A 55,782-nucleotide genomic window follows, 5' to 3' on the forward strand; every position below is an offset into this window, starting at 1 on the left:
AGATCAGGACGAGGGCCGCGACTGGCGGGGCGACGGACCGGGGGAGCAGGGGGAGCCCGCGGGGAGCGGGGAGGGTGCTTCGGTGCTTCACCGGCCCGACCATCGCGGCCGGGATCGACGCGCAGGCGAACAGACGGCAACGAACAGTTGGACGGGCGCTGGACAGCGGCCGTCGCGGGCCCGTCGCCGGACCGCGGTGTGCTTGCATGGCCTCTCGTGACCCGACTCGTCCCCCGCGCCCCCGTCGTCCTCGCCGCCGCCCTGGTGGTGGCCGGCACGGTCCTGGTCGCCGGGTGCTCCGCGCAGTCGGACGGCGCCGCCGACCGTGGGTCCGACACGGGTCGTCACAGCGCTCCCGCCGGTGTCCCGACTGCGGTCCGCGGCACGGGCGCGCTCGGCCCCGGCTTCGTCGACCCGGCGGAGCCGCCCGCGCCGGAGGCCACGATCGACCCGGCGCCGGGCTCGTGGGACGACGTCGCGCCGCCCGCCGGGTACCGGGTCGTCCTCCTGTCGCCCGGTGACCCGAGCACCGAGACCGAGACGCTGATCGACGCCGTCGGGTCGTGGGCGGACGCCGAGGACGTCACCGTCGTCCCGGTCGTCGCGGACACCGCCGACGACCGGCTGTCGTCCGTCGCGGAAGCGATCGGGGAGCGGTCCGACCTGGTGATCAGCGTCGGTGACGAGTTGGTCGACCCGATCGCCGCGATCTCCCCGTCCGCCCTGCACCAGCAGTTCCTCGTGCTCGGCGCCGAGATCGCCGAACCGACGTCGAACGTCACGGCCGCGGACTGGACCGGTGCCGGCTTCCGCGGCGAGGGGCTCGGCGTCTCGAGCCACCACGACCCGGCCACCTTCACCGACGAACGCGCCGGCCGGGCGCTCCGCGCGGGCGTCGCCGCGACGCTGAACGACCTGAGCGGCATCGTCGTCTGGGTCCCCTGAGCGTCCGGAGCGACGCATTCGGGATCGTCCGTCACGTCGGCCGGAGGTGCGACGTATCCTCTGGGACGGAAGCAACGTCGGTTCCGGCCAAGCCTCGTGCGACCCACCACCGCCGAGACGTCACTCGCGACCCTGAGCTCCTCGTGACCGAACACATCATCGAATTCGTCGCCCGCGACCGTACGGGCATCACCACCGTCGTCACCGCCAACGGTGTCAGCGACGCCGACACCGTGATCCGCGCCATCTCGGCGGGGCACTCCGGGTACGCCGTCGCGGCGGCAGGCAGCCGCCCGGCGCCGGTCCGCAGCCTGATGGCACTCGGCACGCCGTACCTGTTCGCGAACTGGGACGGATCGAAGCGGAACAACCTGCACGACCTCGCCTTCACCGCGCCGGTCCGGACCGTCCCGGCCGCACCACCGGTGGGCGTCCGGATCCGGGAAGCCCTGGTGGCACGCCTCGCGGCGGTCTTCGGTCGGGACCACCACCGCGTCTGACGGTGCGTCCCGCCGGGAACCGGTCACTGACGGACGGGAGGCCCGGACCGGGTGAGCGGATCTGCTCACCCGGTCCGGGCCTCCCGTCCGAGAGTGCGTCAGGACCGCCCGATCAGCGGGTGACCTCGTCGAGGTCCGTCACACCGGCCGCCAGCGCCGCGGCCCGGCGCGCGCGCATCGACGGCGCGGCGAGCGCGCCGACGACCGCGAGGACGGCGACACCGGTGCACGCCCAGAAGCCGATGGTGAAGGCGTCGTCGGTCGGCAGGCCCTGTGGCGTGCTGTTCGAGGTGATGAGCGCTGCGATGACCGCGGTGCCGACACTCGACCCGATCGTCCGGACCACGGTGTTCGCGCTGATCGCCTCACCGGTCTGGTTCGCCGGGACGCTCTCGATGATGGCGTTCGAGCAGGCGGCCAGGGCCATGCCGATGCCGACACCGGTGAGCAGGCCGGACACGACGACCTGCCAGATCGCGGCGTGGGAGACCGCGGGGATGACGAACGCCGCGACGATCGCGACGCCGCCGATCAGCATCGGCGGCTTCGGTCCCACCTTCCGCACCAGGACGCCGGCGATCGGTCCGGCGAGGACCATCATGACGACGGTCGGCAGGAGGAAGAGCCCGGCCTGCGTGACGTCCTTGCCGAATCCGTAGCCGGTGGCCGCGGGCAGCTGGAGGAGCGTCGGGACGAGGACGAACGTGCCGAACATCGCGAAGCCGAAGACCAGGGCGACGACGTGCGCGGTCCAGACCCCGCGCACCGCGAAGAGGCGCACGTCGACGAGCGGTTCGGCCACGCGGAGCTCGACGACCACGAAGACGGCGAGTGCGACGGCGCCGAGCACGAGCAGGCCGACGGTCTTCAGGTCGCCCCAGCCCCAGGTCTGGCCCTCGCTGACGGCGAGGAGGACCGCGACGAGGGCGACGCCGAGGACGACGGTCCCGGCCACGTCGAGGCGGCCGGGCCTGCGGACGGGCGACTCCGGCATGCCGAAGACGGTGCCGAGCAGGGCGATCACCACGAGGACCGCGGGCAGCCAGAACAGCCAGTGCCACGACAGGTGCTCGACGATCGGGCCGGCGGCGACGATGCCGACGCCGGCGCCGATGCCGAAGATGGCGGAGAGCAGGCCGATGGTGATGCTCACCTTCTCCTTCGGCAGCTCGTCCCGGACGATGCCGATCGACAGCGGCATCACCGCGCCGGCAGCGCCCTGCAGGGCACGCGCGACGATCAGGACGCCGAGGTTCGGCGCGAGCGCTGCCAGGACCGCGCCGACCAGCAGGATCGTGAGGACCACGATGAGCACCCTCCGCTTGCCGACCATGTCGCCGAGACGACCGAGGACGGGCGTCAGCACGGACGCGGAGAGCAGGTAGGCGGTGAGGACCCAGCTCGCGGCACTGGTGGAGACGTCGAGGTCGCGTCCGATCGTCGCGAGCGCAGGAGCCACGAGGGACTGCAGGACCGCGAAGGACAGGCCGCCGAGGGACAGGAAGACGATGATGGCGGTGCTGTTCGGGCGGCGTGCGGGTGCGGGTGCGGGTGCGGTGGTCGGCGTGGAGCCCGTTCGTGGGCTCGCGGTGGCGGTGGACATCGTGCTCCGTCCGGTCGATGAGGGGCCGACGACGCTGTCGATGTCAACAACTGCTGACTCGACGAGCGTACGCTGTTCGATCGCCATGTCAACAACTGATTACATGCCACGCCGCACGCTACGATCGCGACATGAGCAAGGACGCCGCCGCCACCCGTCTCGCGCTCGTCCAGGCGGCCCGGCGCCGCTTCGCCTTCGACGGCTACCGGGCCACCACCGTCCGGGACATCGCGGCCGACGCCGGGGTCAACGTGGCGCTCATCAACCGGTACTTCGTGTCGAAGGTCGGGCTGTTCCGGGCCTGTCTCGACCGTGCCGCCCCGGCCCGGGACCTCGGCGCGCCGGACCTCGACCGCGCGGTCGGTGGGCTGATCCGCCACATCATCCGGTCACCCACCGACGAGGACTCGATGCAGCTCCTGCTGCTCCTCCGGAACTCGGGGGACGACGCGGTCGACGAGATCCGGCGCGAGACGCTCCGCGGCTACGCCGAGCGGCTCGCCGGGGCCGTCCGGGCCGGGACGCCCGGTGGTGCAGCGGACGGCGGCGGCCCGGACGGCGACGACCTGCTCGTGCGCGCGGAGATCGCCCTGTCCGTCGTGCTCGGCATGACCATGATGCGGTCGTCCACGCGGGTCGAGCCGCTGGCGTCCGCGGATGTCGAGTCGGTCGCGGTCCCGCTGGAGGACGCGCTCCGCGCTCTCCTCGGTGGCGGCCGGGCCTGAGCCCCGCCGTCCGCCCGGGCCGTCAGGAGTCGGCGGGTCCCATCTCGTCGGACACCGGCCGGAGTTCGTCGGGCAGGATGTACCGCGCCACCGAGGACCCCTCGTCCTGCTGGTCGGTGTCACGCTCGCTGATGACGGCCACCGGTGTCGCGGGGGAGACCAGCAGGCGGGCCGGGGTCGCACGGCCGTCACCGTGGTTGACCTCGAGCCAGAACCACGGCTCGTTCCGGAGGCCCTCCGTGATCCGCGCCTGCACGGACGCGACGTCCTCGTTCGGGATCGTGTAGCGGCTGCCGCCGTACGTGATGGCGGTGCGCTTCACAGGGTCTCTCCGGTGTCGGTCGGTTCGGGGACGATCCGGAGGCCGGCCGAGGACCCCGCGGTCAGGCCGAGGGCCTCGATCCAGGCGCGGTTCACCGCGGGGACACGACTCCCGGAGTAGCGGAAGACCAGGGGCATCGAGCGGTCGAGCCAGATGGCCGTCCGCCCGTCGCCGAGCTCGACGTCGTCCTTCCACGAGAACATGAAGGACTCACCGCGGCGCAGCTTCATGCCGATCACGATCTGCAGATGGGTCAGCAGGCGGTCGTCGAACTCCGCGGTGAAGGTCGAGTCGTAGACGAGTTTGCCCATGGTGTGTCCCTCCGAGCCGTTCTGTCCGGCTCCGGCTGATCCTAGGCGTCCGCCCAGGGAACGGCGGACAGCGTAACCGACATGCGCCGTGTCCACTACGTCAACAGCCACTTCCTCACCGGGGACCGGATCAGCAAGGCCCTGCTCCGCTACGCGCGGGCACTGGCCGTCGCCGAGCGGTCCGACGTGGTCGAGATCCCGGTGCTCTCCGAGGGCGGCACGCAGGTGTACGCCCACGTGCTCATCGGCCCGGCGAGCGAGATCTACTCCACCCCGGTGCCGGACAGCCGCGAGGAGCCGACCGACGAGGACGTCATCGCGCACCTCGAACGGGGGACGCTGCGCCTGGAGCCGGCCCGTCCGTCCTGGGACGCGGAGATGGCCCTCGTGCCGGACGTCGACGAGGTCCCCGACCTGACCGACCTGTGAGGCCCCGCGAGCCCCGCGGGCGCACCACCGCCAGCAGCGCTCCCGCCGCCACCACGGCCGCTGCCACGGTGAACACCGGCGGGGTCCCGGCCGTGCGGACGACGGCGCCGGCCGCAGCGGCCCCGAGTGCCTGCCCGAGCACGAGCACGACGAAGAGCACCGACGTCCCCGCCGCCGCGCGCCGGGGCTCGACCTCGGTCGTCCACGCGATGAGCGCCCCGGTCGCGGCGGTGTAGCCCCAGCCGAACAGTGCGCAGGCGACGAGCGCGAGGGTGACCAGGACCGCCGGGTCGGTGAGCGGGGCGAGCCCCAGGCCGAGCGTGGCGACCGCGACCGTCGCCGAGGTGACCGTCCAGGCCGTCCGGGCGCGGAGCCGGGCGAGGGCCCGTGCCGTCAGGGCGACCGCCGCACCGCCGGCACCGAGTGCCGTCCACGCGAGGACCGACAGGGTGGCCGGAGCCCCCGCGTCCACGAGCGACGACCGGCCGTAGGTCCAGACCGCCGCGGACCCGGTGCCGAGCAGCAGTGCGACGAGCACGAGGCGCCGGTGGGCGACGAACCACGGCCACGGCGGGAACCCGGCGGGCTGCGGACGGCTCTCTCCGCCGTCCCGCCCGGTGCAGCCACGCGCGTCGGCCAGCAGGACCGCCCCACCGGCGAGGACCGTGACGACGGCCGAGACCGCCCAGGCCGTGCGCCAGTCGGGCAGGAGCACGAGCGCGAGCAGTCCGGCGACGACGAGGCCCGGTCCGGTCCCCGAGTTCACCACGGCCTGCGCGCGGTCGGCACGAGCGGCGGGGAGGTTCCGCTGCACGAGTCGGACGAGTGCGGGGGAGGCGAGTCCCGCCCCCGCGGAGGCGACGACCGCGGTCGCACCGAACACGACGGGCGTGCTGCTCGCGGCCATCCCCACGACGCCGAGCCCTGCCGAGGCGGTCGCGAGCACCACGGTCGTGCGCGGGCGGGTCGGCGCGAGCACGAACCCGACGAGCGCGCCGACGCAGTAGACGAGCGACGAGCCGGACGCGATGAGACCAGCCGGACCGTCCCCGAGGGAGAGGGAGCGCTGGACGTCCGGCAGGAACAGCCCGTACGCCAGGCGGACCAGCCCGTAGGTCGCGGCGATGAGGGCCGTGCCGCTGCCGACGAGGACGGCGGGGCGGGCCAAGAACGAAAACGGTCGTTTCACTTCTGAGACTCTAGGGTGCTGCCATGACGATGCGTCCAGGCACGGAGCGGAAGCTGCTCGACGCCGCTGAGGAGCTCTTCTTCACACGGGGCATCGCGGCGACCCCGATCGACGCCGTCCTCGACCGCGCCGGGGTCTCCGCCGCGACGCTCTACCGCGGGTACGCCAGCAAGGAGGCGCTCGTGGCCGCCGCGCTGACCCGCCGGCACGACGAGTGGATCCGGACGTGGGACGACGCCGTCGCCCGGGCCACCGACGACCGGGGGCGCCTGCTGGCCGTGTTCGACGCGCTCGACGCCTTCCGCTCCACCCCGACCGGGTCCCGGTGGTGCGCGTTCCTCGGGACGGCCTCCGAGTACGCCGACGCCCCCACGGAGATCGCCGCCGTCCTGCACGGCGAGACCACGACGTTGCGCGGACGGCTCCGCGACCGGGCGGTGCCGCTCGTCGGTGACCGCGCCGAGGTCCTCGCCGACCAGCTGCTCCTCGTCGTGTCGGGTTCGCTCGCGATGCGCCTCCGCGACGGCGGCGGGGACACGACGACCGCGCGCTCGGTGGCTGCGGCGCTGCTCGGCTGACGGCGGTACGACGCGGGACGGGCCCGTCCGCGTCCGACGCCGCGGGGCGTGCGAGACGCCGCCGGGTTCGGCGGCGTCTCGGGGACTCGGCGGCGTTCCCTGGTTACGCCGGCGTCTCGGGACGGCCGGGAGGCGCGGTGCGGGGTGCCGTCGTGCCTCCCGTCCGGTGCGGGACGGGCCCGTCTGCGTGCGACGCCGCGGCGCGTGCGAGACGCCGCCGGATTCGGCGGCGTCTCGAGGACTCGGCGGCGTTCCGCGGTGACGCCGGCGTCTCGGGACGGGGCGGCCGGGAGGCGCGGTGCGGGGTGCCGTCGTGCCTCCCGTCCGGTGCGGGACGGGCCCGTCTGCGTGCGACGCCGCGGCGCGTGCGAGACGCCGCCGGGTTCGGCGGCGTCTCGGGGACTCGGCGGCGTTCCCTGGTGACGCCGGCGTTTCGGGACGGGGCGGACGGGAGGCGCGGTGCGGGGTGCCGTCGTGCCTCCCGTCCGGTGCGGGACGGGCCCGTCTGCGTGCGACGCCGCGGGGCGTGCGAGACGCCGCCGGGTTCGGCGGCGTCTCGAGGACTCGGCGGCGTTCCGCGGTGACGCCGGCGTCTCGGGCCGGTACGGGACGGGGCGGCCGGGAGGCGCGGGTCAGTCGCGGACGAACTGCTCGATCGGGGTGCTCCCGGTGTTGACGCGGAAGGTCTTGCCGACCGAGGCGTCGTCGTGCAGCGCGGCGGCGACGAGTGCGGCGACGTCCCCGCGGGCGATGCTCGAGGACGGGTCCGCCGTCTCCACCGACCCGGTGGGCTCGTCGTCGGTGAGGGTGCTCGGCGCGACGATCGTCCAGTCGAGCGCGGAGTCGCGGAGGACGGCGTCGGCGACGGTCTTCGCCTCGGCGTACGCGAAGAAGTCGTCGTCCTCGGGGACGCCGTGGCCGAGGCCGGCGTCCGACCAGGACACGAGCACGTAGCGGTGCACGTCGGCACCGAGCGCGGCGTGCATCGTGCGGATGGCGGCGTCGCGGTCGACGGCCCACGTGCGGTCAGCGGACCCGCCACCGGCACCGGCCGACCACACGACGGCGTCGTGCCCGCGGACCAGGTCGGTGAGCCCGGCGATGTCGAGCTGTTCGATGTCGGCGACGACCGGCTCGGCACCGGTGGCGCGGACGTCGTCCTGCTGCTCGGCCTTCCGGATGACCGACGACACGGTGTCGCCACGGGCGGTGAGGAGCTGCGCGGTGAGGAGGGCGACGCGGCCGTGGCCGCCGAGGATGATGACGTTGCTCATGGGGCGGACGGTACGCGCCGGGGCTGACGGACGGTCCCGGCCGGGGTCGTCGCGGGCAGGGGCTCGGGCACGGGATCGGGCGCGCTGACTGCCATCGCGCGCCTCCGCTCGGGATGCGCGGCGCCGTCGTGTCCGCGATTCGCGGATCTCCCGATGCGTTCGTGGTGCCGACGACCCGTGACCTAGCGTTGGGAGTGCCAGGACGCACTCCCCACCGTCGTCCCAGACATCCTCCGCGATCTGCGGAGTCCGTTCACGCGGTGATCCTGGCCGGAGTCAGGGTCGTCCGAGGCCCCAGTGAGGAGGCGTCGCAATGAACGCCACCACCGTCGTCACCAATCCGCTCGCCGCGCTCGTCACGGAGCGCCCCGAGGCAGCCCAGGCTGCCGTCATCCCGCGCCCGCGTCGCACGCCGGGGTTCTCCGAGGTCCGCGAGACGGCACGGCGCCGTCTCCTCGCAGCCAGCGCGCTCGTCGTCGGCCTCGCGGCCGTCACCGCCTCGGCCCTCGCCGTGATCGTCCTGGGGGTGTCCGCATGACCGTCACGCCCACCGCGTCCGGGTACGACACCGTCGCCCTGACCGAACCGATCGACATGACCGCCCTGATGCGTGAGCAGGAGGCCCTCCGTGCGTGAACCGTCCATGATGCAGCACCTCCGCGAAGACCCGCTCGAGTGGCACCGTCGCGGCATGGCCTCCCCGTCCGAGATCGACCGCATCGTGCAGACGAAGCTCTCCCTGGGGACCGCTGCCGAGCCGACCTACGCAGACTTCTTCCTGGTCGCCGCGTGACCGACCTCGGTGCGTCCGTCGCGATCACGTCCGTCGTCCGGCCGCTCCGCGGCGGGACGAGCGCGACCGGCATCGCTGTGGAGCACCAGCACATCTGGTCACGGCTCGGGCGTCTGGAGCGCCTCTGCTCGCGGGACGCGATCTCCCTGACCAGGACCCGCTGACGTGGACAGGGCCCACGAGCGCGCCCACGATCCCTGGGTCACGGCACGGATCGTCGATGCCGCCGACCGGGTCTTCAGCGTCGCCGGTGCTGCAGGACTCACCGCCGACCGCGTGGCGGCGGCCGCACTGACCGACGCCGCGACGGTGCGAGCACTGTTCCCCGAGCGCATCGACGCGGTCGTCGCGGTCCTCCACTTCCGGCAGGAACGCTGGACGCTCGGGTTGGCCGAAGCGGCCGAGGGCGTGGACGACGCGCGCGACGAGATCCTCACGGTCTTCGGGCACCTCGAGTCCTCGTTCGACGACGACGCCTGGACCGGCTGTGCGTTCATCAACGGGTTCGGCGAACTCGGTCACGCCGAGCCTCGCGTCGCCGCCCTGGCGGAGGAGCACCTCGCGATCCTCGAGGCGCACCTGCACGCGCTTGCCGTCCGCGCCGAGCTCCCGGGCCACGTCGCGGACGCGCTCTCGCTCCTCGTCCACGGTGCGAAGGTCGAGGCAGCCATCCACGGGACCACCCGACCTGCCCGGACGGCACGTCTCGCGGCGGCGACGCTCATGGGCGCCTACGGACCGACGGCGTCCACCGCCTTCATCTGACCTCGGCGCCGAGCCGGCCCGAGCCGGGCCGGTCCTGGCCCGGACCAGACCGGCCCGGCCTGGCCCGGCCCGGCCTGGAGCGCGGTCAGTCCCGGGCACGCCGCCCTGTCCGGGCGGTCAGGACCTCGCGAGGGTGTCGCTGGGCCGTTCGCCGAACACGGCCGCGTACTGCTGCGCGAACCGTCCGAGGTGTGCGAAACCCCATGCCGCCGCGACCTCACGCACCGTCCGGGCCGAGGGGTCCGCGGCGAGCAACTCCTGCCGGACCCGGTCGAGCCGCACCTGCCGGATGAACGCGTTCGGGGTCGTCTGCAGGTCCCGCTGGAACGCCTCCTGCAACGCCCGCAGACCGATGTCGAGGTGCCGCGCCAGGCTGCTCGAGGTGATCGGCAGCCGGGCGTTCTCGTGCACGTACTCGACCGCGGCGCGGACGTGCGGCGAGTGCGCGGGGGCAGCGCGGGGCTCCGGAGCGCGATGCTGCGGGTACATCTCGAGCAGCGACGCAGCCGCGAGCCGGGCCATCTCGGCGTGCAGGAGGCGTCCGGCACCGCCGTCACGCAGGGTGTGGGAGACGAGCGACACCGTGTTGTGCCAGGTCCGCACGGACTGTTCCGACGGGAGGACGGTCAGGTCGAAGCGGAGGCCGCCCGTGACGTCCGCGCCCTGCTCGGTCGCGACCCGCTCCACGACCTCCCGGGACAGGTGCACGAGCCGCTGCTCGTAGTCGTCCATCTCGAAGGAGAACGTGCGGTCGGGCAGCAGGGGCACCGGCACGCCGTGCACCATGTCCACGGGGTCACCGGCGGTGTCGAGACGGGACGTGCCGGACCGGAGCCACTGCACGATGACGGAGGCCGACGGGGGCAGGGAACCGTCGAGGTGCCCGGCGAACCGCGACGAGTGCAGCGACATGGTCTCGTCGCCCATCGACGCGTACCGGAACGTGAAGGGGACGGCGGACGGACCCGCGACGAGTTCGGCGTCGTACACGTGGGCGAGGTGGGCTGCGGCCTCGTCGATGTCCGTCCCGGTCACCTCGAGACGAACCGGCGTCGCGTCGTCGATCGGCATCCCGTCAAGCGTCGCACGTCGGTGGCTCCGGCACCCGTCCCGTGTCCGGGAACCGCCGTGACGGAGCCACCGTCGGTGCGTCAACCGCGGATCGCCTCGCCGAGCTTCACCCGGCCGCCGGTGCGGAGCAGGGCGTTCTCGTACACCCGGGCGCCGAGGAGCACGACGACCAGGGCGGATGCCAGGACGACCAGCAGCGAGAGCACGGGCTCCCACCACGCCGCCGTCTCGAGGAAGATCCGCACCGGCATCCCGATCGGGGCACTGAACGGCACGTACGACATGATCCCGAGGACCGTCGGGTCGTCCGGCGCGAACACGATGAGGAAGTACGGGATCATCAGCAGCATCATCACCGGTGTCGTGACGCTGCCGACGTCCTCCTGGCGGGACACCAGCGCCGCCGAGGCCGCGAACAGCGCCGCGATGAGGACGAACCCGATCGCGAAGAAGCCGACGAACCACAGCGCGCTCGGACCGAGCAGCGTGAACAGGTTGTCCTGCCCGGTGACCGCCAGGGCGACGGCCGCGGCGATCGCGATCGCGACGATCTGCCCGAGCGCCATGACGCTGTTGCCGATCACCTTGCCCGCCAGCAGGGCCCGTGCTGGGATCGCCGCCATCAGGATCTCCACGACGCGGGTCGACTTCTCCTCGACGACGCTCTGCGCGATCGACTGTCCGAACGTCACCGCGGAGGCGAAGAAGACCACGCCGAACGCGATGCCGACGAGCGAGACGAGGCCGGGCGGCAGCGCGTCGGGGTCGAGCAGGTCGACCTGGGGCGACACGCTCAACGCCGACACGACGTCGGTCGGAGCGCTGTCGAGGGCGACGAGCCGGAACCCGAGCTGTCCGCCGTCGGCGACGACCGCTGCGTCGACCTCGCCGTCACGGACGAGGCGCTCGGCCGCGTCCCGGTCCGCCGTCTCCGTGACGTCGAGCCCGTCCGTCGTGGGCAGGGTGACGCCGCTGACCACGGCGACCGGCGTCGTGGCGTCGGCGGCCGACTTGCCGACGATCCCGCCGACGACGATGCCGACGACGACCATCACGAGCAGGATCGCCGCCGAGATGACGAAGGCCTTGCTCCGGAGCCGCGCCTGGATCTCCCGAACCGTGACGAGCCGGACGGCGTCGACCGTGCTGCTGTCGAGGACGCTCATCGGACGACCTCCGTGAAGACCTCGCTGAGCCGGGGGACCCGCGGACCGAACGACGCCACCGTGCCGCGTGCGACGGCCTGCTGCAGGACGGCCTGCGCCGCGGACTCGTCCGCCTCGAACAGGGCGTACCCGCCGTCGAACGAGCGGATGCGGACGCCGGGCTCGTCGCGGAGCCAGGCGACGTCGTCCGCCACCAGGAGTTCCCACGCGGCCGGACCGGCGGCCCGTCGCAGTTCGTCCTGGGGCCCTGCGGCGCGGATGCGGCCGTCGGCGATGACGACCACGTCGTCGCACAGCCGTTCGACGACGTCGAGCTGGTGGCTGGAGAAGAGCACCGGGACGCCGTCGGCCGCGGTCTCCCGCAGCACACCGAGCACGGTGTCGACCGCCATCGGGTCGAGACCGGAGAACGGCTCGTCGAGCACGAGTACCTCGGGCCGGTGGGCGAGCGCGGCGGCGACCTGCACGCGCTGCTGGTTGCCGAGCGAGAGCTTCTCGACGGGGTCGCCGGCGTGGGCCGTGAGCTCGAGACGCTCGAGCAGCTCGGCGGTCCGGGCCGTCGCGCTCCGCCGGTCCATCCCGTGCAGGCGGGCCAGGTACGTGACCTGCTCGGCCACCGGCATCTTCGGGTACAGACCGCGCTCCTCGGGCATGTACCCGAAGCGGCGGCGGTCGCCCGGTCCGATCGGGGCGCCGTCGAGCGTCACCGTCCCGCTGTCGGCGTCGAGCACGCCGAGCATGATGCGCATGGTCGTCGTCTTGCCGGCTCCGTTGCCGCCGACGAACCCGGTCAGTCGACCGCGTCCGACGCCGAAGCCGACGTCGTCGAGCACGCGGCGCTCGCCGAAGTGCTTCGTCACTCCTTCGATGGTGAGCATGAGGTCCCCTTCCGCAGCGGCCGTCGCTGCACCTCCGACGCTATTGCGGCCGAGGGGACCGGCGCCTCCGGCGCGGGACGGGGATCGCGGACCTCGAGGTCTCCGCCGCGAGGGGGAGGCCCGCGTCGCTCACTCGCCCGAGCGCACCACCCCGTGCTCGTACGCCCAGACGACGGCCTGGATCCGGTCGCGCACCCCGAGCTTCTGCAGGACGTTCGACACGTGCGTCTTGACGGTCGCCTCGCCGACGAAGAGCCGTCCGGCGATCTCGGCGTTGCTGAGACCGCGTCCGAGCAACCGCAGCACCTCGGTCTCGCGGTCGGTCAGACCCGGCAGGCCCGCGTCCGAGGCCGGCGCGCCCTCGTCCACCACCGGCACGCTCGCGGTGGTCGCGCGACTGATCACCCGCCGGGTGACGTCCGGGGCGAGCAGGGCGTCACCGCGGGCGACCGTGCGGACGGCCTCGATGAGCTTCTCCGGCGACGCGTTCTTCAGCAGGAACCCGCTCGCACCCGCTCCCAGGGCGTCGAAGAGGTACTCGTCGGTGTCGAAGGTGGTGAGGACGAGCACCGCCGGCGGCGACGCGCCGGCGGTGATCCGACGCGCGGCTTCGAGCCCGTCGACGCCGGGCATCTGCACGTCGAGGCAGACGACGTCCGGTCGGTGCGCGGCGACGGCCGTCACCGCACCCGCACCGTCGGCGGCTTCGGCGACGACCCGGATGCCCGGCTCGGACTCGAGGATGACCCGGAAACCCGCGCGGACGAGGTCCTGGTCGTCGGCGAGCACCACCCGGATCACCTCGTCGGCAGCCATGCCCGCACCAGGTACCCGCCGCGGTCCCGCGGCCCGATCTCGATCCGCCCGCCGACCGCCGCGACCCGCTCGCGCATGCCGACGTGTCCGAGCCCGCTGCCGCCCGGGGGCCGGGAGGCCCGGACCCCGGCACCGGTGTCGGTCACCTCGAGCTCCACCGCGTCCGGCAGGTACCGGAGCCGCAGGTCCGCGCGGGCGTCCGGCCCGGCGTGCTTCAGGACGTTCGTCACCGCCTCTTGCGCGATCCGGTAGGTCACGGCGGCGACGGTCGGTGGGACCGGCCGTTCGTCACCGACGACGCTGAACCCGGTGTCGTGCCCGGCGTCCGTCGCCGCACGGGCGAGCTCCGGCAGCCGGGTCAGTCCCTCGGTGCTCGGCGCCGCGGCAGGGGTCGTCTCCGCGTCGGCACCGGGTTCCCGCAGGGTGCCGAGCATCCGGCGGAGTTCCTCGACCGCGGTCCGGGCGCTGTCCTCGACGACCCCGAGGGACGCCGCCGCCTGCGCCGGGTCGTGGTCGAGCACGCGCCGCGCTGCGCCGGCCTGCACGCCCATCAGCGAGACGTGGTGTGCGACGACGTCGTGCAGCTCACGGGCGATGCGGACGCGGTCGAGCGCCACCGCCTGCGCCGCGGACCGCTCGCGTTCCGCGGCGAGCTCGGCCGTCCGTTGACCGAGCTCGTGCTTCGCGACGGCCGCCGCCCACGCTCGGTTGCCCGAGTACCAGGCGGCGCCGAAGTAGACGAGGTTGATGACGATCGTGAGGAGCGAACTCGCGACGAACGGCGGGATGACGGAGTCGCCGTCGTCGGGCAGTGCGCTCGGGACGGACCACCGGAAGACGATCGCCAGGAACACCCACGCGAACATGCCGACGATGACGACCCAGCGCACCGCCTCGGCCCGGATCCGGTCCGAGCACCAGGCCCCGACCGTGTACAGCGCGATGAACAGCGTGAAATTGGTGAAGAGCCCTTCGGGCACGTGCAGGAGCTGCGTCGCCGCGAACGCCAGCGCAGCGACGACGGCCACGGTCATCGGGAAACGACGGCGGAACGCCAGGGGACCGGCGTTCGCGACGACCATCAGGGCGCACACCCACCAGGCCGCCGGGTCGTCGTACAGCCCCATGGCCGAGTAGAGGGTCACCGTCACGGCGAGCGCTCCGGCCAGCACGAGCGCCAGGACCGCGTCCTGCCGGTGCTCGCGTCGGCCCACCGGCAGCCGCGACCACCCGTCGTCCTGCGTCGGACCGCCCCCGGCGGTCGCCCCCGTGCCCGTCATGGGACCACGGTAGCGGCTCGGTCGTGCCGCCCGGCGGCCACCGCGCAGCACTGTGGAGGGAGGCGCCCAGCCGCCCACCTGTGGACGGCGGCGGACGGGAGGCCCTGCTGCGAGCCTCCCGTCCGCCGGCGACCCGTCGCCCGTCGACGGCGACCTCGGGTCAGGGCCCGGCGGTCAGCGGTAGGCCCGCTCGTACGGAGCGGGCTTGTACGGCAGGTCGACGCGGAGCGCCTGGGCGGCCCTGATCGGGAAGTTCGGGTCACGCAGGGCGCCGCGCCCGACGAGCACCACGTCGGCCTGCCCGAGGGCGACGATCTGCTCGGCCTGGAACGCGTCGTCGATCATGCCGACGGCCGCGACCGGCAGCCCGGTGGCCTGCCGGATCGCGGTCGCGAACGGCAGCTGGTACCCGGGGCCGACCGGGATGGGGGCGTCCGCCACGTTGCCACCGGTGGAGACCGACACGAGGTCGACGCCGTGGTCACCGAGCCAGGTCGACACGTGTTCGGTCTCGGCGAGGTCCCAGCCGCCCTCGACCCAGTCGGTCGCGGACAGGCGCACGACGAGCGGGACGTCCTCGCCGACCTCGGCGCGCACGGCGTCGACGGTCTCGAGCAGGGCCCGCGCCCGGTTCTCGAGCGATCCGCCGTACCGGTCGGTGCGCTCGTTCGACAGCGGGGACAGGAACTCGTGCAGCAGGTACCCGTGGGCGCCGTGCAGCTCGAGCAGGTCGAAGCCGGCGTCCACGGCACGACGGGCCGCGGCGGCGAACGCGGCGACGACGTCGGCGATGCCCTCGGTGGTGAGCTCGGTCGGGACGTGCAGACCGGGGAACGCGATCGGCGACGGACCGACCGGCTGCCAGCCGCCCTGCTCCGGCGCGACGTTGCCGCCGCCGGCCGTCGGGCCCCACTCGCGGCTCGTCGACGCCTTGCGGCCGGCGTGCGCGAGCTGGATGCCGGCGACCGCGCCCTGGCTGTGGATGAAGTCCGTGATCGGCCGGAAGGCGTCGCGCTGCTCGTCGTTCCAGAGGCCGAGGTCCTGCGGGCTGATCCGGCCCTCGGGGACGACGCCGGTGGCCTCGACGACGACCGCGCCGGCACCGCCGCGGGCGAGGGCGCCGAGGTGCACGAGGTGCCACGGGGTCGGGACGCCGTCCTGCGCCTCGACCATGTACTGGCACATCGGCGGGATCCACACGCGGTTCCGGATCTCGAGGCCGCGGAGGGTGATGGGGTCGAAGAGTGCGTGGGTCACGCAGGTCCTTCCGTTGGTCGTGCAGGGGACCGGCCGGCAGGCGGGTGCTGCCGGGAGGCCCGTCCACAGTACGACTGTCGGCGTACTGCCCGCCCAGGCCGCCTCGCCGCCGGGCCCCCAGCGTCCGTTCAGCAGTACTCGAGCGGCGGCATCACCGTCCGAGCGACCCAGACCAGGTCCACCCGTTCCCCGTCGCTGTCGAGCTGGAAGGTGATGTGCATGCCGTCCCGCTCGATCGACCAGAACGAGTCGGCTCCGTCCGTCGTGCCGTCGAACGCGTAACTGCCGACGAGGGCGAGGTCCGGGTGCGCTCGTCGGAGGTCCGCGAGGGTGCTCCCGATCCCCGTGCCCTCGGCCGTGGTCGGGGACACGCTGCCGATCGTGCCGGGATCGACGGGCCCCCTCCCCTCCAAGGCCAGCGCCGTCACGACGCCGTCGGCGGTGAAGACCCGGAGCAGGTCCTTCCCCGGGCGGGTGAAGTGGGCGAGCGCGCCCGGCTCACACGGACCGTCGACCGGCAGGCGGTCGTAGGTCTGCTCCACCTCGCCGACGGCGCCCGACAGCGGACTCCCGACGGTGAGCGGCCCGATCGTGCCACCGCTGATCGTCCAGGACCCCGCGACGGTCCGGTCGCCGAGCATGGCGTCGATCGTGGCCTGGAGGAGCCCCGAGGTCGGCATGTTCGCCTGGTCGATGTCGACCCAGTAGCCGTCCTGCGTCCAGAACGTCCTGGTGGCGTCGACCGGGTACGGGTCGGCGCGGACCGTCCGCGTGCAGACCGTCCCGATGTCCTCGAGGTCGCAGGTGCCGGCCTCCTCGCGCAGGCTGGCCTCGTACTTCCCGAGCTCGTTCTCCGGAGCCGATCCCATCCGGACGGTGATGTGGCTGATGTCCGCTCGCGGGTCCTTCCAGGTGCACTCGATCCAGGTGGACGCGGTCCAGGTGCCGCCGGCGAACGGGACGGGTGCCGGAGCCGGCATCGTCGTCCCGTCCAGGCGCTCCGGCGTCTGCGTGACGGGCGCACCGCCGAAGAACCGCGCGCGGTCGGCGTCGGAGTAGAGCCCCCCGCAGTCGGTCGGGTACCGCGTGGACGCTGCGCTGGTCGTCCTCGTCGGGGTGGGCTCCGGCGTCTCGACGACCGGGGCTGACGAGGGCGTCCCGCTGGGGGAAGGCGCCTGCGGGGTCGGGGACGCCACGGGAGCCGAAGCCTGCTGCATCTGCGGGACGACGGCCAGTGCGACAGCGCCGCTCGCCGTACCGAGTGCGAGCAGGGCGACCGCCGCGACCACGATCCCGGAGCGGTGTCCACGACGCTTCGGACGCCGGTCGTCCGCGTTCTCCAGGACGGTCTGCTTCATCGAGACGAGCATGCGGTGCAGGTCGTCTCCGGTGGGGGGCTCAGTGTTCATCGTGCGTCACCGCCTTCTTCAGTCGTGCGCGTGAGCGGGAGACCCGTTGGGTGGCCGCTCTGACGCTGAGGCCGAGCATCGCGGCGGCTTCGGCGTAGGAGTGGCCCTCGACCAGGCACAGCTCGCAGATCCGCCGGTCGAGCGGCGCGAGCGCGTCGATCTCGTCGCGGACCCAGCGCAGGCGCTCCCTGGCCTCGTCGGCCGCGGGCGGGGAGACCAGGTCCGCCGGGAGTTCGTCGGCCGCCCGCCTGACCGTCCCGCGGGCCTGGTCCTCGGCGTGGCCCCGGCACACCACGAGCAGCCAGGGCAGGAGCGCCCGGGTCGACAGCTGCAGGGTGTCGGCCTCCTGCCACAGGGTCGTGAACGTGTCCTGCACGAGTTCCTCGACGTCCTGTCGGCTGTCCGCCAGTGCCCACGAGTAGCGGGTCAGCGTCGGCGCGAACCGGTCGAACGCGTCCGCCAGGGCGGACCGGTCGCCACCGGCGAGCCGTCGCGTCAGGCCGACGTCCGCGTCGGTGTCGTTGTCTGTCTCCACGGTGCTCCCTCCACCTCAGCAATGTCGGCGACGGGGCGATCCTGACATCGATGTGCGTTCCGTCCGCCGGGACGCGGTCCTGTGCACGGGGTCGGTGCGACGGCACTACGCTCGGACGCGGCCCGCGACGCGATGCTGCGCCAGGTCTGCGGGCCGACCGACTCTGGCGTCCAGGAGGACCGAAGTGACCGAATCCGCACCCGTCGACCCCACGACGACCGCAGGGTGGAAGCAGCTCGACGGCATCGCCGCCGGCTTCTCCCCGGACCTCCGGGGGTGGTTCGACGCCGACCCCGGCCGTGCCGAGAAGTACACCTTCCAGGCCGCCGACCTGACCGTCGACCTGTCGAAGGGCCTCGTGACCGAGGAGGTCCTGCAGGCCCTCCTGCAGGTCGCCGAGGACACCGGCGTCGCCGAGCGCTACCAGGCGATGATCTCCGGTGAGCGCATCAACGTCACCGAGGACCGCGCCGTGCTGCACACCGCGCTGCGTCGTCCGGCGGCGACCGAGGGCCTCGTCCCGGCCGCGCCCCTGACCGTCGACGGCCAGGACGTCGACGCCGACGTGCACGCCACGCTCGACAAGGTCTACGGCTTCGCCGAGCAGGTCCGCTCCGGCGCGTGGACCGGTGTCACCGGCAAGCGCATCGAGACCGTCGTCAACATCGGCATCGGCGGCTCGGACCTCGGCCCGGTCATGGTCTACGAAGCCCTCAAGCCGTACGTGCAGCAGGGGCTCGAGGTCCGCTTCGTCTCGAACATCGACCCGGCCGACATCGCCGAGAAGACCGCCGGCCTCGACCCCGAGACCACGCTCTTCATCGTCGCGTCGAAGACCTTCGGCACGCTCGAGACCCTGACGAACGCCCGGCTCGCCCGCCAGTGGCTGTGGCAGGGCCTCGGCCTCGCCGACGCCGGTGAGGACGACAAGAAGGACGCCGTCGCGAAGCACTTCGTCGCCGTCTCGACCGCGCTCGACAAGGTCGCCGCGTTCGGCATCGACCCGGAGAACGCCTTCGGCTTCTGGGACTGGGTCGGCGGCCGCTACTCGGTCGACTCGGCCATCGGCACGAGCGTCGTCATCGCGATCGGCAAGGAGAACTGGGAGCAGTTCCTCGCCGGCTTCCACGCCATCGACGAGCACATGCGCACCGCGCCCCTCGCCGAGAACGTCCCGGTCCTGATGGGCCTGCTCAACGTCTGGTACACGAACTTCCTCGGGGCCCAGAGCCATGCGGTCCTGCCGTACACGCAGTACCTGCACCGCTTCCCCGCGTACCTGCAGCAGCTCACCATGGAGTCGAACGGCAAGCGCGTCCGCTGGGACGGCTCGGACGTCGTCACCGACACCGGTGAGGTCTTCTGGGGTGAGCCCGGGACGAACGGCCAGCACGCGTTCTACCAGCTCATCCACCAGGGCACGCGCCTGATCCCGGCCGACTTCATCACGGTCGCGAAGCCCGCGCACGCGCTGCAGGACGAGACCGGCGACGGGAAGGCCGTGCAGCCGGGCCAGGACGTGCACACCCTGTTCCTCGCGAACTTCTTCGCCCAGTCGAAGGCGCTCGCGTTCGGCAAGACCGCCGACGAGGTCCGCGCCGAGGGCACCACGGACGAGGCGATCGTCGCCGCCCGCACCTTCACCGGGAACAAGCCGTCGACGTCGATCCTGGCGCCCGAGCTCACCCCGAGCGTCCTCGGTCAGCTCATCGCCCTCTACGAGCACATCGTGTTCACCGAGGGCACCATCTGGGGCATCGACTCGTTCGACCAGTGGGGCGTGGAGCTCGGCAAGCAGCTCGCGCTGCAGGTCACCCCGGCCGTGCAGGGTGACCGTGCGGTCCTCGACGCGCAGGACTCCTCGACGAAGGCGCTCATCGCGAAGTACCTCGAACTGCGCGGCTGACGCCGCCGCCCGGCCGGGAGGCCCGGGGCACGCTGGCAGGGTGACGTCCCTGTCCGGCGGACCCCGGGCCTCCCGTCGTCCGCCGGTCAGGGACGCCGGACGAGCACCACGGAGTCCTCGAGCGTCGCCGCGCCGCCGTCCGGAGCGGTGACGGTCCGGGTGCGCAGCTCGGCGACCTCCACCGTCCACTCGTCCCCGAGCGCGAGTTGGTCCACCTGTTCCTCGGGTCCGACCAGGGGCTCCGCGTGCGCGTGTTCCTCGTGGGACGCCCACGAGGGGGACCCGGCGTGCCCGATCACGAGGAGCCGACCACCCGGGGCGACGAACGTCGTGGCACGGCGCAGCACCGCGGCCCGCGGGAACGACACCCACGAATGCAGGAACGACGCGCACACCAGGTCGAACCGCTCGTCGGTGTCCCACGCGGCCAGGTCGGCCTGCACCCACCGCACCCGGTCGCCGAGCCCGGCGCGCTCCGCCTGGACCCGGCCCCGGTCCAGCGCGTTCGGCGCGATGTCGACCGCGGTCACGCGCCACCCCTGCGCGGCCAGCCACAGCGCGTCGCCGCCCTCGCCGGACCCGAGGTCGAGCGCGCTCGCACCGGCACCGTCCGTCGTGGACCGGGCCCGCCCGAGCGTGTCGACGAGGGACGCGTTCGGCCGACCCGACCAGATCGGCGCGTCACCGTAGCGGGCCGTCCAGGTCGTCTCGGCGTCGGACCGGGGAGGGGGCTGTGCAGTCATGCGCGCAGCATCCCACCGGCACCCATCCAGGGCCAGTACGATTGCCGGATCGGCAACGGGGACGACGTTCCCGGGGTCCGTTCGACGCAGTCGCAACGGAGACCCAGCCTCGATACGGAAGTATGTGCAAGTGACGATCATGACCGAGCGGCCTCAGCAGGACACCACGAGCGCCGAGACGGAGCGACCCGGCAACGCCACCGCCCGGTTCCGGAACGCCTCGATCCTCGCCGTCGAGACCACCGTCGCCGAGCGTGTGACGACGTCCGCGGACATCGAGGAGAAGCTCCGCGGCGTGCTCCGTCGGCTCCGTCTGCCGATGGGTCTGCTCGAACGTGTCGCCGGGGTGCGCGAGCGCCGGAACTGGGGCGAGGACCAGTCCTTCCAGACCGCCGCGATCGACGCCGGGCGCCGGGCGATGTCCGCCGCGGGCATCGAGCCGCAGGACGTCGGCCTGCTCATCAACACGTCGGTGACCCGTCCGCACCTCGAGCCCTCGGTGGCCGTGCGGCTGCACCACGGGCTCGGCCTGCCGACCTCGGCCATCAACTTCGACATCGCGAACGCGTGCCTCGGCTTCGTCAACGCGATGAGCGTCGCCGCGGGCATGATCGACTCCGGCCAGATCAAGTACGCGCTCATCGTGGACGGCGAGGACGCCGACCAGGTCCAGCTCAACACGATCGACCGCCTGAACCAGGGCGGCCGGAACCGCAAGGACTTCATGAGCGAGTTCGCCAGCCTGACGCTCGGCTCCGGTGCCGCCGCAGCCGTGCTCGGCCCGGCGGACCTGCACCCGACCGGCCACCGCATCGTCGGCGGCGTCACCCGCGCGGCGACCCAGTGGTACGACCTGTGCGTCGGCAGCGTGGACGGGATGTTCACGGACGCCAAGATGCTGCTCAAGGGCGGCATGGAGCTCGTCGTCGCCGCGTGGAACGAGGCCCGCGACCACTTCGACTGGACCGACATGGACCACTACGTCCTGCACCAGGTCTCGGACGTGCACACGAACGCCTTCGTCCAGGCGATCGGCGTCGAGCGTGACAGAGTCCCCACCACCTACGAGCGCTTCGGCAACGTCGGCCCGGCGTCGATCCCGATCACCCTCGCCGACGAGGTCGCCCGCGGCTCGATCCGCTCCGGGGACCGCGTGTTCCTCGGCGGGGTCGGCTCCGGCATCAACACGGCGATGATGGAACTGCGCTGGTGACACCGCGGTTGCCCCACGCCGCCGCGAGCACGGCTCCGGCGACGCTCCCGCCGCCCCTGCCCGGACTCGACCCGGCGTGGTCCCGTCTGGTCACCGTCCCCGCGTCAGCCGGTCCGACGGGAGGCGCGGCCCGCCCTGAGCGCACCTGGCACGTCCTCGACACCGCGGGGGAACTCGACGCGCGCGGCCTGCAGCCCGTCGGCACCCTGCTGTGCGTGCACGGCAACCCGACGTGGTCCTACCTGTGGCGATCGGTGCTCGCGCACTCGCTCGAGGTCGCGGCGGCCGGTGGCCCCGTCTGGCGTGTGGTCGCCGTCGACCAGCTCGGAATGGGCTTCTCGGAGCGGACCGGTGTGGACCACCGCCTGGCCGACCGGGTCGCCGACCTCGGCGCGCTGACCGACGAGCTCGGTCTGGCCGGTCCGGTCGTCACGCTCGGGCACGACTGGGGCGGTGTCGTCTCGCTCGGCTGGGCCGTCGACCACCCCGACCTCGTCGTCGCGGTGACGACCTGCAACACCGCGGTGCACCAGCCCGACGACGCCCCGATCCCGGCGCCCCTGCGCCTGGCGCTCCGCCCGCACCTGCTCGGTCGGGCCACGGTCGTGACGCCGGCGTTCATCGAGACCACCCTCGCGATCGCGCACCCGCGGCTCGACCGCTCGATCGCCGACGCCTACCGCGCCCCGTACCGCGGCGCTGCCCGACGGGGGGCGGTCGGCGGGTTCGTCGCGGACATCCCCGTCGACGCGCAGCACCCGAGCGCGGCCGAGCTCGACCGGATCGCAGCCGGGGTCGCTGCGCTCGACGTCCCCGCCCTGCTCCTCTGGGGCCCGCGCGACCCGGTCTTCCTCGAGCGGTACCTCGACGACCTCGCCGCGCGACTGCCGCAGGCCGACGTGCACCGTTTCGAGGGCGCCGGCCACCTGCTGCCGGACGACGCCGACGTCGCCGGGACGGTCTTCGAGTGGCTCGGTGACCACCTGCCGGACGGGACCGTGCCGACGAACGGTGGTGCGGGCCTCCCGGCCGATCCCACGGACACGGACGGCGACGACGCTGCCCGTCCCCTCTGGGCCCACCTCGACGAGCTGCGGGACAGCGACGACGCCGCCCTGGTCGAGATGGCAGCACCGGGCGGACCCCGCACCATCAGCTGGCGGCTGCTCGCCCGGCGGATCGAGGAGGTCGCCGCGGGACTCGTCGACCTCGGCGTCCGTCCCGGCGACCGCGTGTCGCTCCTCGTCACCCCCGGTGCGGACCTGACCGCCGCCCTGTACGCGTGCGTGCGCGTCGGCGCGGTCGTCGTCGTCGCGGACGCCGGACTCGGCCTCCGCGGGCTGACCCGGGCCGTCCGCGGCGCGCGGCCCGACTGGGTCATCGGTGCCCTGCCCGGACTCACCGCCGCACGCGCGCTCGGCTGGCCCGGCCGACGCATCGCGACCGTCGCGCTCCCCGCCCCGGCACGGGCGGCCCTGCGCGTCGAGCACACCCTCGCCGCCGTCGCCCGCCGGGGAGCAGCACGCCTCGCTGCCGGCGCCCCGCTGCCGGCAGCCCCCACACCGGACGCCCCGGCCGCGGTGCTCTTCACCTCGGGGTCCACCGGACCCGCGAAGGGCGTCGTGTACACGCACGGCCAGCTCGGTGCGGTGCGGGACGCCCTCGCCGGCCAGTACGGGGTCGGTGTCGGCACCGGTCTCGTCGCCGGCTTCGCCCCCTTCGCGCTGCTCGGTCCCGCGCTCGGCGCACGCTCCGTGGCGCCGGACATGGACGTCACCGCGCCGCGGACCCTGACCGCGCGCGCGGTCGCGGACGCCGTCGCAGCGTCCGACGCCACCGTCGTGTTCCTGTCGCCCGCCGCGATCGCCAACGTCGTCGCCACGGCGTCCGCGCTGACCGACGACGACCGCCGCGCCCTCGGCCGTGTGCGGCTGTTCCTGTCCGCGGGCGCCCCGGTGTCGGCCGCGCTCCTGACCGCGGCCACCGAGCTCATGCCGGGCGCCAGCGCCCACACCCCCTACGGCATGACCGAGGGGCTGCTCATGACGGACGTGGACCTGGACGGGGTCACGGCCGCCGGGGTGTCCTCGTCGTCGGGCATCTGCGTGGGTCGACCGGCGGCGTCCGTCCGGGTGCGGATCGCGCCGCTCGACGCCGACGGCCGCGCGACCGGCGCGCTCACCGAGGCGCCCGAGGTCACCGGGGAGATCGTCGTCGCGGCACCGCACGTCCGGGACCACTACGACCGGCTCTGGCGGACCGACCGTGCCTCGCGTCTCGGGGTCCACGACCCCCGCGGGCACCGCACCGGGGACGTCGGACACCTGGACGCCGCCGGGCAGCTCTGGGTCGAGGGCCGCATGCAGCACGTCATCACCGCCTCCTCGGGCGTCGTCACCCCCGTCGGGCCCGAACAGCGCACGGAACGCGTCACGGGTGTCGGTCGAGCGGGCGTCGTCGGCGTCGGCCCGGCCGGGACCCAGCAGGTCGTCGTCGTCGTGGAGACCGTCCCCGCCGTCCGGCGACCCGCGCTCGCGGACCGGTCGCTCGCGGACGCCGTCCGGACAGCTGCCGGGGTGCCCGTCGCCGCGGTGCTCGTGGTCCCCGAGCTGCCGACCGACATCCGCCACAACTCGAAGGTGGACCGGGCACGTCTGGCGCGCTGGGCCTCGACGGTGCTGGCGGGCGGACGGGTGACCCGACCGTGACCGTCCTGGTGACGGGTGCCAGCGGCTTCCTCGGGCGTGCCGTCGCCGGTGCGCTGCGGGACGCCGGGCACGACGTCCGGACCTTCCAGCGTCGTCCGTCCGGCGTCGACGGGGTCAGCGACCTCCTCGGCACGGTGACCGACCCGGCGGCGGTGCGGTCGGCGGTGCAGGGCGTCGACGCCGTGGTGCACCTGGCGGCCAAGGTCTCGCTCGCGGGTGACCCGGCAGACTTCGAGCGCGTCAACGTCACGGGCACGCAGGACCTGCTCGCCGCCGCGCGGGACGCCGGCGTCTCCCGGTTCGTCTTCGTCTCGTCGCCGTCGGTCGCCCACGCGGGCACCGCCATCGCCGGTGACGACGCCGAACCCGCATCGCCCGGCCACGCCCGCGGTGAGTACGCCCGGACGAAGGCCGCCGCCGAGCTGCTCGCGCTCGCCGCCGACGCCCCCGGCTTCGCGGTCGTCGCGGTCCGCCCGCACCTGGTCTGGGGGCCCGGCGACGAGCAGCTCGTCGGCCGCATCGTGGAGCGCGCGCGTCGGGGGCGTCTGCCGGTGCTCGACTCCGGTGCCGCCCTCATCGACTCCTGCTACGTCGACAACGCCGCGTCCGCCATGGTGGCCGCGCTGGACCGTGCGGAGGTCGTGCACGGGAACGTCTACGTCGTCACGAACGGGGAGCCCCGACCCGTCGGGGAGCTGCTGGCGCGGATGTGCGTCGCGTCCGGCGTCCCGGCACCGACGGCACACGCGCCGTCCGGCCTCGCCCGCGTGGTCGGCTCCGCGGTCGAGGCCGTGTGGCGCGTCCGGCCGGGCACCGACGAGCCGCCGATGACGCGGTTCCTGGCCGAGCAGCTGTCCACCGCGCACTGGTTCGACCAGCGGCGGACCCGGCGGGACCTGGCGTGGGAGCCGTCGGTGTCGCTCGACGAGGGGTTCCGGGCGCTGTCCGGGACGCGCTGACCCGTCGGGCTGCGCGGGGCGCTGCGCCGCGGTCAGCGCTCCAGGAGCATCCGCCGCGCGAGCCGGGCGATCTCGCGGGTCGCGGGGGAGAGCGGGACGTCCCGCCGCCGGACGAGGGCGATCGTGTCGTACAGCGGCTCCGCGAACGGCACGGTGTGCACGCCGGCGGGGAACGTCGGAGCCTCGGCGACGGCGCGCGAGACGATCGTGTCACCGGCACCCCGGGCAACGAGGTCGAGGGCCGAGTCCACGTGTTCGACCTCGATGCGCGCGGCGAGCGTGACGCCCGCGAACTGCGCACGCTCGGCGAGCTGCCGCCGGGTGGGGTCGCGCCACCCGTAGTGGGCGTCGTACAGGATGAGGTCCGCGGCCGCCAGGTCCTCGATGGTCACCGGACGCGCGGTCCGTCCGGGGTCCGCCGAGGCGTACAGCACGTCGTCCCGTCGCAGTGGGGTCACCTCGAGACCGTCGGCGTCGATCGGCAGGACGACCAGACCGGCCTCGAGGTCCCCGGCCGTGACGGCGTCCGCGACCTCGACCGAGTTCAGGCCGATCACGCGCAGGCGGACGTCCGGGTAGCGGGAGTGGAACCGCTCGAGCAGGCGGGACAGGAAGTAGTAGTTCGCGTTGCGCAGGAGACCGAAGGTGGCGACACCGCCCTGGAGGCTCGTGAGGTCGCGGAGCGTCCGGTCGGCGTCGTCCGCGGCCTCCACGGCCCGCCTGGCGTGCGGGAGGAGCGCTTCCCCGGCACTCGTCAGCACGAGACGGCGGCTGCCCCGGGTGAAGAGACGCACGCCGTAGGACTCCTCGAGACGCCGCACGAGCTCGGAGACGGACGGCTGCGCCATGCCGAGCTGCGCGGCCGCGGCGGAGAACGAGCCCGCCGTCGTGATGACGAGGAAGGCCCGCAACTGGGTCAGTGTCACAGGATCACCCTATGGGTCGTCGTGGATCATCTGGCCTTGTCCTTGCCGAGCAGCCCCGGCAGGGTCGTCTGCATGAAGCTCAGCCCTCGTTTCGTGGCGGACAACGCCGACCGGTTCTCGTTCCTCAAGGCCCCGGCCGTGGACGCTCCCGAGGCCCAGCGCGACCCGGCCGTCGCCGACCGGGTCGCCGGCATGCTGGCCGAGATCCAGCGCGACGGCTTCGAGGCCGTCCAGCGGTACGCGCGCGAACTCGACCACGCCGACGTCGTCGAGCTGAGCGCCGAGGAACTCGCCGCGACGGGCGACCGGCTCACCCCGGAGCTGCGCGCCGCCATCGAGCTCGGCGCGGCGCGGACGCAGCAGTTCGCGCGTCTGCAGCGCGAGCACCTCGTGGACTTCTCCGCAGAACTCGTCCCCGGGCTCACCGTGGGACAGCGCTACGTCCCGGTCGGCAGTGTCGGCGCGTACCTGCCGGCCGGGCGCTTCCCCCTGACGGCCAGCGCGTTCATGAGCGTCGGCGTCGCGAAGGCGGCCGGCGTCCCCACCGTCGTCGCGTGCACGCCGCCGCAGCCGGACGGGGGCGTCAACCCCGCCGTCGCGTACGCGGCGTACGTCTCCGGGGTCGACCGGCTGTTCGTCGTCGGTGGCGTCCAGGCCCTCGCGGCCATGGCGTTCGGCCTGCTCGGCGCAGCCCCGGTCGACATGGTCGTCGGCGCAGGCAACGCGTTCGTCGCCGAGGCGAAGCGGCAGCTCTTCGGCGCCGTCGCCATCGACCTGCTGGCCGGACCGTCCGAGGTCGCCGTGATCGCGGACGAGACCGCCGACCCCGAACTCGTGGCCGCCGACCTGCTCGGGCAGGCGGAACACGGACCGAACTCCCCGGCGGCACTCGTCACCACCTCCCGCGCCCTCGGCGAGGCCGTCATCGCGGAGGTCGAGCGGCAGCTGCCGACCCTGAGCACGAACGAGATCTGTGGGCCCGCCTGGCGCGACCACGGGTCGGTCGTGCTCGTCGGGGACCGCGAGGCCGCCGCGGCCGTCATGGACGAGTACGCCCCGGAGCACCTCGAGGTACAGACCGCCGAGGACGCCTGGTACCACGACCGCCTCACGAACTACGGGTCGCTGTTCATCGGGACCTGGAGCACCGTCGCGTACTCCGACAAGGGCATGGCGGGCACGAACCACACCCTCCCCACCGCCGGGGGCGCGAAGCACAGCGCCGGACTGTCGGTGTCCCGGTTCCTCAAGCCGCTCACGTACCAGCACATCGCCCGCGAGGCCACACCCGAGCTGGCCGACGCCGTCGACGTCATCTCGGCGAGCGAGGGCATGTCCGCCCACCGCGCCACCGCCACCCTGCGGACCGAGCGGCTCACACGCTCCACCACCCCCGAACCCGACCACACGACCCGGAAGTGACCATGACCACACCAGCCGCACGCCGTCAAGGTCTCCTCGCCACGGTGCCCGTCATCGGCCTCGTCGTCGCCCTCGCCGGCTGCTCGGCCCCCGGCTCCGGCGGACCCGCCGGACAGGCCGACCAGCCCGAGATCACCGAGAAGGTCACCGCCTCCGACATCGACCGGGACACGACCCTGACGATGTGGGCCGACGTCGCCGAGAAGCCGCTCATGGAGAAGCTCGTCCCGGCCTACGAGAAGACGTACCCGGACGTGGACGTCGAGATCACCTACAAGAGCTTCGACGACCTCATCGCGACCGTCGTGAACGCCGCCAACTCGGCGAACGCCCCGGACCTGTTCCAGGGCAACATCGGCTACGCGGTCGACGGGACACTGGTGAAGGGCGACCTGGTCCGGCCGCTCGACGACGTGGCGGACGTGTACGGGTGGTCGGACGGAACCGGGGCGTCGACGCTCGGACCGGCACGGTGGAACGACGACGGCACCGCGTTCGGCTCCGGCACGCTCTACGGCATGTCCGTGATCAGCGAGGTGCAGGGCATCTACTACGACAAGGCGAAGCTCGACGCGCTCGGCCTCGAGCCGCCGACGTCGATCGACGACCTCGAGCAGGACCTGGCGACGGCGGAGGCAGCGGGCGAGCAGCCGATCATGCTCGGCAACTCCGACCAGTACGCCGCCACGCACGTGTTCTCCGACATCGCGGCGACGAAGCAGGACCCGTCGTCGATCGCCGACTGGATCGGCGGGAAGTCCGGCTCCACCTTCGCGACCGAGGGGAACGAAGCGGCCGCCCAGACCATGCGCGACTGGGCCGAGAAGGGGTACTTCGGGTCCGGCTACGACGGCCTGAGCAACGAGGACGCCATCGCCCGCTTCGCCGACGGTGACGGCGTGTTCTTCGTCGGCGGCTCGTGGAACGGCGCCTCGCTCGACTCCGACGGCTTCGGCTTCGCCCCGCTGACGTCCGGTGGCGTCGGCGCGACCGCGTCCCCGTGGCACATCAGCACGAAGTCGGAGCACCAGGAGGCCGCCATCGCGTTCCTCGGGATGATGCACACCCCCGAGGTCGGCCAGTGGATCCTCGACACCGGCCGACTGCCCGTGGTCACCGACGGCGTCAGCTCCGAGGACCCGCTCCAGGAGCAGACCCTGACCGCGCTGAAGGACACCATCGCCGCTGGCACGCAGGTCGGGTACTACGACTGGAGCACCACGGACATGCTCACGAAGATGGGCGGAGCCCTGCAGGAGGTGATGGCCGGCCGGAGGACGCCGTCCGCGTTCACCGACACGGTCCAGCAGACCTGGGCGAAGGCGCACGGCTGACATGGCCGCCACGCTCACCGAGCGCGGGACCGGCCGGGCGACGTCACGTCGACGTCGCCCGGCCGCCACCCGTGTCAGCTGGAGTGCGCTCCTGTACGTCGCACCTGCGCTGGCGTTCTTCGTCGTCTTCGTGGTGGTGCCGATCGTCCAGTCGGTGCGCATCTCGTTCTACGACTGGGACGGCATCAGCGTCGCGACCCCCGCCGGGTTGTCGAACTACGCGGCGGTCTTCGCCGACGCCGACCTCCGGCAGGCGCTCGGGCACTCGGTCGTGCTGCTGTTCTTCTACGCGGCCCTGCCCGTCCTGGTCGGTCTGCTGATCGCCGGCGCGATGTCGCGGATCCGCATCCACGGTCTCACCGTGTTCCGGGCGGTGCTGTTCCTGCCGCAGATCCTGTCGAGCGTCGTCGTCGCCGTGGCGTGGCGCGGACTGCTCGCCGAGGACGGACCGGTGAACGACGCGCTCCGGGCCGTCGGCCTGGGCGGGCTCGCCCGCAGTTGGCTCGGGGACTTCGGCACGGCCCTGCCGTCGATCGGCCTGATCGGGACGTGGGTCGAGTACGGCCTGTGCATGGTGCTCTTCCTGGCCGGCATCGCCACCATCGACCGGTCGTTGTACGAGGCCGCACGCCTCGACGGCGCCGGGGCCTTCCGTGAGTTCACCTCCATCACGCTGCCGGCCCTGCGCCCGCAGATCTCCATCGCGCTCATCCTGACCATCACGTTCGCGCTCCGGAACTTCGACCTCATCTGGAACACCACGCGCGGTGGTCCCGGGACGTCGACGACCGTGCCGAGCGTCTTCGTCTACCAGGACGCGTTCCAGGACCGTGCACTCGGGCAGGCGTCCGCCCTGGCCGTGGTCCTGACGGTGCTCATCCTGGTGGTCGTCGGCATCGTGCAGCTCGCCCTCCGCGAGCGGAAGGGAGCGTCGTCGTGAAGGTCGCCCGCAGCGAGACCCTCGTCACCCACGCCGTGCTCGTCGTCGCCGCGCTCGTCGCGGTGTTCCCCCTCGCCTCGGTGGTCGTCACCTCGCTGAGGGGGGACGACGGCGGGATCGCCTTCGACAACTACGTCGACGCCTGGACGCAGGGCGGCTTCGCGTCCGCCCTCGTCTCGAGTGCCGTCGTCGCGATCACGGTCGTCATCGTGACCGCGACGGTCGCCTGCCTGGCCGGGTACGCCCTCGCGCACATGCGGGTCCCGGGCGGTCGGCTGCTCCTCGGCCTCCTGCTCGTCGGGCTCGTCCTGCCGTACGAGGTCACCGTGCTGCCGCTGTACCAGATGCTCGCGGGATGGGGACTGGTGGACACGTACTGGGCGCTCATCCTGCCGCAGATCGGTCTGTCGGTGCCGCTCGGGGTGTTCTGGATGCGGTCGTTCTTCGCCTCCGTCCCGGTCGAGCTGCTCGAGGCCGCCCGCATCGACGGCGCTTCGCGGTTCCGGATCCTCCGCAGCGTGCTCACCCCCGTCGCGCTGCCGGCCGTGGCGACCCTGGCGACGATCCTGTTCCTCTTCACGTGGAACGAGTTCCTGCTCGCACTCGTGCTCGTGCCGCAGAACGAGGCGGTCCAGACCGCACCGCTGTCCCTCTCGTTCTTCTCCGGAGCGCAGCGCGGCGCCCAGCCCGACGTCACGGCCGCGGCCGCCGTGCTCGTCGCCCTGCCGATCGTCGTCGCCTACGTCCTGTTGCAGCGACGGCTCATCACCGGGCTGACGGAAGGCGCGGTCAAGTGACGGCCGGGGGGACCGGGGTCGCCCGGGTCCGGTGCGACCAGCTCGCGCCGGTGCTCGGCGACCTCGCGGGCAACGGCAGGAGCATCCTCGCCGCGGTCGAGCGTGCGGTCGACGACCGGGTCGACGTGCTCGTCCTGCCGGAGCTGGCCACGAGCGGCTACGTCTTCCAGGACGCCGACGAGGCAGCCCGGGTCGCGGTGACGCCGGACGACCCGCTCTTCGACCGGCTCGCCGACGCCCTCGCCGGGACGGACACCGTCGTCGTGGTGGGCTTCTGCGAGCGGGACGCCCGCCTCCTCCGCAACAGCGTCGCGGTCGTGGACCGGACCGGCGTCCGGGCGGTGTACCGGAAGACGCACCTGTGGGACCGCGAGACGCTCGTGTTCACGCCGGGCGACGCCGCGCCTCCCGTCGTCGACACCGCGCACGGCCGGATCGGCGTGCTCGTCTGCTACGACATGGAGTTCCCGGAGATGCCCCGCATGCTCGCGCTCGCGGGCGCGGACCTCATCGCCGTCCCGACGAACTGGCCGGTCGGGGACCACCCGGAGCGCGACCGCGTCGCCGAGGTGATCGCCGCGCAGGCCGCCGCGCGGACGAACGGCGTGTTCATCGCGTGCTGCGACCGCGCGGGCACCGAGCGCGGACAGGACTGGAACGAGGCCAGCGTGATCGTCGACCAGTTCGGCTGGGTGGCAGCGGAGACCGAGGCCGGCGTGGGCGCGACCGCCATCACCGTCGACGTCTTCCCGGCCCTCGCCCGCGACAAGTCGACGAGCCCGCACAACGACTGGATCGGGGACCGCCGCCCCGAGCTCTACACCCGGAAGGTGCCCACCGCATGACCACCGCCGACCTGACCGACGCCCAACCGGTCGACGCCGACGCGACCGACTGGTGGCGCACCGCCGTCATCTACCAGGTCTACCCGCGGTCCTTCGCCGACCTCGACGGCGACGGGACCGGCGACCTCGCCGGGATCACGGCGCGGCTCGACCACGTCGCCGCCCTCGGCGCCGACGCCGTGTGGCTGTCGCCGTTCTACCCCTCCCCCCAGGCCGACGGCGGCTACGACGTGGCCGACTACCGGGACGTCGACCCGGTGTACGGCACACTCGCCGACGCGGACGCCCTCCTCGCCCGCGCTCACGAACTGGGCCTGCGCGTCATCGCCGACCTCGTCCCGAACCACTGCTCGGACCAGCACGTGCTCTTCCGCGCCGCGCTCGCCGCCGAGCCGGGCAGCCCGGAGCGTGGCATGTTCCACTTCCGCGACGGACGTGGCGAACACGGCGACCTCCCACCGAACGACTGGCAGTCGATGTTCGAGGGTCCGGCCTGGACCCGCGTCACCGAGCCGGACGGCACCCTCGGCCAGTGGTACCTGCACCTCTTCGCGCCCGAGCAGCCCGACTGGAACTGGGACGACCCGCGCGTGCACCGCGAGTTCGAGACGACGCTGCGGTTCTGGCTGGACCGCGGGGTGGACGGGTTCCGGGTCGACGTGTGCGACGCGATCGTGAAGGCCCCGGGCCTGCCGGACTGGCCGCACGCGACCCACGGTGTCGTGGAGCCGGTCGACGGTGTGATGCCGCCGATGTGGGACCAGGAGGGCATCCACGCCGTCTTCCGCGAGTGGCGGCGGATCCTGGACGAGTACGAGGGTCAGCGCATCCTCTGCGCCGAGGCGTGGCTCCCACCGGAGCGCGCGGCGCGGATCGTCCGGTCCGACGAGATGCACCAGGCGTTCAACTTCGCGTACCTGTCGCTGCCGTGGGACGCGGCCGCGATCCGGGCGAACGTCGACACGAGCATCGCCGCGAACGACGTCGTCGGCGCGCCGACCACGTGGGTGCTCTCGAACCACGACGTGATGCGGCACGCGAGCCGGTTCGGCTACGACGGCCCGGTCGAACTCGAGGCCGGTGTCGGTGTCGACGACCCGCAGCCGGACCGTGCCACCGGCCTCCGCCGTGCCCGCGCCGCGACGCTCCTCATGCTCGGGTTGCCCGGCTCCGCCTACCTGTACCAGGGTGAGGAGCTCGGCCTGCCGGAGGTCACCACGCTGCCCGACGCCTTGCGCCAGGACCCCGTGTGGGAGCGTTCCGGCCACCGGATCCGCGGTCGTGACGGGTGCCGTGTCCCGATCCCCTGGACGCCGGACGGGCCGTCGTTCGGCTTCTCGTCCAGCGCGGACACGTGGCTCCCGCAGCCGTCCGACTTCGGGACGTTCGCGGTCGCGACCCAGGAGGACGACGAGACCTCGACCCTGGCGCTCTACCGACGGGCGCTCGCGGTGCGGCGGCGTGCCGGGCTCGGTGTCGGGAGCGTGCGGTGGCACGACGCCGGGTCCGACGCCGTGCTGGCCTGGTCGAACGGCTCGGTCACCGTGGTCGGCAACCTCGGGTCGGAGCCGGTCCGACTGTCGGCGGTCGGCGGTGCAGTCGGCGGGGACGTCCTGGTCGAGTCCGTGCCGGGTGCGGTCGCCGACGGGCTCCTCGCCGCCGACACGGCGGTCTGGCTCGCCTCGGACACCGGTCGCACCGCCTGACCCGACGCCGGTGGTCAGCCGTCCGCCCCGTCGGCCGTCCACCCGGCACACGCTGTGGCCGTCCGGGCGGTCGGGTCAGCGCCGTCGGACCGCCCGCCGCCAGGCCGCACGACCGCCGAGCGTCGGACCGCCGAGCTGCCGGACCGCCGGGAGGCCCGACCCGCGTCGGTCGTGCGCGGTACCGTCGTCGCATGGACCGTTCCGAGATCCTCGCGGCCGCAGCAGCGGCCCACGCCGCCCGCATCGCCGCCGCCGGCGGTGACGACCGCGGTGCCCGCGAGCGTGCCGAGGCCGCCTCGGCCGCTCCGGCGCCCGAGCGGCGCCGGTCGGCGGACGCCGAACGGGCCGCCGAGTCGGACCGTGCCGCCGACCGCACCGAGGGCGCGCTGTCGGACTGGCGACGGATGGGCACCCGCCGCGGTGTCACCCCGGACGCCCAGGTCCGGAGCGCCTGGACGGTGACGGGCATCCCCGAGCAGGGCGACGCCCGGGCGTTCGCGAACGTGCTGCTGTCGACCGCCGGTCACGCGGGGCGGGTGGCCGACGCCGCCCGTCGCAACGACCGTCTCGCCGGGGCCGCGCGCGCCGCCGCCCGTCGGACCGTCCGCCGCTACACCGACCACGGGGCGGGGATGTCCGCGATCGGGGACGTGCTCGACGCCGGTCCGGTCGCGCGGGACGACGACAGCGGGGCCGAGCGCGCCTGACCCGGGCTACCGCCGGAACGGGTCGAGGTTCAGCACGGTGTCCTCGTACAGGTACTGCTGGTCGCCGTAGACGGTGACGTCCGGGTTGAGCCAGACCAGGTCCTTCACCGTGATCCCGAGTCGGGCGGCGACGGCACCGATGAGGTCCTCGGACGCGATCCGGTACGCGGTCGGCGATCCGTCGGTCGAACCCTCGCTGCTCGTGGTGCCGGTGGCGTTCTGGCGTGCCCCACCGTCCACGGGGTGCACGTTCGTGGTCCGGGCCGGCACCGACCAGCGGACGGGGGTGACCGCGAGCACCTTGTCCGGTCCGATCTCGACCGGCAGGTCGGGGCTCGCGGAGTCGGCGGCGGAGTAGACGACGAGCGTGCCGAGCCACGACGGGTCGACCCGTCCGGGGTCCATGTCGGTCGTCGCCGGGGTCGGCGTGGCGGGGGAGCCACCCCCGAGCACGGTGTCACCGACGCCGTGCCAGGACAGGCCGTCGCCGACCGCGGGCGGGGTCTCGAGGAACGTGGTGCCGACGGGAACCGGCAGCGTCGAGGTGAAGCCCGACCACTGCACGGTCGGGTACCCGTCGTCGGCGACGACCACGCGGTAGTGGAACCGGACGCTGCCCTTCGGCGTGACGACGTCCGCTTCGCTGATGACGGTGCCGACCGGGATCGGGGACACCGTGGGGTCCGGTGCGGCGGCCTCGGTGGGCACCGCCGTCGGGGTCCGTGGCGACGCCGACTCCGCGATGCGGCGGGCTTCGGCGCTGACGCTCGGGTCCGGCGCCGGGGTCGTCCGGTCGGCGGCGGCACTGCGGCTCGGCGCGGGCAGCTCGTCCGGTCCGCGGAGGAACGCACACCCCGACGCGGTCGAGACGACGACCGCGGCGAGCACCGCGGCCCCGAGCAGTCGAGCCGGTCGCCGTCGGCCCGGTCGTCCTCGTGTGGCGTGTCCCTGGTGCACGGTCCCCCTCGTTCCCCTCGCGCCGGGAGCTTAGTGGCACGACGCTCGCCCCGGGGAGGGGGCCTGCGGAGCGCGGTCCGCGGGGAGCGTGGTCCAGGTGCTGCACGTCGGGCGGTCGCGGCGGTGGGATGATCGCTGGTGGTCCACCGGGAGCCGTGGACGGTGGGCCGCGCTGGCCCTGCCGGGCCCCCTCGCGATCACGGACGAAGGACACACCGCATGGTCGACACCCGACCCACCGCACACGAGGCCGGGCTCCCCCCGGTCGGGCCCGGACCGCACCGCCGCCGTCTCGGGCTGCTGGCGCTCGTCGCGACCTTCGGCGGCCTGCTCTTCGGCTACGACACCGGGGTGGTGAACGGCGCGCTCCTGCCGATGCGGCAGGAGCTCGGCCTGACGGACGTCACGGTGGGGGTCGTCACGAGCTCGCTCGCGTTCGGTGCGGCGGTCGGTGCGGTCACCGCCGGCCGGGTCGCGGACGCGTGGGGGCGACGACGCACGATCGTCCTCCTGTCGGTGCTGTTCTTCGTCGGGACGCTCGTGTGCGTCGCCGCCCCGTCGTTCGGCGTGATCGTCGTCGGCCGCGTGCTGCTCGGCCTCGCGGTGGGCGGCGCCTCGACGGTCGTGCCGGTGTTCCTCGCCGAACTCGCCCCGTACGAGATCCGCGGGTCGCTGTCCGGCCGCAACGAGCTCATGATCGTGATCGGGCAGCTCGCCGCGTTCGTCGTCAACGCCGTCATCGCCGGGCTCTGGGGCGAGGGCGGCGGGGTCTGGCGGGTGATGCTCGCCGTCTGTGCCCTGCCCGCCGTCGCCCTGTTCGTCGGGATGCTCCGGGTGCCGGAGTCGCCCCGGTGGCTCGCGTCGCGGGGTCGGCACGACGCAGCGCTCGCCGTCCTGCGGCAGGTGCGACCGGCGGACCGCGCCGAGGCCGAACTCGCGGACATCCGCCGCGCCCACGAGCACGACGCGCAGCATGACCGGGAGAGCGGGTGGGCCGTCCTGCTCCGGAACAGGTGGCTCGTCCGGATCGTGCTCATCGGCGCCGGCCTCGGGGTCGCGCAGCAGCTCACCGGGATCAACTCGATCATGTACTACGGCCAGTCGGTCCTCATCGAGTCCGGGTTCGAGGCGTCGGCCGCCCTCATCGCGAACATCGCACCCGGCGTCATCGCGGTGGTCGGCGGGGTCATCGCGATCGCGAACATGGAGCGGATCGACCGGCGGACGACGCTCCTGCTCGGCTTCTCCCTGACGACGGTGTGCCACGTCCTCATCGGCATCGCCTCGGTCGCCCTGCCGGCGGGCAACCCGGCGCGACCGTGGGTGATCCTGGTCCTCGTCGTCGCGTTCGTCGGCTCGATGCAGACCTTCCTCAACATCGCGGTGTGGGTCGTGCTGTCGGAGGTCTTCCCGACGCAGATCCGGGCGCTCGGAATGGGGATCGCGGTGTTCTGCCTGTGGATCGCGACCGCCCTCGTCGGGCTGTGGTTCCCGTCCGTCGTCGCGGCGACCGGCATCACCGGCACGTTCTTCGGCTTCGCCGCGCTCGGGGTCCTCGCGCTGCTGTTCATCTGGCGGTTCGTGCCCGAGACGCGCGGCCGTACCCTCGAGCAGGTCGAGGAGGGCGTCGCTTCCGGTGACCGCTCCACGGCCGGTGCGGCGAAGCGCCGCTGAGGACGCGACGCACGGACGGGAGGCCCGGTACCAGCTGGTACCGGGCCTCCCGTCCGTCCTGTGGAGCGTCCTACGGACGCAGGAGCACCTTGCCGACGCGACCGGCGGTGTCGCTCGCACGCACCGCGTCGCGCGCGTCCTCGAACGCGAAGGTCTCGGAGACCGGGAGGGTCAGGGAGCCGTCGAGCACGCGGGTGATGAGCTCACCGAAGAGCTCCTGCTTCGTCTCGGCCGGCATCGTCCTGCTGACGACGCTGCCCCAGAAGCCCTTCACCGTCAGCTGGCCGAAGATGACCTTGCCGGACGGGATCTCGAGCGTGGGGGACGCCATCGCACCGAAGACGACGAGGGTGGCCTCGTCGCCGAGGACCGAGGCGATGTCGCCCGCGGCCGTCCCGCCGACCGACTCGACGCCGGCGAGGATCGGGGCACCGCCGGTGATGGCGGTCACCTGGTCGCGCCAGTCGTCCGCGTCGGTGGCGACGATGCGCTCGATGCCCTGCTCGCGGAGCTCGTCGACACCGGCGGCGCGACGCACCAGGCCGATGACGTTGATGCCGCGCGCGGCACCGAGCTGCGCGACCATGCGGCCGACGGCACCGTTCGCCGCGTTCTGGATGAGCCAGTCACCCTCGTGCAGGTCGAGCGAGTGCAGCAGGCTGATCGCGCTGAACGGCATCGAGACGAGCTGTGCGGCGGCCTCGTCGGGCATCGCGTCCGGCACCGGGATGAGCCCGGCCGCGTCGGCGACGTAGTACTCGGCCCAGACGCCGAACGTGCCACCGGCGACGCGCTGGCCGACGGTCAGGTTCGTGACGCCCTCGCCGAGGGACTCGACGACGCCGAGCGCCTCGGTGCCGCTGGCCGCGGGGAGCTCCGGCTTGAAGCCGTAGGTACCGCGGATCGTCCACAGGTCGTGGTTGTGGATCGGGGAGAGCACGGTCCGGACGAGCACCTGACCGGCACCCGGGGTGGGGACGGGGCGCTGCTCGACGGTCAGGACGGAGGCGGGCTCGCCGAACTCCGGGTGGACGACGGCGCGCATCGTCTGCTCCGCCACGGGTCAGTCCTCCGAGACGGTGATCGTGACGTCGATGTTGCCGCGCGTCGCGTTCGAGTAGGGGCACACCTGGTGGGCGGCGTCCGCGAGGGCCTGCGCCTGGTCGTGCTCCATGTCCGGGATGACGACCTCGAGCACGACGGCGAGCTGGTAGCCGCCCTGACCGTTCGGGCCGATCTGGACGCGACCGCCGACGGAGGAGTCCGTGACCTTCACCTTCTGCGCGCGGGCGACACCCTGCAGCGCGGAGTGGAAGCACGCGGCGTACCCGGCGGCGAAGAGCTGCTCGGGGTTGGCGCCGGCGCCGGAGCCGCCCATCTCCTTGGGGATGGCCATGTCCAGCTCGAACGAGCCGTCGCTGGTCTGGACCTTGCCGTTCCGGCCCTCGCCGGTGGACAGGGCTTCTGCGGTGTAGAGGACGTCCATGTGGTGTCCTTCCTTCCTTCGTGGGGTCTGTCGTGACCGGGTGGTCAGGACGCGGCGGTGGCTGCGGTGGCGGCCGCGCGGTGCATCGTCTCGGTGAGGCGCTGCAGCGTCGCGATGAGGTCGGCGGCGGACTGCTCGTCGGGCAGCCCGGTACCGGCGGCGACGCGCGCGGGGACGTGGGCGAGCTCGGCCCGGAGTGACCGACCGCGCTCGCCGGTCGTGACGGTCACCACGCGCTCGTCGTCGCTGCGGCGCTCGCGGCGGACGAGGTCGCCCTGCTCCATGCGCTTGAGGAGCGGCGAGAGGGTGCCGGAGTCGAGCTGCAGGTGGTCGCCGAGGCTCGACACGGTCTGGTCGCCCTCGACCCACAGCGTCACGAGCACGAGGTACTGCGGGTAGGTCAGCCCCCACGGCTCGAGCAGGGCGCGGTACGCCTGGGTCGTCGCCCGGGTCGCTGCGTAGAGGGAGAAGCACACCATCTCGTCGGTCACCGGCATGCTCCTACTGTTGCACGCAACCGGATCGTGCACAACCGATACCCGCGCCGTCCGGTCACGCACGGCGTCCGTCCGCCGAGAGCGCACCGGACGGACGGCTGTCGTCGGGTCCGGTTAGGCTGGCGGGACCGACGATGACCAGCAACCACCCCGCCACAGCACCGACGACGACCACAGCGATCCCGCGAGTCGGCTCATCGGTGTCCCACGGCAAGACGATCCTGATCGGCGAGCACGCCGTGGTCTACGGCGCACCCGCGCTCGTGCTGCCGGTGACCGACGTCCGCGTGACGGCCACCGCGACGCCCGTGCCGGGGATGCCCTCGTCCGCGGTCGAGCACGTGCTCGAGTCCTCCGTGCACACGGGGCCGTTCGGACTCGCGCCGGCCGCCGTGCTGCCCACCACGACCGCCGTCACCGCCACGCTCCACCACCTCGCCGACCTCGGGACCCCGCACGCTGCGGACACCGCCTTCCACGTCCGGGTCGACAGTCAGGTGCCCACCGCCCGGGGGATGGGATCGAGCGCCGCCGTCGCAGCTGCCGTCACCGCCGCGGTCGCCGACGCCCTCGGGGTCGTGCTCGACCGCGCCACCCACCACGACCTCATCCAGACGTGCGAGCGCGTCGCCCACGGGCGCCCGTCCGGCCTCGACGCCCGCGGGGTCGTCGCCGACGAGCCCGTCTGGTTCGAGCGGGACGTCGTCGAGCCGGTGCAGCTCGCCGGGCGCTTCGTCTTCGTCGTGGCCGACACCGGTGTCCCCGGGCACACCCGGGAGGCCGTCGCCGCCGTCCGGTCGCGACACGACGGCGCCCCGGCCGTGGTCGACACCCTCGTCGAGCGCATCGGGGACCTCGCCCGCACGGCGCGGGGGACGCTCGTCGTCGGCGACGCACAGGCCCTCGGTGCCACCATGGACGCCGCGCACGAACTGCTCACCGCCCTCGACGTGTCGAGCGGGGACCTCGACCGGCTCGTCGGTGCCGCGCGCAGCGCGGACGCCCTCGGCGCGAAGCTCACCGGCGGCGGACGGGGCGGGTGCGTCCTGGCCCTCGCCGCCGACGACGAGCACGCCGCCCGCATCGCGACAGCACTGCGCGACGCGGGTGCCGCCGCCACCTGGACCACCTCGATCGGAGCCCGAGCCTGATGACCGCAACCGCCGTCGCGCACCCCAACATCGCGCTCGTGAAGTACTGGGGCAAGGCGGACGCCGACCTCGCGCTGCCCGCCACCGGCAGCGTCTCGATGGGCCTCGACGTCTTCCCCACCACGACCGCCGTCACGCTCGACGCCGGCCGGGAGGCGCGTGACACGTTGACACTGAACGGTCGCGTCGTCGACGACGGTGCGCTGGTCCGGGTCGAGCGCTTCCTCGACCTCGTCCGCGACCTCGCCGGGTCCCAAGCCCGCGCCACCGTGGTCACCGAGAACACCGTGCCCACGGGTGCCGGTCTGGCCTCGAGCGCCTCGGGCTTCGCCGCCCTCGCCGTGGCCGCCGCGAGCGCGTACGGCCTGGACCTGTCGCCGCGGGACCTCTCCCGGCTCGCCCGGCGCGGTTCGGGCTCGGCGACGCGGTCGATCCCCGGCGGGGTCGCCGTCTGGCACGCCGGCGACGACGCGGGCTCCTTCGCCGAGACGATCCCGGCGCCGCCGATGGCGATGGTCGTCGTCACGATCGACGACGGCCCGAAGGAGATCGGCTCGCGCGAGGCCATGCGCCGCACGATCGCGACCTCGCCGTTCTACCCGGCCTGGGTGAGCTCGACGACCGAGACCGTCCAGGACATGCTCGCCGCGTGCGCGTCCGGCGACTTCACCCGCATCGGGGAACTGACCGAGAGCAACGCGCTCCGCATGCACGCCACCATCGAGGGTGCCTTCCCCCCGATCCGGTACCTGAACAGCCGCAGCGTCGCCGTGTTCGACGCCGTCGCCGCGTTGCGTGCCGACGGCCTCGAGGCCTACGCCACCGCCGACGCCGGCCCGAACGTCGTCGTCCTCTGCCGTCCCGAGGACCGTGCCCGCGTGGCCACGGCACTGGCCGGCTTCGGGACGGTCATCGAGTCGGGCACCGGACCAGCCGCGCACCTGGTCGGCTCCGAACGCCCGGGGGACCACCCCCGAGCAGAGGAGACCACCGCGTGATCGAGTTCCGAGCCCACGGCAAGCTGTTCGTGGCGGGCGAGTACGCCGTCGTCGAGCCCGGGCAACCGTCCGTCCTCATCGCCCTCGACCGCGCCATCACGGCCCGGGTCAGCGAGGGCCACGGTGCCGGCAGTGTGCACTCGGCGGAGTACGGCAACCTGCCGCTGACCTGGACCCGTGCCGAGGACGGCCTCGCCCTCGACCGCGAGCACCACCCGTACGACTACGTCATGGAGACGATCGACGTCGTCGAGAAGCTCCGCGGCGAGCGCGGCATCGAACCGCGCTTCCACGACCTGCGCATCTCGAGCCAGCTCGACGACGCCAGCGGCCGGAAGTTCGGCCTCGGCTCCTCGGCCGCCGTGACGGCGGCGACCGTCGGAGCGCTCGACCGCTTCTACGGCCTGGGTCTGACCCAGCGCCGCCGGTTCATGCTCGCGCTGCTCGCGACGATCCGGGTGAACCCGCGCGCCTCCGGCGGTGACCTCGCCGCGAGCACGTTCGGCGGGTGGCTCCGCTACAGCGCCCCGGACCGCGAGGTGCTCGCCGAGGCCCTCGCCACCCGGCCGGTGTCCGAGGTGCTCGACGACGCCGACGTCTGGGCCGGTTTCGACGTCGAGCACCTCCCCGCGCCGACCGACCTGCGCCTCCTGGTCGGGTGGACCGGCTCCCCGGCGTCGACCACGAAGCTCGTCGGCGTCGTGCGACGACACCGCGACGGCGGGTACGCGTCGTTCCTCGACGACAGCCGGGCCTGCGTCGACGACCTCACCACGGGCCTCCGTACCGGCGACGCCGAGCGCACGCTCGGTGCGCTCCGTCGCGCCCGCGGGCTCATGCAGCGCCTCGGCGACTCCGTCGGGTCCCGCATCGAGACCGACCGCCTGACCACGCTCTGCGACGTCGTCGAGTCGGCCGGCGGGGCGGCGAAGCCGTCCGGCGCCGGCGGCGGCGACTGCGGCATCGCGCTCGTCCCCGCGGACGGCGACATCCCGAGCATCCTCCGCGAGTGGGAGGCGCACGACATCCGGCACCTCACCATCGCCGTGCACGACCCGGAAGGCCCCCTCGATGAGCGCCCCTGAACAGCGGACCAGCACCGACAAGACGATCACGCAGACCCCGATCCCGACCCGCTGGGTCGGCCCGATCCGGGTCAGCGGGAACGCGGTGGAGGGCGAGCACGCGGTGCCCCTCGCGACGTACGAGTCGCCGCTGTGGCCGTCCGTCGGCCGGGGGGCGCGCATCTCCCGGATGGTCGAGGGCGGCATCGTCGCGACCGTGGTCGACGAGCGGATGACCCGGTCCGTCGTCGTGCGGGCCTCGAGCGCGGCCGCCGCGCACCTGGCCACGGGGCGGATCCTCGCGCGCCAGGCCGAGCTCGAGCAGATCGTCGCCGGGCAGAGCCGGTTCGCGAAGCTCGTCGAGGTGCACCCGGAGATCGTCGGGGACCTGCTGTTCCTGCGGTTCGCCTTCACCACGGGCGACGCCTCGGGCCACAACATGGTCACGCAGGCCGCGGACACCCTGCTGCCGGCGATCCTGGCGTGGGAGCCCGAGCTGTCGTACGTGTCGATCTCGGGCAACTTCTGCTCCGACAAGAAGGCCACCGCGGTGAACGGCATCCGTGGCCGCGGACGGCACACGATCGCCGAGATCGTGCTGCCCGGGATGGTCGTCGAGCGGTTCCTGAAGTCGTCGACCGAGCGCATCGTCGACCTGAACACCGCGAAGAACCTCGTCGGGTCGACGATCGCCGGGGCCCTACGCTCGGCGAACGCGCACTACGCCAACATGCTGCTCGGCTTCTACGTCGCCACCGGACAGGACGCCGCGAACATCGTCGAGGGCTCCCAGGGCATCACGTTCGCCGAGGCCCGCGGCGACGACCTGTACTTCTCGTGCTCGCTGCCGCACCTCATCGTCGGCACGGTCGGCAACGGCAAGGGCAACGACCTGCCCGTCGTCGAGGACGCCCTCGTGCGCCTCGGCTGCCGGGAGGACCGCGAGCCCGGCGCGAACGCACGACGGCTCGCGGGGCTCTGCGCCGCGACCGTCCTGTGCGGCGAGCTGTCGCTGCTCGCGGCACAGACGAACCCGGGGGAGCTGATGGCGGCGCACGTCGCCATGGAACGATCGGGCAACCGACCGGAAGGAGCGTCGGCATGACCGCGCAGCACCCGCTCTCGGTGGGCATCCACGACCTCGCGATCGCGACCGGGCACCACGTGCTCGACCTCGACGACCTCGCGGCCACCACCGGCGTCGACCCGGCGAAGTACCACGTCGGCATCGGGCAGGACGCGTTCAGCGTTCCCGCGCCCGACGAGGACATCGTCACGATGGGCGCCGCCGCCGCGAAGGAGGTCCTCGACCGCCACGGTGTCGCGGGCATCCGCACGGTGCTGTTCGCCACCGAGTCCGGCATCGACCAGTCGAAGGCCGCCGGCGTCTTCGTGCACGGGCTGCTCGGCCTGCCGGAGAACGTCCGCGTCGTCGAACTCAAGCAGGCCTGCTACGGCGGGACCGCCGCGGTGCAGATGGCGCTCGGCATCATCGCGCGGGACCCGAGCGAGCGCGTGCTCGTCATCGCCGCCGACGTGGCCCGCTACGACGTGGAGACGGCCGCCGAGCCCACGCAGGGCGCCGGCGCGGTCGCGATGCTCATCGCCGCCGATCCGGACCTGGTCGAACTCGAGCCGCAGTCCGGGCTCTTCACCGCCGACGTCGACGACTTCTGGCGGCCGAACGACCGCTCCACCGCGCTGGTGGACGGCCGGCTGTCGGTGACCGCCTACGTCGACGCGTTCATCGGCGCCTGGGACGACCTCGCCTCGCGCGGGGGCCCCGGCATCGAGGCGATCGACCGCTTCGTGCACCACCAGCCGTTCACGAAGATGGCGATCAAGGCGCACCGGAAGCTCGCGCAGCACGTCGGCGTGCCGTTCGAGGAGACCGAGCTCGCCGTCGGCTTCACCTACAACCGGCAGACCGGCAACACGTACACGGCGTCCCTCTGGATCGCGCTCGGCGCCCTGCTCGACCTGGACGACGACCTCGCCGGGGCCCGCATCGGCATGTTCAGCTACGGCTCCGGCAGTGTCGGGGAGCTCATGACCGGCGTCGTCCGTCCGGGGTACCGCGACTCCCGTCGGACCGGCCGCGTGGCCGAGCTGCTCGCGGCGCGGGTCCCGCTGTCCGTCGAGGCGTACCGGGAGCTGCACGCGGCCGGGGCCGCGACGAGCGACGACGTCGAGCGCCCGCGGGTCACCGCCGGGCCGTTCCGCTTCGCGGGGGTCGCCGGCGGCGCCCGACACTACGAGGCGACCGGCGCCTGAGCGGGCCGTGCTCCGGTCCTGCGTGACCGCACTGACTGCGCATCGGCCCGGCTCGGTCCGATGCCGCGGCGGTGGTGAGCGGCCCTCGGAGGGGGGCCGCGCCTCCCGGATCGGAGCCGCGCCGACGCCGTAGGCTTGCCGTGTGGACGCTGTCGGTGCCGGGGCGATCCGCGACGTCGTCGCGGTGCTCCCGACCGCGCCCCGACTCGGACACGTCGTCGACGCCGTCGCTGCTCGGATCGGGAAGCCGGTCCGGGTCGTGGACGTCGACGGCCCGAGCTGGGGTGCCCTGACCGCGCTCGTCTCGCAGCTGCCGGACGTGGCGCTCGTGCTCCTCCCGCCGGGGGCGACGCCGCTCTACCGGATGCACTGCGTCCTGCACGAACTCGGTCACCTCGTCCGCGGGGACACCGGCGTGCCGGTCCCACGGACCCAGCTCGACTTCGCCGCGTGGTCCACCGGAGGCACTGTCTGTCACCGCTCGATCGACGAGGTCCAGCATGCGCTCCCGGCCGCGGCGGGCAGCGCACTGCAGGGCGACGACGAGGAGTTCGCCGAGAGCTTCGCGTACGAACTGGCCACGGTCCTCCTGTCCGGGACCGTCGGGACGGACGAGCGGACCTACGGCTAGTGGGCGCGCTGCACGCCCTGGCCTTCTGGTGTGCCGCGGCGAGCTTCGCGATCCGGGCGCCCTCGATCGGGCGGAACCCGCACGGCCGGGCGAGCTGGGCGGCCACCGGGGTCGGCGCGCTCGGTCTCCTGACCCTCGGCGCGGTCGTGCCGCAGCGGGACCTCGACGCGCTGCTCGGCGGCACGAACCTGCTCAACCTCGTGCAGAACCTCTGCGCGACCACCGCGTTCTGGCTGCTCTTCCGCGGCAGCGTCCGCAGTGTCGACCGGCGTCCGGCACTGTCGCACCCGTTCGCCCTGGTGGTGATGCTCGCGTCCTTCACGGTGCCGTTCCTGTTCATCCGGGACCGCGGGGACACCGTGTTCACGTTCATCGTGGACGAGATCGACCAGACGGCCACGTGGCTGTACGCGTGCGTCTACATGGCGTGTGTCGCGGTCATCACCGCCACCACGCTCGCGCGCGGGGTGCTCGGGAGCCGCGGAGCACTCGTCGTGTTCCGGGTCGGCCTGTCCCTCGTCACGATCGCGAGCGCCGAGGAGATCGTGTCCCTGACGGCCGACCACTTCGTGCTCGGGTCGGTGCTGCTCCGCGACGTCCTCCGGACCGCGTTCGACCCGCCGTTCTACCTGGGGATCGTGCTCATGGTCGCCGCGATGGCGTCGATGACCGTCCGGAGGTGGGCCCGGGAGGCCCGTCTCCGCGGACACCGCGTCCGGCTCGCCCGCATCGCACGCCGCCTCGACCTCCGCGCACGACGCCGTCGGGGTGGGCTCCAGGTGCGCACCTACGACCTGCTCATCGCGATCCGGGACGCCGAGGTCCAGGGGCGGGAGCTCACCCCCGCGGAGACGGCGTCCGTGCGGTCGGCGGAGCTCATGCTCGCGAAGGACCTCGCAGGCTGACGGGGCGGTGGCGGCACCGGACCCGCCCGGTCACTGCCCGGTGACGGCCCGACGGATCTGCTCGATGGGGACCTTCGGCGACCGGTCGGCGTTGAGCAGCCCGTTCGTCTCCTGCATCGTGTCCGTCAGCTGCGTCCAGCACGAGCCGGCGAGGAACGTGCTGGCACGGACGGCGTCGTGCAGCGCGGTGATGCGCTCGACCCAGTCGTCGCCGTCGGTGGCGGTCGTGTAGCCCCAGCCCTCCTCGCGGCGCCCGCCCGACTGGTGACGCACCCCGCCGAACTCGGTGAGCATCACCGGCTGCCCCTGGTCCACCGCGCCGCCGACGAACTGCGGGTGCCCGGACGGGGCGAGCCCCTCGAGGGCACGGGTGCGGGCGGTGTCGTCCGCGTACGTGCGCGCCAGCACCGCACCGTCGCCCTCGTAGTCGTGGATGGTGACGATGTCGGTGTCCTGCTGCTCCCAGCCGTCGTTCCCGATCACCGGGCGGGACGGGTCGAGCGCGCGGGTCAGGTCGACGAGGGCGCGGGAGTACGCCTGCTGCGCCGGGTCGGACACGACGTGCTGGATGCCCCACGACTCGTTGAACGGGACCCAGGTGACGATCGACGGGTGGGACGCGTCCCGCTCCACTGCGGCGGTCCACTCCGCGGTGAGGCGGCGCACTGCGGTGGGGGAGAACTCGTACGCGGCCGGCGCCTCGCCCCACACCATGAGGCCGAGGCGGTCCGCCCAGTGCAGGAACCGCGGGTCCTCGATCTTCTGGTGCATCCGCGCGGCGTTGAACCCGAGCGCCTTGATGAGCTCGACCTCCTGCCGGTGCGCGAGCGGGTGCGGTGCGGCGAGGTGCGACTCCGGCCAGAACGCCTGGTCGAGCACACTGCGCACCGGGTACGGCGCTCGGTTGAGCAGGAAGCGGCCGCCGCCGACACCGACGCTGCGCATGCCGAGGTAGCTCGACACCGCGTCGAGCACCCGGCCGTCGCGGTCGACGAGCGTGAGCACGGCGTCGACGAGGCGCGGGTGCTCGGGGGACCAGGTCAGCTCGTCCTCGGCCTGCCCGTTGCGCTGCCGGGCGACGGGCACCGTCACGTCGAGGGTCGGCCGGCTCGCAGTCGCGTCCCAGTCGGTGGTGCCGAGGTCCTCGTCCCGTTCGTCGAACCGCAGGGCGACCCGGAGCCGAGCACCGGCGGGGACGCGCCCCCGGAAGCGGACGGTCAGGGCGGTGGTGGTGGGGCCGGCCGGCGACCACCGGAGTGCGCTGATCGCGGTGGCGGGCACGGCCTCCAGCCAGACCGGCTGCCAGATACCGGTCGTGCGGCGGTACCAGATCGCGTGCGCGTCCTCGTGCCAGTCCTGCTTGCCGCGGGGGAGGGTGACGTCGGCCGGGTCGTCCTCGGCGCGCACGACGAGCAGGTGGTCGCCCGCGCCGTCGAGGGTGTCGGCGAGCAGCGCCGTGACGTCGAACGAGAACGGCGTGTGTCCGCCCTCGTGCTCGCCGACGAACCGGCCGTCGATCCACACCTGGGCGCGGTGGTCCACCGCGCCGAAGTGCAGCACCAGGCGGGGACGCGCGGTGCCGTGGCCGGCGGCCTCGAGTTCCGCCCGGCCGATGGTGCGGGCGTACCAGACCACCGGGTGGAACCCCGGGTCGCCGATGCCGGACGCCGGGGACTCGGGCGGGAAGGGCACGGTGATCGTCCGGGGAGCCGGGAGGCCCGCGGCCCACCCCGAGTCCGCCCCGCCGTCCTCGTCGTCGTACCGGAAGGACCAGGTCCCGCTCAGGTCCGTCCAGTCCCGGCGCAGCATCTGCGGTCGGGGGTAGCGGCCGTCCTGCCGACTCGCGAGGGGCAGGTCGGTGACGTCGACGGGGGCCGGGGAAGCGACGGTGCTCATGGTCGAGCAATTTACAGCGCTGTAAAGGCAGCGTCAACGGTACGGTGAGCGCGTGGGCCAGGTCACGCTGCAGGACGTCGCGGAGCACGCCGGCGTCTCGATGAAGACCGTGTCCAACGTCGTCCGCGGGTACCGGCACGTCAGTGACGCCATGCGGGAGCGCGTCCAGCGGTCGATCGACGAGCTCGGGTACCGGCCGAACGTGTCCGGACGCAGCCTCGCCACCGGGCGCACGAACATGCTCGCGTTCGCCTTCCCCGACCTCCGCCGTCCGTACTTCGCCGAGCTCGCGCACGTGTTCTCGCGCGTGTGTGCCGACCGCGGGTACCAGCTCCTGCTCGAGGAGACCGCCGGAGCGCCCGGTGGCGAGCTCTCCGCCGTCCGCGGGCGTGAGGCCGGTGTCGTCGACGGGGTCGTCATCCATCCGCAGGTCCTCACCCCGGCGGAGATCGACCGTGCCCGCGGGGACACCGCCGTCGTCTTCCTCGGGGAGGACGTCCGACCGCCGGGCGCGGACCTCGTGGCGATCGACAACGTGCTCGCCGCGGCCGAGGCCGTTGCGCACCTCGCCGCCCTCGGGCGACACCGCATCGGGTTCCTCGGGCACGAGGTGGGCGAGCAGTCGCGCACCTCCGCCTTCCGCATGGAGGGGTACCGGGACGGACTGGCCACGGCCGGGCTGCCGTTCGACCCGTCGCTGTGCGTGCCGCGCGAGGTCGGCGACGCCCGCGGGGCCGAGCAGGCCTTCGGCCGAGCGCTCGACGACGGCCTGTCCATCGACGGGTTGCTCTGTCGGGACGACCTCGCCGCGGTCGGCGCCCTCCGCGCGATGCGGCTGCGCGGGCTCGAGGCTCCGCGGGACGTCGCAGTCGTCGGGTGGGACGCCATCGGGCTCGCCGCGAGCCTCGTGCCGAGTCTCACCTCGGTCGCGCCGGACACCGTCGCGCTCGCCGAGGCGACCCTCGACCGCCTGCAGGAGCGCATCGCGGGGCGGCCGGGCGAGGGTCGCGCGGTGACGGTCGGGCACCGGATCCTGGTGGGGGAGAGTGCGCCCTACCCGGACGGTTCGGTCGACTGACCGGAGGCTCCGTCCGGGCTCACCGGGAGGCGATCAGTCCTCGTCGTGGCCGGGTCCGCCCGGGTGGCCGGGTCGGCCCTGGTGATCGGTCCGGCCGTCGTGGTCGACGATGCGGTCCAGCCACTCGGCGAAGACCGATCGTTCAGCCGGCGACAGGGCCGCGAGGTCGGGGGCGACCGACCGGAGGGTCAGCGCGGCGGTCCGGGTCGCCCCCGTCCCGTCGACAGAGGCCTCGGTCGGCTCGGGGGTGCAGATCTGCGCCAGGACCGCCGCGAACGCGGCGTCGGCGACGGCGGGGTCCCGCGCGCCCTCGGGGTCGGCGAGCATGGTGAGCACCGCGCCGGTGCCGGCCGCGTGGATGAGCCGGACGGCGTCGCGTTCGCGCACCACGAGCCTCCCGGCCGCTGCGACGCGCCGCAGTCGTTCCTCGAGCAGCCGGAGTCCCGCGGCGACGGCCGGCGAGCCGCGGCCCCGACGCGGGTCGCTCATGATGACGAAGAGGTCGGGGTTGTCGAGCCCGAACCCGATCGTCAGGTCCCACCCGGTGCGGAGGTCGGCGACAGGGTCGACCGTAGGGTCGGCGGCGGCGGAGACCGCAGCGGCCTTCGTCCGGCTGAACTCGGTCATGGCGTGTTCCGCGACGGCGTCGAGCAGCCCGTCCTTGTCGCCGAACAGGCGGTAGATCGTCGGCGGTTGCACCGCCGCCCGGTCGGCCACCGCACGGGTCGTCACGCCTGCGGCCCCGTCCTGCCGGAGGAGCGCTGCGGCGGCGGTCACGATCCGGTCGCGGACGTCGGCACGAGGGGTGGCGGTTTCGGGCACGGACCAACGATAACAACGTCTTGCTACCGGTGTGTTTCCGATGGTATCTTCCAAGCGTTACCAATGGTTCGAACGAGGAGACATCGATGATCACCATCACCGGAGCGACCGGCGCCTTGAACGGTGCGACGACCGACCACCTGCTCGAGCGCCTCCCGGCGTCGGACGTCACCGTCGTCACCCGTGACCCGGCCCGGGCGGCACGCTTCGCCGAGCAGGGCGTCACCGTCCGGCAGGGCGACTACGACGACCCCGAAGGACTGCGAGCCGCCTTCGCCGGTGCGGACCAGCTCCTGCTCGTCTCGTCGAACGACCCCGTCGGTGACACGATCGGCCAGCACCGCAACGCGGTCGACGCCGCGGTGGCCGCCGGGGTCGGACGGATCCTCTACACGAGTCACCAGGGAGCCGGTGTCGGCTCGCCGTTCCTGCCGGCCCAGCACCACGCCGCGACCGAGGACATGCTCGCCGCGTCCGGCCTGCCGTGGACCTCGCTGCGGAACGGCTTCTACGCGCACAGCATCCAGTGGATGACCGGACCGTGGCAGGCCACGGGTGTCGTGTCGGTACCGGCCGACGGGCCGGTGTCCTGGACCGCCCGCGAGGACGCCGCCGAGGCCGCCGCGCAGATCCTCCTCGCGGCGGAACCCCTCGACGGCCCGGTGACGCTCACGGCGAGCGAGGCACCGACGTTCGAGGACCTGGCACGGACCGCCGCAGCGGTGTCCGGTGCCCCGGTGCGTTCCGAGGTCGTGGACGAGGACGAGTGGGTCGCCCGCGCGGTCGCCGGCGGACAGGACGAGCGCATGGTGCGCTTCCTGCTCGGCATGTACCAGGCGGCGGCGCAGGGTCGGTTCGCGGGCACGGACCCGCTGCTCCGCGACCTGCTCGGGCGCGAGCCGGTCAGCGCGCGGGACGTGCTCGCCGGCACCGTGACGGCCTGAGGGTCCGCCCGCCCGGCGCCGGTCCGTCCTCAGCTCGCGTCCGGCTGCACGCTCCCCAGCAGCTCGACCAGGGCGCTCCGCAGGGAGTCCGGCAGCCCGACCGTCTCGAGCTCGACGATCCGGTCGGCGCGCGGCACGTCGCGGTCCACGACCTCCCACGCGGTGAGCTTCTCGGGGTTCCCGGCCTGGGCACCTTCGAGCAGCTCCCTGGCGGCGTCCCGGGCGTCGACACCGACCGACGGGGGACCGGCCAACGTGAGGACCGCGCCCTCGTCGGTGGGGACGTCGAGGTCGACCGAGAACCGGTCGGGCCGGACCTCCGCGGCCTCCTGGCCTGCGGCCGGCGACCCGAGGAAGGTGATGCGCCACCGTCGGCGGACCGGGACGACGTCGACGTCGCCGTCCGCGGGGGCGATCCGGAACGAGGCGGTGTCCCGGTCCCAGGTGAGCGTCGTCCGACAGGCGCCGGACGCCGCGGGGCCGCCGGCGTCCGGTTCGTCGGCGTCCGGTCCGGCGGTGCCCTCGCGGTCCTCCACGAGCGTGAAGGTGCCGGAGGCCCCGGGCGCGACGAGCACCTCGAGCGCGGCCGGGTTCACCGTCGCGTCGACCTCCTCCGGTGCGGCGAGCGGCAGGATCCCGCCGGCCCGCAGCAGCACGGGGATCGTGTCGAGCGTGCGGTGGAGGTCGACGAAGCGGTCCCCGGCGTAGGTGGTGCCGGTGAACACGTCCGTCCAGGTCCCGGCCGGCAGCCAGGCCCGGGCGCGCCCACGCAGGGTCACCGGGTCACGCGGTTCGACGATCGGGGCGACGACCAGCTCGGTACCGAAGGCGTACTCGTTCGGGACGCGGTACGCCTCGTCCCGGTGGGGCTCCAGGTGGTACATCGGCCGGACGAGCGCGGTGCCCGCCGCGGCGAGGTGGTTCATGGTGTGCAGGTACGGCACGAGCCGGTGGCGGAAGCGCAGGGCGTCGCCCATCGCCGCCCGCGGTTCGGCGGGGAAGACCCACGGCTCCTTGCGGATGAAGGGGTTGTTCGCCGAGTGCAGGCGCATGATCGGCGAGAACACGCCGAACTGCACCCACCGCGTCGCGAGCTCGTCGTCCCGGACACCGCGGGTGTGCCCGCCGATGTCGTGACTCCACCACGGGTAGCCGATGTTCGCGGCGGTGGCCGTGAACTCCGGCTGGAACGCCAGGGATGCCCACGAGACGACGGCGTCCCCGGAGAACCCGACGGCGTAGCGGTGGCTGCCCGGTCCGGCGTAGCGGGAGAACGTCATGCCGGCACCGCCGTCGCGGGCGGAGTCGAGCAGGTGGAAGTGGTTGAGCACCCAGAGCGGGTCGACCCCCGGGACGGAGGACGTCCGGCCCTGCTGCCAGTCGATCCACCAGAAGTCGACGCCCTGCTCCTCGAGGGGACGGTGCAGGACCTCGAAGTACGCGCGGAGGAAGTCCGGGTCGGTCGGGTCGAACGGGATCGCCTGCTCGGTGTCCGGATCGACGCCCATCGCCGCGGCCATCGCCGGGTAGGCGTCCTCGAACGCCCGGACGCCGTCCGCGGGGTGCAGGTTCAGCGTCGTGCGCATCCCGCGCCGGTGCAGCTCGGCCAGGAACGCCTGCGGGTCGGGGAAGAGCGAGGGCTCCCACGAGTAGCCGGTCCAGCCGTTGCCGAACCGGGGCGGCACGGACTCCGCCCGGTGCCAGTCCATGTCGATCACGGCGACGGAGAACGGCAGGTGCTCCTCGTCGAACCGGTCGAGGAGGGCCAGGTACGACGCGTCCGAGTACGGGTGGTAGCGGCTCCACCAGTTGCCGAGCGCCCACCGGGGCATCAGGGTCGGCGGCCCGGACACCGCGTGGAACGCCGCGAGCGCCGCGGCGTAGTCGCGCCCGTACGCGAAGACGCTGACGTCCCGCCGACCGGGGACCCGGCTGCCGACCCAGCCGTCGTCCTCGAACAGGAACGACTCGCTGTCGTCCAGCATGACGATGCCGTCGCGCGCCAGGACGCCGGACTCGAGCGGCATCCGCCCGTCCACGTCGTCGAGGGTGCGTCCGGTGCCACCCAGGTCACGGGCCTCCTGGCCGTAGCGCCAGCGGTTCGCGTCGGGTCCGGAGGTCTCGACGACCAGGCCGGCCGACGAGAACGGCCGCCCGTCGTACCGCAGGGTCGCACGGTCGGTCGTCACCTCGACACCTGCGCCGCGGCGCAGCACCGTGTACTCGGGTACCTCGAGCCGCCGGCGTACGGCGAACGTCGAGGCACGGTCCTCGAAGCCGCCGTCCTCGCTCCACTCGACCCGGAACAGGCCGTCCTGCAGGACCGTGACCCGCCAGTGGTCGCCGTGCACGACGGCCTCGGGGGAGGCGACGGGGTCGGATCCGGGGAAGGGGCGGATGGTGGGCAGGGGGCCGGGAGGGGGTGTGGTCACGCTGGTGGTCCTGTCTCGGCCGTTCCGGCCGGTGTCGGTCTGGAGGCTCGGTTCAGCTCTTGACGGCGCCCTGCGTCACGCCGCTGATCACCCAGCGCTGCGCGAACAGGTAGACGATGACGGTCGGCGCCATCGCCATGAGGTACGAGGCGAACGCCACGTTGTAGTTCGTGCCGAACTGGCTCTGGAAGATGTTCTGCACGACGGGCAGCGTCTGCAGCCCCGGGTCCGCGGTGATGAGCGACGGCATCATGAAGTCGTTCCACGAGGCGAGGAAGGCGAAGATGCCGACGGTCGCGTTCATCGGTCCGAGCAGCGGCAGGATGATGCGCCAGAAGATCTGCCACGTGGACGCGCCGTCGATGCGGGCGCTCTCCTCGAGTTCGACCGGGATGGAGCGCAGGAACGCCGAGTAGAGCAGCACGCTGAACGACAGCTGGAACATGGCGTGCAGGATCGCGACGCCGATCGGGTTGTCGAGCGAGATCATCGCGGTGAGCTTGATCTGGGGGAGCGCCACGACCGGGAAGGGCAGGAACATCGCCGCGAGCAGGTACACGAAGGACCAGCGGAAGAAGCGGCGGTGCCAGTTCCGGACGATGGCGTACGAGGCGAACGAGCTGAGCAGCAGCGTCGCGACGACGGTGAGCGCGGCGACGCCGAGCGACACGGTGAACGAGACCGGGAAGCGCGTGAGCGCCCACGCCTCGGCGAAGCTCGCCGGGTTGAACGGGGTCGGCAGGGACAGCGCGTTGCCGTCGACCGCCTGCCCGCTCGTCTTGAACGCCATCGCGACCGTGACGTACAGCGGGACGAGGACGGTGAGGGACGCGAGCGCCAGGATGACCGTCAGCGGCCAGTTGACCCGCTCGAGGCGGCGGCGACGCGGCTTGTCGGGGGCGGTGCGGGCGGCTGCGGTGGCCGGGGACCGGGTGTCGATGGCGCTCATGCGAGTCGGAGGTTCCTTCCGCGCGTCACTGCGAGCTGCAGGACCGAGATGAGGACGGTGATGATGAAGAAGACGGTCGCGTTGGCCATCTGGTAGGCGTAGTCACCGCTGGTGAAGCCGGTGAAGATCGTCATCGCGACACTGCTCGTCGCTGAGCCGGGGCCGCCGTTCGTCAGGCCGACGATGACGTCGTAGGCGCCGAGGTAGCCCTTCACGCCGAGCACGGTGTTGATGACGATGAAGCCGCCGATGAGCGGCAGGGTGATCGACCGGAGCTGCTTCCACGTCCCGGCGCCGTCGAGGGAGCTGGCCTCGTACACGTCGGCCGGGATCGAGGTGAGTCCGGCGGTGTAGATGAGGAGCGCGCCCGGGATGGTCTGCCACGCCGAGACGATGACGATGGCGAGCCACGCCAGGTTCGGGTCGCCGAGGATGCTCTGCTCGAGCGGACCGAACCCGACCGAGGTGGCCAGGGCCGGCAGCGTGTTCGAGAACAGGTAGTTGAAGACGTAGGCGACGATGATGCCCGAGACGACCATCGGGATGACGAACACCGACCGGAGGCCCGCGGCGAACCGGACCCGCTTGGACAGGGCGATGGCGAGCGACAGCGCGATCGTCTGCGTGACGATGACGGTCACCACCGCGAAGCCGAGCGTGAACCCGTACGACCCGAGGATCGCGGGGTCGGACACGAGCGCGCGGTAGTTCTCGATGCCGAGGAAGTGCCACTGCCCGAACCCGAGGTAGTCCGTGAAGCTGTAGAAGATGCCGACGCATGCCGGCGCGACGACGAACGCCGTGAACAGCACGAGGGCGGGCACGAGGAACAGGTAGTACATGCCCTCGGTGCGGTGCAGGGAGCCGACGCGGCGGTGGACGCGGGTCGCTGCGGTGGCGGGGCCGGGACGGGGGTCCTCGGTCTCGGGGGTCAGGGGGGTCTGCATGGTCATGATCGCTCCTGGGGTCCGGTCCGGCTGTTCCTGGTCGCGCCGGTCAGACCGTCGCCGAGCGGCCGGCGAGTCGTCGCCAGTCGGTGTCGAGCCGCCGCAGCATCGAGTCGAAGTCGCCGCTGCGGATGGCGGTCTGCAGGTAGTTGCCGAGCGGGATGGAGGTCGGGATGAAGGTGCCCGCGCCCTGGTAGAACGCGCCGTCGTCGACGTACTGCTGCAGTCCCTGGATGCGCTCGTCGGTCTGCGGGGCGGCGTCCTCGGTGGTCGAGAACGCCAGGTTGTCGAGGTTGTAGGCGTTGATCACGTCGGGCTGCATGAGGAACTCGACAAGCTCCTGTGCCTGCTCGAGGTGCGGGGTGGTGGTCGGGATCCAGAGGCCGAGGTCGATGTTGACGCGGGCCTTGCGGTCGCCCGGGTCGTTCGAGACCGGCAGGGCGAAGGTCCCGACGGGCAGGTCCTCGTCGACGAGGGCGATCTGGCTGAGGGCCCACGGCCCCTGCAGGTACATCGCCGCCTTGCCCTGTCCGAAGGCGAGGTTGCCGTCCGCGTAGGACCGGGTGGCGTGGTCGGGGTTGAAGAACGACGAGATCGTCTTCGCGCGCTCCATCGGCAGGGCGAAGTCCTTCTCGAACGACACCTCGGCGTCCGGCCCGACGTCGGTCCCGAGGGCCTTCATCTTCCGGAAGAACGATCCGGTGTCGACCAGGCTGCCGACCGAGTAGTCGAACAGACCCTGCCAGAGGGTCCAGGTGTCCCGGTCGGTCGCGTACACCGGGGTGATGTCGGCCTGCTGCAGCGCGGTGCAGACGTCGACGAACTCGTCCCACGTGGTCGGGACCGGCAGGCCCTGCTCGTCGAAGATGCGCTTGTTGTAGATGACGCCGGCGGCCGCGAGCGAGAACGGCAGCACGCTCGTGCGGTCCTCGTACTTCGCGTACTGGTTCGTCAGGCCGTCGATGCTCTTCCGGACCCGTCCGGCGGACGGCAGGTCGCTCAGGTCGCGGAGTACACCGCGCTCG

The 55,782-nt window shown here is 73.1% G+C and carries 55 protein-coding genes (1 of these 55 only partly in view); 30 read left to right on the forward strand and 25 right to left on the reverse strand.

Annotated elements, in window-relative coordinates:
• Positions 1-216: 216 nt before the first annotated feature.
• Positions 217-945, forward strand: coding sequence for a hypothetical protein (locus DEI91_RS09905; protein ID WP_111052146.1), 729 nt, complete (start codon positions 217-219; stop codon positions 943-945).
• Positions 946-1,088: 143 nt separating this feature from the next.
• Entirely contained in the window at positions 1,089-1,445 is a 357-nt protein-coding gene (locus DEI91_RS09910; protein ID WP_111052147.1) for a hypothetical protein, read from the forward strand.
• Positions 1,446-1,557: 112 nt separating this feature from the next.
• On the opposite strand, the gene DEI91_RS09915 is transcribed toward DEI91_RS09910, so the two are convergent.
• Positions 1,558-3,048 (reverse strand): MFS transporter, encoded by a 1,491-nt coding sequence (locus DEI91_RS09915; protein ID WP_111052278.1) that lies wholly within the window; start codon positions 3,046-3,048, stop codon positions 1,558-1,560.
• Between the two features lie 131 nt (positions 3,049-3,179).
• Here DEI91_RS09915 and DEI91_RS09920 point away from each other — a divergent pair, with 131 nt between their 5' ends.
• Entirely contained in the window at positions 3,180-3,773 is a 594-nt protein-coding gene (locus DEI91_RS09920) for a TetR/AcrR family transcriptional regulator (protein WP_111052148.1), read from the forward strand.
• Between the two features lie 22 nt (positions 3,774-3,795).
• Here the strand turns inward: DEI91_RS09920 and DEI91_RS09925 are convergent, their stop codons facing one another.
• Together DEI91_RS09925 and DEI91_RS09930 are read right to left on the reverse strand one after the other, a co-directional pair.
• Positions 3,796-4,095: a hypothetical protein gene (locus DEI91_RS09925; protein ID WP_111052149.1), complete on the reverse strand. Its 300-nt coding sequence runs from the start codon at positions 4,093-4,095 to the stop codon at positions 3,796-3,798.
• Positions 4,092-4,406: an ATP-dependent DNA ligase gene (locus tag DEI91_RS09930; protein WP_111052150.1), complete on the reverse strand. Its 315-nt coding sequence runs from the start codon at positions 4,404-4,406 to the stop codon at positions 4,092-4,094. Before DEI91_RS09930 ends, DEI91_RS09925 begins: the two co-directional genes overlap by 4 nt.
• Before the next feature lie 81 nt (positions 4,407-4,487).
• Between DEI91_RS09930 and DEI91_RS16000 the strand changes: the two genes are divergently transcribed.
• Positions 4,488-4,835, forward strand: a complete 348-nt coding sequence (locus tag DEI91_RS16000) for a hypothetical protein (protein WP_146244265.1) — start codon at positions 4,488-4,490, stop codon at positions 4,833-4,835.
• On the opposite strand, the gene DEI91_RS09935 is transcribed toward DEI91_RS16000, so the two are convergent.
• A complete protein-coding gene (locus DEI91_RS09935; protein WP_181439557.1) occupies positions 4,720-6,024 on the reverse strand; it encodes an MFS transporter in 1,305 nt (434 codons plus the stop codon). The genes DEI91_RS16000 and DEI91_RS09935 overlap by 116 nt on opposite strands.
• A gap of 23 nt (positions 6,025-6,047) precedes the next feature.
• On the opposite strand from DEI91_RS09935, the gene DEI91_RS09940 reads away from it, so the two are divergent.
• A complete protein-coding gene (locus DEI91_RS09940) occupies positions 6,048-6,602 on the forward strand; it encodes a TetR/AcrR family transcriptional regulator (protein ID WP_111052152.1) in 555 nt (184 codons plus the stop codon).
• Between the two features lie 632 nt (positions 6,603-7,234).
• Here the strand turns inward: DEI91_RS09940 and DEI91_RS09945 are convergent.
• Positions 7,235-7,876: an NAD(P)H-binding protein gene (locus DEI91_RS09945; protein WP_111052153.1), complete on the reverse strand. Its 642-nt coding sequence runs from the start codon at positions 7,874-7,876 to the stop codon at positions 7,235-7,237.
• A gap of 313 nt (positions 7,877-8,189) precedes the next feature.
• Between DEI91_RS09945 and DEI91_RS09950 the strand changes: the two genes are divergently transcribed.
• From DEI91_RS09950 to DEI91_RS09955, 4 genes are all read left to right on the forward strand, one after another.
• Positions 8,190-8,414: a hypothetical protein gene (locus tag DEI91_RS09950; protein WP_111052154.1), complete on the forward strand. Its 225-nt coding sequence runs from the start codon at positions 8,190-8,192 to the stop codon at positions 8,412-8,414.
• 90 nt (positions 8,415-8,504) lie between these two features.
• Positions 8,505-8,669 carry a hypothetical protein gene (locus DEI91_RS16280; protein ID WP_181439558.1) on the forward strand — a complete coding sequence of 55 codons (165 nt, stop codon included), beginning with the start codon at positions 8,505-8,507 and terminating at the stop codon, positions 8,667-8,669.
• Positions 8,666-8,833 (forward strand): hypothetical protein, encoded by a 168-nt coding sequence (locus DEI91_RS16285; RefSeq protein WP_181439559.1) that lies wholly within the window; start codon positions 8,666-8,668, stop codon positions 8,831-8,833. The genes DEI91_RS16280 and DEI91_RS16285 overlap by 4 nt, the downstream gene beginning before the upstream one ends.
• 1 nt (position 8,834) lies before the next feature.
• Entirely contained in the window at positions 8,835-9,434 is a 600-nt protein-coding gene (locus DEI91_RS09955) for a TetR/AcrR family transcriptional regulator (RefSeq protein WP_111052155.1), read from the forward strand.
• Between the two features lie 117 nt (positions 9,435-9,551).
• On the opposite strand, the gene DEI91_RS09960 is transcribed toward DEI91_RS09955, so the two are convergent.
• From DEI91_RS09960 to DEI91_RS09995, 8 genes are all read right to left on the reverse strand, one after another.
• Positions 9,552-10,505 (reverse strand): helix-turn-helix domain-containing protein, encoded by a 954-nt coding sequence (locus DEI91_RS09960; protein WP_111052156.1) that lies wholly within the window; start codon positions 10,503-10,505, stop codon positions 9,552-9,554.
• Positions 10,506-10,585: 80 nt separating this feature from the next.
• On the reverse strand, positions 10,586-11,671 hold the full coding sequence (locus DEI91_RS09965; RefSeq protein WP_111052157.1) for an ABC transporter permease: 1,086 nt from the start codon (positions 11,669-11,671) through the stop codon (positions 10,586-10,588).
• Positions 11,668-12,549, reverse strand: a complete 882-nt coding sequence (locus DEI91_RS09970; protein ID WP_111052158.1) for an ABC transporter ATP-binding protein — start codon at positions 12,547-12,549, stop codon at positions 11,668-11,670. Before DEI91_RS09970 ends, DEI91_RS09965 begins: the two co-directional genes overlap by 4 nt.
• Before the next feature lie 129 nt (positions 12,550-12,678).
• Positions 12,679-13,365, reverse strand: coding sequence for a response regulator transcription factor (locus DEI91_RS09975; RefSeq protein WP_111052159.1), 687 nt, complete (start codon positions 13,363-13,365; stop codon positions 12,679-12,681).
• Positions 13,347-14,645, reverse strand: a complete 1,299-nt coding sequence (locus tag DEI91_RS09980; protein WP_111052160.1) for a sensor histidine kinase — start codon at positions 14,643-14,645, stop codon at positions 13,347-13,349. The genes DEI91_RS09975 and DEI91_RS09980 overlap by 19 nt, the downstream gene beginning before the upstream one ends.
• A gap of 174 nt (positions 14,646-14,819) precedes the next feature.
• Positions 14,820-15,902, reverse strand: a complete 1,083-nt coding sequence (locus tag DEI91_RS09985) for an NADH:flavin oxidoreductase/NADH oxidase (RefSeq protein ID WP_111052161.1) — start codon at positions 15,900-15,902, stop codon at positions 14,820-14,822.
• A 128-nt stretch (positions 15,903-16,030) separates the two neighbouring features.
• Positions 16,031-17,311 carry a hypothetical protein gene (locus tag DEI91_RS09990; RefSeq protein ID WP_146244266.1) on the reverse strand — a complete coding sequence of 427 codons (1,281 nt, stop codon included), beginning with the start codon at positions 17,309-17,311 and terminating at the stop codon, positions 16,031-16,033.
• Positions 17,301-17,846, reverse strand: coding sequence for an RNA polymerase sigma factor (locus tag DEI91_RS09995; protein WP_111052163.1), 546 nt, complete (start codon positions 17,844-17,846; stop codon positions 17,301-17,303). Before DEI91_RS09995 ends, DEI91_RS09990 begins: the two co-directional genes overlap by 11 nt.
• Positions 17,847-18,030: 184 nt before the next feature.
• Here DEI91_RS09995 and pgi point away from each other — a divergent pair, with 184 nt between their 5' ends.
• A complete protein-coding gene (gene pgi, locus DEI91_RS10000) occupies positions 18,031-19,752 on the forward strand; it encodes a glucose-6-phosphate isomerase (RefSeq protein ID WP_111052164.1) in 1,722 nt (573 codons plus the stop codon).
• Between the two features lie 86 nt (positions 19,753-19,838).
• On the opposite strand, the gene DEI91_RS10005 is transcribed toward pgi, so the two are convergent.
• Positions 19,839-20,495 (reverse strand): bifunctional 2-polyprenyl-6-hydroxyphenol methylase/3-demethylubiquinol 3-O-methyltransferase UbiG, encoded by a 657-nt coding sequence (locus DEI91_RS10005; RefSeq protein WP_111052165.1) that lies wholly within the window; start codon positions 20,493-20,495, stop codon positions 19,839-19,841.
• Positions 20,496-20,634: 139 nt separating this feature from the next.
• On the opposite strand from DEI91_RS10005, the gene DEI91_RS10010 reads away from it, so the two are divergent.
• From DEI91_RS10010 to DEI91_RS10020, 3 genes are read left to right on the forward strand one after another with little or no spacing between them, the layout of a single operon-like run.
• Entirely contained in the window at positions 20,635-21,708 is a 1,074-nt protein-coding gene (locus tag DEI91_RS10010) for a 3-oxoacyl-ACP synthase III (protein WP_111052279.1), read from the forward strand.
• Positions 21,705-24,416 carry an alpha/beta fold hydrolase gene (locus DEI91_RS10015; RefSeq protein WP_258374377.1) on the forward strand — a complete coding sequence of 904 codons (2,712 nt, stop codon included), beginning with the start codon at positions 21,705-21,707 and terminating at the stop codon, positions 24,414-24,416. The genes DEI91_RS10010 and DEI91_RS10015 overlap by 4 nt, the downstream gene beginning before the upstream one ends.
• Positions 24,413-25,375: an NAD(P)-dependent oxidoreductase gene (locus tag DEI91_RS10020; RefSeq protein ID WP_111052166.1), complete on the forward strand. Its 963-nt coding sequence runs from the start codon at positions 24,413-24,415 to the stop codon at positions 25,373-25,375. Before DEI91_RS10015 ends, DEI91_RS10020 begins: the two co-directional genes overlap by 4 nt.
• Positions 25,376-25,407: 32 nt before the next feature.
• Here DEI91_RS10020 and DEI91_RS10025 read toward each other — a convergent pair whose 3' ends face one another.
• Positions 25,408-26,301 carry a LysR family transcriptional regulator gene (locus DEI91_RS10025; protein WP_111052167.1) on the reverse strand — a complete coding sequence of 298 codons (894 nt, stop codon included), beginning with the start codon at positions 26,299-26,301 and terminating at the stop codon, positions 25,408-25,410.
• Between the two features lie 72 nt (positions 26,302-26,373).
• On the opposite strand from DEI91_RS10025, the gene hisD reads away from it, so the two are divergent.
• The 7 genes from hisD (at position 26,374) to DEI91_RS10060 (ending at position 34,052) form a co-directional block, all read left to right on the forward strand.
• Complete coding sequence (hisD, locus tag DEI91_RS10030) at positions 26,374-27,723, forward strand: histidinol dehydrogenase (RefSeq protein ID WP_111052168.1); 1,350 nt, start codon at positions 26,374-26,376, stop codon at positions 27,721-27,723.
• Positions 27,724-27,725: 2 nt separating this feature from the next.
• Positions 27,726-29,057, forward strand: coding sequence for an ABC transporter substrate-binding protein (locus DEI91_RS10035; protein WP_111052169.1), 1,332 nt, complete (start codon positions 27,726-27,728; stop codon positions 29,055-29,057).
• 1 nt (position 29,058) lies between these two features.
• Entirely contained in the window at positions 29,059-29,997 is a 939-nt protein-coding gene (locus DEI91_RS10040; RefSeq protein ID WP_111052170.1) for a carbohydrate ABC transporter permease, read from the forward strand.
• Positions 29,994-30,794 carry a carbohydrate ABC transporter permease gene (locus DEI91_RS10045; RefSeq protein ID WP_111052171.1) on the forward strand — a complete coding sequence of 267 codons (801 nt, stop codon included), beginning with the start codon at positions 29,994-29,996 and terminating at the stop codon, positions 30,792-30,794. Before DEI91_RS10040 ends, DEI91_RS10045 begins: the two co-directional genes overlap by 4 nt.
• Positions 30,791-31,639, forward strand: a complete 849-nt coding sequence (locus DEI91_RS10050) for a nitrilase-related carbon-nitrogen hydrolase (RefSeq protein WP_111052172.1) — start codon at positions 30,791-30,793, stop codon at positions 31,637-31,639. Before DEI91_RS10045 ends, DEI91_RS10050 begins: the two co-directional genes overlap by 4 nt.
• Positions 31,636-33,345: a glycoside hydrolase family 13 protein gene (locus tag DEI91_RS10055; RefSeq protein ID WP_111052173.1), complete on the forward strand. Its 1,710-nt coding sequence runs from the start codon at positions 31,636-31,638 to the stop codon at positions 33,343-33,345. The genes DEI91_RS10050 and DEI91_RS10055 overlap by 4 nt, the downstream gene beginning before the upstream one ends.
• 191 nt (positions 33,346-33,536) lie before the next feature.
• Entirely contained in the window at positions 33,537-34,052 is a 516-nt protein-coding gene (locus DEI91_RS10060) for a hypothetical protein (RefSeq protein WP_111052174.1), read from the forward strand.
• A gap of 6 nt (positions 34,053-34,058) precedes the next feature.
• Here DEI91_RS10060 and DEI91_RS10065 read toward each other — a convergent pair whose 3' ends face one another.
• Positions 34,059-35,009, reverse strand: coding sequence for a LysM domain-containing protein (locus DEI91_RS10065; RefSeq protein ID WP_146244267.1), 951 nt, complete (start codon positions 35,007-35,009; stop codon positions 34,059-34,061).
• Positions 35,010-35,228: 219 nt separating this feature from the next.
• Between DEI91_RS10065 and DEI91_RS10070 the strand changes: the two genes are divergently transcribed.
• Positions 35,229-36,683 (forward strand): sugar porter family MFS transporter, encoded by a 1,455-nt coding sequence (locus tag DEI91_RS10070; RefSeq protein WP_111052176.1) that lies wholly within the window; start codon positions 35,229-35,231, stop codon positions 36,681-36,683.
• Positions 36,684-36,753: 70 nt separating this feature from the next.
• On the opposite strand, the gene DEI91_RS10075 is transcribed toward DEI91_RS10070, so the two are convergent.
• The 3 genes from DEI91_RS10075 to DEI91_RS10085 are packed head-to-tail and all read right to left on the reverse strand — an operon-like array spanning position 36,754 to position 38,666.
• Positions 36,754-37,728 carry a zinc-binding dehydrogenase gene (locus DEI91_RS10075; RefSeq protein ID WP_111052281.1) on the reverse strand — a complete coding sequence of 325 codons (975 nt, stop codon included), beginning with the start codon at positions 37,726-37,728 and terminating at the stop codon, positions 36,754-36,756.
• Positions 37,729-37,746: 18 nt separating this feature from the next.
• Positions 37,747-38,169: an organic hydroperoxide resistance protein gene (locus DEI91_RS10080; RefSeq protein WP_111052177.1), complete on the reverse strand. Its 423-nt coding sequence runs from the start codon at positions 38,167-38,169 to the stop codon at positions 37,747-37,749.
• A gap of 44 nt (positions 38,170-38,213) precedes the next feature.
• Positions 38,214-38,666, reverse strand: coding sequence for a MarR family winged helix-turn-helix transcriptional regulator (locus tag DEI91_RS10085; RefSeq protein ID WP_181439560.1), 453 nt, complete (start codon positions 38,664-38,666; stop codon positions 38,214-38,216).
• Positions 38,667-38,800: 134 nt separating this feature from the next.
• Here DEI91_RS10085 and mvk point away from each other — a divergent pair, with 134 nt between their 5' ends.
• From mvk to DEI91_RS10120, 7 genes are all read left to right on the forward strand, one after another.
• Positions 38,801-39,817 carry a mevalonate kinase gene (gene mvk, locus DEI91_RS10090; protein WP_111052178.1) on the forward strand — a complete coding sequence of 339 codons (1,017 nt, stop codon included), beginning with the start codon at positions 38,801-38,803 and terminating at the stop codon, positions 39,815-39,817.
• On the forward strand, positions 39,817-40,815 hold the full coding sequence (gene mvaD, locus DEI91_RS10095; RefSeq protein ID WP_309148052.1) for a diphosphomevalonate decarboxylase: 999 nt from the start codon (positions 39,817-39,819) through the stop codon (positions 40,813-40,815). Before mvk ends, mvaD begins: the two co-directional genes overlap by 1 nt.
• A complete protein-coding gene (locus tag DEI91_RS10100) occupies positions 40,812-41,900 on the forward strand; it encodes a phosphomevalonate kinase (RefSeq protein ID WP_111052179.1) in 1,089 nt (362 codons plus the stop codon). Before mvaD ends, DEI91_RS10100 begins: the two co-directional genes overlap by 4 nt.
• Positions 41,887-42,984 (forward strand): hydroxymethylglutaryl-CoA reductase, encoded by a 1,098-nt coding sequence (locus DEI91_RS10105; protein ID WP_111052180.1) that lies wholly within the window; start codon positions 41,887-41,889, stop codon positions 42,982-42,984. Before DEI91_RS10100 ends, DEI91_RS10105 begins: the two co-directional genes overlap by 14 nt.
• Entirely contained in the window at positions 42,981-44,153 is a 1,173-nt protein-coding gene (locus tag DEI91_RS10110; protein WP_111052181.1) for a hydroxymethylglutaryl-CoA synthase, read from the forward strand. Before DEI91_RS10105 ends, DEI91_RS10110 begins: the two co-directional genes overlap by 4 nt.
• A 142-nt stretch (positions 44,154-44,295) precedes the next feature.
• Positions 44,296-44,784 (forward strand): hypothetical protein, encoded by a 489-nt coding sequence (locus DEI91_RS10115; RefSeq protein ID WP_111052182.1) that lies wholly within the window; start codon positions 44,296-44,298, stop codon positions 44,782-44,784.
• Positions 44,784-45,689 (forward strand): hypothetical protein, encoded by a 906-nt coding sequence (locus DEI91_RS10120; RefSeq protein ID WP_111052183.1) that lies wholly within the window; start codon positions 44,784-44,786, stop codon positions 45,687-45,689. Before DEI91_RS10115 ends, DEI91_RS10120 begins: the two co-directional genes overlap by 1 nt.
• A gap of 30 nt (positions 45,690-45,719) precedes the next feature.
• On the opposite strand, the gene DEI91_RS10125 is transcribed toward DEI91_RS10120, so the two are convergent.
• The gene (locus DEI91_RS10125; RefSeq protein ID WP_111052184.1) at positions 45,720-47,585 is read right to left on the reverse strand and encodes a sugar-binding domain-containing protein; all 1,866 of its coding nucleotides are present in this window, start codon (positions 47,583-47,585) and stop codon (positions 45,720-45,722) included.
• A 52-nt stretch (positions 47,586-47,637) separates the two neighbouring features.
• On the opposite strand from DEI91_RS10125, the gene DEI91_RS10130 reads away from it, so the two are divergent.
• On the forward strand, positions 47,638-48,663 hold the full coding sequence (locus tag DEI91_RS10130; RefSeq protein WP_111052185.1) for a LacI family DNA-binding transcriptional regulator: 1,026 nt from the start codon (positions 47,638-47,640) through the stop codon (positions 48,661-48,663).
• 33 nt (positions 48,664-48,696) lie between these two features.
• Here DEI91_RS10130 and DEI91_RS10135 read toward each other — a convergent pair whose 3' ends face one another.
• Entirely contained in the window at positions 48,697-49,485 is a 789-nt protein-coding gene (locus tag DEI91_RS10135) for a TetR/AcrR family transcriptional regulator (protein WP_111052186.1), read from the reverse strand.
• An 86-nt stretch (positions 49,486-49,571) separates the two neighbouring features.
• On the opposite strand from DEI91_RS10135, the gene DEI91_RS10140 reads away from it, so the two are divergent.
• Positions 49,572-50,429, forward strand: coding sequence for an NAD(P)H-binding protein (locus DEI91_RS10140; RefSeq protein WP_111052187.1), 858 nt, complete (start codon positions 49,572-49,574; stop codon positions 50,427-50,429).
• Positions 50,430-50,458: 29 nt separating this feature from the next.
• Here the strand turns inward: DEI91_RS10140 and DEI91_RS10145 are convergent, their stop codons facing one another.
• The 4 genes in view from DEI91_RS10145 to DEI91_RS10160 are tightly spaced (at most 52 nt apart) and all read right to left on the reverse strand, a layout consistent with a single transcriptional unit that may run on beyond the window.
• Positions 50,459-52,861 carry a glycoside hydrolase family 31 protein gene (locus tag DEI91_RS10145; RefSeq protein WP_258374378.1) on the reverse strand — a complete coding sequence of 801 codons (2,403 nt, stop codon included), beginning with the start codon at positions 52,859-52,861 and terminating at the stop codon, positions 50,459-50,461.
• A gap of 52 nt (positions 52,862-52,913) precedes the next feature.
• A complete protein-coding gene (locus DEI91_RS10150; protein WP_111052188.1) occupies positions 52,914-53,810 on the reverse strand; it encodes a carbohydrate ABC transporter permease in 897 nt (298 codons plus the stop codon).
• On the reverse strand, positions 53,807-54,763 hold the full coding sequence (locus DEI91_RS10155; RefSeq protein ID WP_110825937.1) for a carbohydrate ABC transporter permease: 957 nt from the start codon (positions 54,761-54,763) through the stop codon (positions 53,807-53,809). Before DEI91_RS10155 ends, DEI91_RS10150 begins: the two co-directional genes overlap by 4 nt.
• A gap of 43 nt (positions 54,764-54,806) precedes the next feature.
• A protein-coding gene (locus DEI91_RS10160; RefSeq protein ID WP_258374379.1) for an ABC transporter substrate-binding protein crosses the window boundary here: on the reverse strand, positions 54,807-55,782 show its 3' portion. The gene runs 335 nt beyond the window's last position; only the last 976 of its 1,311 coding nucleotides appear in the window; its start codon lies beyond the right edge, outside the window; the stop codon is at positions 54,807-54,809.

This window comes from Curtobacterium sp. MCBD17_032 (assembly GCF_003234855.1).
In the GTDB taxonomy this organism is placed as follows: Bacteria; Actinomycetota; Actinomycetes; order Actinomycetales; family Microbacteriaceae; genus Curtobacterium.

What these genes read in the sequence shown, in the direction of transcription:
- DEI91_RS09915 (WP_111052278.1), bottom strand. Translation starts at nt 3,048, where the DNA reads ATGTCCACCGCCACCGCGAGCCCACGAACGGGCTCCACGCCGACCACC.
- DEI91_RS09920 (WP_111052148.1), top strand. Translation starts at nt 3,180, where the DNA reads ATGAGCAAGGACGCCGCCGCCACCCGTCTCGCGCTCGTCCAGGCGGCC.
- DEI91_RS09930 (WP_111052150.1), bottom strand. Translation starts at nt 4,406, where the DNA reads ATGGGCAAACTCGTCTACGACTCGACCTTCACCGCGGAGTTCGACGAC.
- DEI91_RS16000 (WP_146244265.1), top strand. Translation starts at nt 4,488, where the DNA reads ATGCGCCGTGTCCACTACGTCAACAGCCACTTCCTCACCGGGGACCGG.
- DEI91_RS09940 (WP_111052152.1), top strand. Translation starts at nt 6,048, where the DNA reads ATGACGATGCGTCCAGGCACGGAGCGGAAGCTGCTCGACGCCGCTGAG.
- DEI91_RS09945 (WP_111052153.1), bottom strand. Translation starts at nt 7,876, where the DNA reads ATGAGCAACGTCATCATCCTCGGCGGCCACGGCCGCGTCGCCCTCCTC.
- DEI91_RS09950 (WP_111052154.1), top strand. Translation starts at nt 8,190, where the DNA reads ATGAACGCCACCACCGTCGTCACCAATCCGCTCGCCGCGCTCGTCACG.
- DEI91_RS09960 (WP_111052156.1), bottom strand. Translation starts at nt 10,505, where the DNA reads ATGCCGATCGACGACGCGACGCCGGTTCGTCTCGAGGTGACCGGGACG.
- DEI91_RS09965 (WP_111052157.1), bottom strand. Translation starts at nt 11,671, where the DNA reads ATGAGCGTCCTCGACAGCAGCACGGTCGACGCCGTCCGGCTCGTCACG.
- DEI91_RS09970 (WP_111052158.1), bottom strand. Translation starts at nt 12,549, where the DNA reads ATGCTCACCATCGAAGGAGTGACGAAGCACTTCGGCGAGCGCCGCGTG.
- DEI91_RS09975 (WP_111052159.1), bottom strand. Translation starts at nt 13,365, where the DNA reads ATGGCTGCCGACGAGGTGATCCGGGTGGTGCTCGCCGACGACCAGGAC.
- DEI91_RS09980 (WP_111052160.1), bottom strand. Translation starts at nt 14,645, where the DNA reads ATGACGGGCACGGGGGCGACCGCCGGGGGCGGTCCGACGCAGGACGAC.
- DEI91_RS09990 (WP_146244266.1), bottom strand. Translation starts at nt 17,311, where the DNA reads ATGAACACTGAGCCCCCCACCGGAGACGACCTGCACCGCATGCTCGTC.
- DEI91_RS10005 (WP_111052165.1), bottom strand. Translation starts at nt 20,495, where the DNA reads ATGACTGCACAGCCCCCTCCCCGGTCCGACGCCGAGACGACCTGGACG.
- DEI91_RS10010 (WP_111052279.1), top strand. Translation starts at nt 20,635, where the DNA reads ATGACCGAGCGGCCTCAGCAGGACACCACGAGCGCCGAGACGGAGCGA.
- hisD (WP_111052168.1), top strand. Translation starts at nt 26,374, where the DNA reads ATGAAGCTCAGCCCTCGTTTCGTGGCGGACAACGCCGACCGGTTCTCG.
- DEI91_RS10035 (WP_111052169.1), top strand. Translation starts at nt 27,726, where the DNA reads ATGACCACACCAGCCGCACGCCGTCAAGGTCTCCTCGCCACGGTGCCC.
- DEI91_RS10040 (WP_111052170.1), top strand. Translation starts at nt 29,059, where the DNA reads ATGGCCGCCACGCTCACCGAGCGCGGGACCGGCCGGGCGACGTCACGT.
- DEI91_RS10055 (WP_111052173.1), top strand. Translation starts at nt 31,636, where the DNA reads ATGACCACCGCCGACCTGACCGACGCCCAACCGGTCGACGCCGACGCG.
- DEI91_RS10060 (WP_111052174.1), top strand. Translation starts at nt 33,537, where the DNA reads ATGGACCGTTCCGAGATCCTCGCGGCCGCAGCAGCGGCCCACGCCGCC.
- DEI91_RS10070 (WP_111052176.1), top strand. Translation starts at nt 35,229, where the DNA reads ATGGTCGACACCCGACCCACCGCACACGAGGCCGGGCTCCCCCCGGTC.
- DEI91_RS10075 (WP_111052281.1), bottom strand. Translation starts at nt 37,728, where the DNA reads ATGCGCGCCGTCGTCCACCCGGAGTTCGGCGAGCCCGCCTCCGTCCTG.
- DEI91_RS10080 (WP_111052177.1), bottom strand. Translation starts at nt 38,169, where the DNA reads ATGGACGTCCTCTACACCGCAGAAGCCCTGTCCACCGGCGAGGGCCGG.
- DEI91_RS10085 (WP_181439560.1), bottom strand. Translation starts at nt 38,666, where the DNA reads ATGCCGGTGACCGACGAGATGGTGTGCTTCTCCCTCTACGCAGCGACC.
- mvk (WP_111052178.1), top strand. Translation starts at nt 38,801, where the DNA reads ATGACCAGCAACCACCCCGCCACAGCACCGACGACGACCACAGCGATC.
- mvaD (WP_309148052.1), top strand. Translation starts at nt 39,817, where the DNA reads ATGACCGCAACCGCCGTCGCGCACCCCAACATCGCGCTCGTGAAGTAC.
- DEI91_RS10105 (WP_111052180.1), top strand. Translation starts at nt 41,887, where the DNA reads ATGAGCGCCCCTGAACAGCGGACCAGCACCGACAAGACGATCACGCAG.
- DEI91_RS10110 (WP_111052181.1), top strand. Translation starts at nt 42,981, where the DNA reads ATGACCGCGCAGCACCCGCTCTCGGTGGGCATCCACGACCTCGCGATC.
- DEI91_RS10125 (WP_111052184.1), bottom strand. Translation starts at nt 47,585, where the DNA reads ATGAGCACCGTCGCTTCCCCGGCCCCCGTCGACGTCACCGACCTGCCC.
- DEI91_RS10140 (WP_111052187.1), top strand. Translation starts at nt 49,572, where the DNA reads ATGATCACCATCACCGGAGCGACCGGCGCCTTGAACGGTGCGACGACC.
- DEI91_RS10150 (WP_111052188.1), bottom strand. Translation starts at nt 53,810, where the DNA reads ATGAGCGCCATCGACACCCGGTCCCCGGCCACCGCAGCCGCCCGCACC.
- DEI91_RS10155 (WP_110825937.1), bottom strand. Translation starts at nt 54,763, where the DNA reads ATGACCATGCAGACCCCCCTGACCCCCGAGACCGAGGACCCCCGTCCC.